The 55,997-nt window shown below is 67.2% G+C and carries 51 protein-coding genes and 1 pseudogene (1 of these 52 running past the window's edge); 26 read left to right on the forward strand and 26 right to left on the reverse strand.

Going from position 1 to position 55,997, the window contains the following annotated elements:
* Nucleotides 1-237 (reverse strand): annotated as a pseudogene (locus tag FHJ30_RS00355) (hypothetical protein); the annotation flags it as partial.
* Between the two features lie 272 nt (nt 238-509).
* Here FHJ30_RS00355 and FHJ30_RS00360 point away from each other — a divergent pair.
* A complete protein-coding gene (locus FHJ30_RS00360) occupies nt 510-1,040 on the forward strand; it encodes a MarR family winged helix-turn-helix transcriptional regulator (RefSeq protein ID WP_139027290.1) in 531 nt (176 codons plus the stop codon).
* Between the two features lie 86 nt (nt 1,041-1,126).
* On the opposite strand, the gene FHJ30_RS00365 is transcribed toward FHJ30_RS00360, so the two are convergent.
* The 8 genes from FHJ30_RS00365 to FHJ30_RS00400 all read right to left on the reverse strand — a co-directional run bounded on the left by FHJ30_RS00365 (nt 1,127) and on the right by FHJ30_RS00400 (nt 12,613).
* Nucleotides 1,127-1,462 (reverse strand): hypothetical protein, encoded by a 336-nt coding sequence (locus tag FHJ30_RS00365; protein WP_139027291.1) that lies wholly within the window; start codon nt 1,460-1,462, stop codon nt 1,127-1,129.
* 81 nt (nt 1,463-1,543) lie between these two features.
* Nucleotides 1,544-2,800 carry a D-arabinono-1,4-lactone oxidase gene (locus FHJ30_RS00370; RefSeq protein WP_139027292.1) on the reverse strand — a complete coding sequence of 419 codons (1,257 nt, stop codon included), beginning with the start codon at nt 2,798-2,800 and terminating at the stop codon, nt 1,544-1,546.
* A gap of 57 nt (nt 2,801-2,857) precedes the next feature.
* Nucleotides 2,858-4,624, reverse strand: coding sequence for an amidase (locus FHJ30_RS00375; RefSeq protein WP_139027293.1), 1,767 nt, complete (start codon nt 4,622-4,624; stop codon nt 2,858-2,860).
* Nucleotides 4,621-5,730, reverse strand: a complete 1,110-nt coding sequence (locus tag FHJ30_RS00380; protein WP_139027294.1) for an agmatine/peptidylarginine deiminase — start codon at nt 5,728-5,730, stop codon at nt 4,621-4,623. The genes FHJ30_RS00375 and FHJ30_RS00380 overlap by 4 nt, the downstream gene beginning before the upstream one ends.
* A gap of 79 nt (nt 5,731-5,809) precedes the next feature.
* Entirely contained in the window at nt 5,810-6,529 is a 720-nt protein-coding gene (locus FHJ30_RS00385; protein WP_139027295.1) for an alpha/beta fold hydrolase, read from the reverse strand.
* A 64-nt stretch (nt 6,530-6,593) separates the two neighbouring features.
* Nucleotides 6,594-8,531 (reverse strand): glycoside hydrolase family 32 protein, encoded by a 1,938-nt coding sequence (locus FHJ30_RS00390; RefSeq protein ID WP_139027296.1) that lies wholly within the window; start codon nt 8,529-8,531, stop codon nt 6,594-6,596.
* Nucleotides 8,532-8,694: 163 nt separating this feature from the next.
* Nucleotides 8,695-10,293, reverse strand: coding sequence for a glycoside hydrolase family 68 protein (locus FHJ30_RS00395; protein WP_139027297.1), 1,599 nt, complete (start codon nt 10,291-10,293; stop codon nt 8,695-8,697).
* A 373-nt stretch (nt 10,294-10,666) separates the two neighbouring features.
* Nucleotides 10,667-12,613 carry an adenylyl cyclase gene (locus FHJ30_RS00400; RefSeq protein ID WP_240793533.1) on the reverse strand — a complete coding sequence of 649 codons (1,947 nt, stop codon included), beginning with the start codon at nt 12,611-12,613 and terminating at the stop codon, nt 10,667-10,669.
* Between the two features lie 321 nt (nt 12,614-12,934).
* Between FHJ30_RS00400 and FHJ30_RS00405 the strand changes: the two genes are divergently transcribed.
* The 5 genes from FHJ30_RS00405 to FHJ30_RS00425 are packed head-to-tail and all read left to right on the forward strand — an operon-like array spanning nt 12,935 to nt 18,660.
* Complete coding sequence (locus FHJ30_RS00405) at nt 12,935-14,227, forward strand: ABC transporter substrate-binding protein (protein WP_139027298.1); 1,293 nt, start codon at nt 12,935-12,937, stop codon at nt 14,225-14,227.
* A 2-nt stretch (nt 14,228-14,229) separates the two neighbouring features.
* On the forward strand, nt 14,230-15,222 hold the full coding sequence (locus FHJ30_RS00410; protein ID WP_139027299.1) for a carbohydrate ABC transporter permease: 993 nt from the start codon (nt 14,230-14,232) through the stop codon (nt 15,220-15,222).
* The gene (locus FHJ30_RS00415; protein WP_139027300.1) at nt 15,219-16,133 is read left to right on the forward strand and encodes a carbohydrate ABC transporter permease; all 915 of its coding nucleotides are present in this window, start codon (nt 15,219-15,221) and stop codon (nt 16,131-16,133) included. The genes FHJ30_RS00410 and FHJ30_RS00415 overlap by 4 nt, the downstream gene beginning before the upstream one ends.
* A complete protein-coding gene (locus FHJ30_RS00420) occupies nt 16,130-17,608 on the forward strand; it encodes a glycoside hydrolase family 1 protein (RefSeq protein WP_139027301.1) in 1,479 nt (492 codons plus the stop codon). Before FHJ30_RS00415 ends, FHJ30_RS00420 begins: the two co-directional genes overlap by 4 nt.
* Nucleotides 17,608-18,660: a LacI family DNA-binding transcriptional regulator gene (locus FHJ30_RS00425; RefSeq protein WP_139027302.1), complete on the forward strand. Its 1,053-nt coding sequence runs from the start codon at nt 17,608-17,610 to the stop codon at nt 18,658-18,660. Before FHJ30_RS00420 ends, FHJ30_RS00425 begins: the two co-directional genes overlap by 1 nt.
* 37 nt (nt 18,661-18,697) lie before the next feature.
* Here FHJ30_RS00425 and rsgA read toward each other — a convergent pair whose 3' ends face one another.
* Together rsgA and FHJ30_RS00435 are read right to left on the reverse strand one after the other, a co-directional pair.
* Nucleotides 18,698-19,855: a ribosome small subunit-dependent GTPase A gene (rsgA, locus tag FHJ30_RS00430; RefSeq protein WP_139027303.1), complete on the reverse strand. Its 1,158-nt coding sequence runs from the start codon at nt 19,853-19,855 to the stop codon at nt 18,698-18,700.
* A 303-nt stretch (nt 19,856-20,158) separates the two neighbouring features.
* Nucleotides 20,159-20,395 (reverse strand): zinc-ribbon domain-containing protein, encoded by a 237-nt coding sequence (locus FHJ30_RS00435; RefSeq protein ID WP_139027304.1) that lies wholly within the window; start codon nt 20,393-20,395, stop codon nt 20,159-20,161.
* Nucleotides 20,396-20,540: 145 nt separating this feature from the next.
* Between FHJ30_RS00435 and FHJ30_RS00440 the strand changes: the two genes are divergently transcribed.
* Nucleotides 20,541-21,692, forward strand: a complete 1,152-nt coding sequence (locus FHJ30_RS00440; protein WP_139027305.1) for a GGDEF domain-containing protein — start codon at nt 20,541-20,543, stop codon at nt 21,690-21,692.
* A gap of 104 nt (nt 21,693-21,796) precedes the next feature.
* Nucleotides 21,797-23,395, forward strand: a complete 1,599-nt coding sequence (mptB, locus tag FHJ30_RS00445; protein ID WP_139027306.1) for a polyprenol phosphomannose-dependent alpha 1,6 mannosyltransferase MptB — start codon at nt 21,797-21,799, stop codon at nt 23,393-23,395.
* On the opposite strand, the gene FHJ30_RS00450 is transcribed toward mptB, so the two are convergent.
* Genes FHJ30_RS00450 through acsA form a run of 5 tightly spaced genes read right to left on the reverse strand, consistent with a single transcriptional unit; the run spans nt 23,386 to nt 28,810 of the window.
* On the reverse strand, nt 23,386-23,628 hold the full coding sequence (locus FHJ30_RS00450) for an acyl carrier protein (RefSeq protein WP_139027307.1): 243 nt from the start codon (nt 23,626-23,628) through the stop codon (nt 23,386-23,388). The two genes, mptB and FHJ30_RS00450, sit on opposite strands and share 10 nt — an antisense overlap.
* Nucleotides 23,625-25,034, reverse strand: a complete 1,410-nt coding sequence (locus FHJ30_RS00455) for a 2-oxo acid dehydrogenase subunit E2 (protein WP_139027308.1) — start codon at nt 25,032-25,034, stop codon at nt 23,625-23,627. The genes FHJ30_RS00450 and FHJ30_RS00455 overlap by 4 nt, the downstream gene beginning before the upstream one ends.
* Nucleotides 25,027-26,007: an alpha-ketoacid dehydrogenase subunit beta gene (locus FHJ30_RS00460; RefSeq protein WP_139027309.1), complete on the reverse strand. Its 981-nt coding sequence runs from the start codon at nt 26,005-26,007 to the stop codon at nt 25,027-25,029. The genes FHJ30_RS00455 and FHJ30_RS00460 overlap by 8 nt, the downstream gene beginning before the upstream one ends.
* Nucleotides 26,004-27,002 (reverse strand): pyruvate dehydrogenase (acetyl-transferring) E1 component subunit alpha, encoded by a 999-nt coding sequence (gene pdhA / locus FHJ30_RS00465; RefSeq protein ID WP_139027310.1) that lies wholly within the window; start codon nt 27,000-27,002, stop codon nt 26,004-26,006. The genes FHJ30_RS00460 and pdhA overlap by 4 nt, the downstream gene beginning before the upstream one ends.
* Entirely contained in the window at nt 26,999-28,810 is a 1,812-nt protein-coding gene (acsA, locus tag FHJ30_RS00470; RefSeq protein WP_139027311.1) for an acetate--CoA ligase, read from the reverse strand. Before acsA ends, pdhA begins: the two co-directional genes overlap by 4 nt.
* 191 nt (nt 28,811-29,001) lie before the next feature.
* Between acsA and FHJ30_RS00475 the strand changes: the two genes are divergently transcribed.
* The 3 genes from FHJ30_RS00475 (at nt 29,002) to FHJ30_RS00485 (ending at nt 32,077) form a co-directional block, all read left to right on the forward strand.
* Nucleotides 29,002-29,334 carry a CU044_2847 family protein gene (locus FHJ30_RS00475; RefSeq protein WP_139027312.1) on the forward strand — a complete coding sequence of 111 codons (333 nt, stop codon included), beginning with the start codon at nt 29,002-29,004 and terminating at the stop codon, nt 29,332-29,334.
* A gap of 86 nt (nt 29,335-29,420) precedes the next feature.
* The gene (locus tag FHJ30_RS00480; protein WP_139027313.1) at nt 29,421-30,755 is read left to right on the forward strand and encodes a phosphoribosyltransferase; all 1,335 of its coding nucleotides are present in this window, start codon (nt 29,421-29,423) and stop codon (nt 30,753-30,755) included.
* Nucleotides 30,752-32,077: an erythromycin esterase family protein gene (locus FHJ30_RS00485; protein ID WP_205677024.1), complete on the forward strand. Its 1,326-nt coding sequence runs from the start codon at nt 30,752-30,754 to the stop codon at nt 32,075-32,077. The genes FHJ30_RS00480 and FHJ30_RS00485 overlap by 4 nt, the downstream gene beginning before the upstream one ends.
* A 4-nt stretch (nt 32,078-32,081) precedes the next feature.
* Here FHJ30_RS00485 and FHJ30_RS00490 read toward each other — a convergent pair whose 3' ends face one another.
* Nucleotides 32,082-33,302: a glycosyltransferase 87 family protein gene (locus FHJ30_RS00490; protein WP_171058869.1), complete on the reverse strand. Its 1,221-nt coding sequence runs from the start codon at nt 33,300-33,302 to the stop codon at nt 32,082-32,084.
* Nucleotides 33,303-33,363: 61 nt separating this feature from the next.
* Nucleotides 33,364-34,698: a glycosyltransferase family 87 protein gene (locus tag FHJ30_RS00495; protein WP_240793534.1), complete on the reverse strand. Its 1,335-nt coding sequence runs from the start codon at nt 34,696-34,698 to the stop codon at nt 33,364-33,366.
* A gap of 308 nt (nt 34,699-35,006) precedes the next feature.
* On the opposite strand from FHJ30_RS00495, the gene FHJ30_RS00500 reads away from it, so the two are divergent.
* The 3 genes from FHJ30_RS00500 (at nt 35,007) to FHJ30_RS00510 (ending at nt 37,735) form a co-directional block, all read left to right on the forward strand.
* Nucleotides 35,007-35,210, forward strand: coding sequence for a hypothetical protein (locus FHJ30_RS00500; RefSeq protein WP_139027315.1), 204 nt, complete (start codon nt 35,007-35,009; stop codon nt 35,208-35,210).
* 190 nt (nt 35,211-35,400) lie between these two features.
* Nucleotides 35,401-36,897, forward strand: coding sequence for an FAD-dependent monooxygenase (locus FHJ30_RS00505; protein ID WP_139027316.1), 1,497 nt, complete (start codon nt 35,401-35,403; stop codon nt 36,895-36,897).
* Between the two features lie 4 nt (nt 36,898-36,901).
* Nucleotides 36,902-37,735, forward strand: coding sequence for an oxidoreductase (locus tag FHJ30_RS00510; protein WP_139027317.1), 834 nt, complete (start codon nt 36,902-36,904; stop codon nt 37,733-37,735).
* Between the two features lie 19 nt (nt 37,736-37,754).
* Here FHJ30_RS00510 and FHJ30_RS00515 read toward each other — a convergent pair whose 3' ends face one another.
* Nucleotides 37,755-38,153, reverse strand: coding sequence for a VOC family protein (locus FHJ30_RS00515; RefSeq protein ID WP_139027318.1), 399 nt, complete (start codon nt 38,151-38,153; stop codon nt 37,755-37,757).
* Nucleotides 38,154-38,243: 90 nt separating this feature from the next.
* Here FHJ30_RS00515 and FHJ30_RS00520 point away from each other — a divergent pair, with 90 nt between their 5' ends.
* Nucleotides 38,244-38,444: a flavin reductase family protein gene (locus FHJ30_RS00520; RefSeq protein WP_139027319.1), complete on the forward strand. Its 201-nt coding sequence runs from the start codon at nt 38,244-38,246 to the stop codon at nt 38,442-38,444.
* A gap of 69 nt (nt 38,445-38,513) precedes the next feature.
* On the opposite strand, the gene FHJ30_RS00525 is transcribed toward FHJ30_RS00520, so the two are convergent.
* From FHJ30_RS00525 to FHJ30_RS00540, 4 genes are all read right to left on the reverse strand, one after another.
* The gene (locus tag FHJ30_RS00525; protein ID WP_139027320.1) at nt 38,514-38,969 is read right to left on the reverse strand and encodes a hypothetical protein; all 456 of its coding nucleotides are present in this window, start codon (nt 38,967-38,969) and stop codon (nt 38,514-38,516) included.
* A gap of 279 nt (nt 38,970-39,248) precedes the next feature.
* Nucleotides 39,249-40,517 carry an alkaline phosphatase family protein gene (locus FHJ30_RS00530; RefSeq protein WP_139027321.1) on the reverse strand — a complete coding sequence of 423 codons (1,269 nt, stop codon included), beginning with the start codon at nt 40,515-40,517 and terminating at the stop codon, nt 39,249-39,251.
* On the reverse strand, nt 40,514-42,175 hold the full coding sequence (locus FHJ30_RS00535; protein ID WP_139027322.1) for an alkaline phosphatase: 1,662 nt from the start codon (nt 42,173-42,175) through the stop codon (nt 40,514-40,516). The genes FHJ30_RS00530 and FHJ30_RS00535 overlap by 4 nt, the downstream gene beginning before the upstream one ends.
* A 122-nt stretch (nt 42,176-42,297) precedes the next feature.
* Nucleotides 42,298-43,101 (reverse strand): IclR family transcriptional regulator, encoded by an 804-nt coding sequence (locus FHJ30_RS00540; RefSeq protein ID WP_139027323.1) that lies wholly within the window; start codon nt 43,099-43,101, stop codon nt 42,298-42,300.
* Between the two features lie 135 nt (nt 43,102-43,236).
* Here FHJ30_RS00540 and FHJ30_RS00545 point away from each other — a divergent pair, with 135 nt between their 5' ends.
* The 8 genes from FHJ30_RS00545 to FHJ30_RS00580 all read left to right on the forward strand — a co-directional run bounded on the left by FHJ30_RS00545 (nt 43,237) and on the right by FHJ30_RS00580 (nt 50,429).
* On the forward strand, nt 43,237-43,740 hold the full coding sequence (locus FHJ30_RS00545; protein WP_139027324.1) for a tripartite tricarboxylate transporter TctB family protein: 504 nt from the start codon (nt 43,237-43,239) through the stop codon (nt 43,738-43,740).
* A 2-nt stretch (nt 43,741-43,742) separates the two neighbouring features.
* Nucleotides 43,743-45,245, forward strand: coding sequence for a tripartite tricarboxylate transporter permease (locus FHJ30_RS00550; RefSeq protein WP_139027325.1), 1,503 nt, complete (start codon nt 43,743-43,745; stop codon nt 45,243-45,245).
* A gap of 51 nt (nt 45,246-45,296) precedes the next feature.
* On the forward strand, nt 45,297-46,307 hold the full coding sequence (locus tag FHJ30_RS00555) for a tripartite tricarboxylate transporter substrate binding protein (RefSeq protein ID WP_139027326.1): 1,011 nt from the start codon (nt 45,297-45,299) through the stop codon (nt 46,305-46,307).
* 27 nt (nt 46,308-46,334) lie between these two features.
* On the forward strand, nt 46,335-46,958 hold the full coding sequence (locus FHJ30_RS00560) for a methyltransferase (protein WP_139027327.1): 624 nt from the start codon (nt 46,335-46,337) through the stop codon (nt 46,956-46,958).
* 22 nt (nt 46,959-46,980) lie between these two features.
* Nucleotides 46,981-47,760, forward strand: coding sequence for an NAD(P)-dependent oxidoreductase (locus FHJ30_RS00565; RefSeq protein WP_139027328.1), 780 nt, complete (start codon nt 46,981-46,983; stop codon nt 47,758-47,760).
* 79 nt (nt 47,761-47,839) lie between these two features.
* Nucleotides 47,840-49,177 (forward strand): TRAP transporter large permease subunit, encoded by a 1,338-nt coding sequence (locus FHJ30_RS00570; protein ID WP_139027329.1) that lies wholly within the window; start codon nt 47,840-47,842, stop codon nt 49,175-49,177.
* 11 nt (nt 49,178-49,188) lie between these two features.
* On the forward strand, nt 49,189-49,443 hold the full coding sequence (locus tag FHJ30_RS00575) for a hypothetical protein (protein WP_139027330.1): 255 nt from the start codon (nt 49,189-49,191) through the stop codon (nt 49,441-49,443).
* Nucleotides 49,440-50,429: a cyclase family protein gene (locus FHJ30_RS00580; RefSeq protein ID WP_139027331.1), complete on the forward strand. Its 990-nt coding sequence runs from the start codon at nt 49,440-49,442 to the stop codon at nt 50,427-50,429. Before FHJ30_RS00575 ends, FHJ30_RS00580 begins: the two co-directional genes overlap by 4 nt.
* 16 nt (nt 50,430-50,445) lie before the next feature.
* On the opposite strand, the gene FHJ30_RS00585 is transcribed toward FHJ30_RS00580, so the two are convergent.
* Entirely contained in the window at nt 50,446-51,168 is a 723-nt protein-coding gene (locus tag FHJ30_RS00585) for an SDR family NAD(P)-dependent oxidoreductase (protein WP_139027332.1), read from the reverse strand.
* A gap of 73 nt (nt 51,169-51,241) precedes the next feature.
* Between FHJ30_RS00585 and FHJ30_RS00590 the strand changes: the two genes are divergently transcribed.
* Both FHJ30_RS00590 and FHJ30_RS00595 read left to right on the forward strand, forming a co-directional pair.
* Nucleotides 51,242-51,907, forward strand: a complete 666-nt coding sequence (locus tag FHJ30_RS00590; protein ID WP_139027333.1) for a GntR family transcriptional regulator — start codon at nt 51,242-51,244, stop codon at nt 51,905-51,907.
* Nucleotides 51,904-53,073 (forward strand): MFS transporter, encoded by a 1,170-nt coding sequence (locus tag FHJ30_RS00595; RefSeq protein WP_139027334.1) that lies wholly within the window; start codon nt 51,904-51,906, stop codon nt 53,071-53,073. Before FHJ30_RS00590 ends, FHJ30_RS00595 begins: the two co-directional genes overlap by 4 nt.
* On the opposite strand, the gene FHJ30_RS00600 is transcribed toward FHJ30_RS00595, so the two are convergent.
* On the reverse strand, nt 53,074-53,646 hold the full coding sequence (locus FHJ30_RS00600) for an MOSC domain-containing protein (RefSeq protein ID WP_139027335.1): 573 nt from the start codon (nt 53,644-53,646) through the stop codon (nt 53,074-53,076).
* Nucleotides 53,647-53,772: 126 nt separating this feature from the next.
* On the opposite strand from FHJ30_RS00600, the gene FHJ30_RS00605 reads away from it, so the two are divergent.
* Nucleotides 53,773-54,021 carry a hypothetical protein gene (locus tag FHJ30_RS00605; protein WP_139027336.1) on the forward strand — a complete coding sequence of 83 codons (249 nt, stop codon included), beginning with the start codon at nt 53,773-53,775 and terminating at the stop codon, nt 54,019-54,021.
* Here the strand turns inward: FHJ30_RS00605 and FHJ30_RS00610 are convergent.
* Nucleotides 54,018-55,997 carry the 3' portion of an excinuclease ABC subunit UvrA gene (locus tag FHJ30_RS00610; RefSeq protein ID WP_139027337.1) on the reverse strand. The gene runs 414 nt beyond the window's last position, so 1,980 of the gene's 2,394 nt are visible here — the last part of the coding sequence; its start codon lies beyond the right edge, outside the window; its stop codon occupies nt 54,018-54,020. The genes FHJ30_RS00605 and FHJ30_RS00610 overlap by 4 nt on opposite strands.

Raw genomic sequence — 55,997 nt, forward strand, 5'->3', positions numbered from 1 at the left:
TGCCTCGGAGGCCACGTGGGCGGCTTCCTCCTTGGCCGTCTGGGCAACGCCTTGGGCTGCGGAGGCGGCCTCGCCGGCGACGTGCGAAGCTTCTTCCTTCGCCGCCTGGCTCCTGGAGCCTCCGGCGGAACCCGCAGCCGGGGACGTGCCGAAGCCTTCGTCAACCCCTGCTTCCGGTGTGCCGAAAGGATCGGTGGTAGCAGGGCTGGATGTCTGGGGCCATTGGTTCTCTGTCATCGGGCTCTCTTTCGTGAAGGGTTAGCTGGCGATCAAGAACCAGCAGTGCTGGCTAGTAGTAAGCATGGTTACTAATTAGATACTAAGCACACTTCCCTTTTGGAATGCAAGGGGCTGCCGGATAAATGGCCATGGGGCGGGGGCTTTGGCAGCAGCGATAGTAAGCCTACTTGCGAATCTGATGCTAAGCATGCTTATTGTAGAGAATGTAGCGACGCAAAAAGAGGTGATCACACCCTGCACTTCGCCACCCACAGGAAGGCCACGGCCCGATGACCAGCAATCTTGATCCAGATGCCCGGACCAGCTACCGATTGATTACGGTGGCGGCCCGGCTGGTGCAAAGGCGGCAGGACGATGCCCTGGCGCACTTGGGCCTCACGAGGGCTGCCGTCATAGCACTGGAAGGACTCGCCGCGGGGCCCCTTAACCAGGAACAGCTCGCGGAGGCCATCCGCGTCCAGAGCCAGACCCTGGGACGCGTACTGATCCGGCTCGAAGGTGCCGGGCATATCACCAGGACCCGCCAATCCACGGACAGGCGCCAGTTCAAGGTTGAATTAACGGAATCCGGCGCTGCTGCCCTTGAGGCTGCCCGCCGTGCCGAAATCAACGCCTACCCGGATGATCCAAGCATCGACTGGAAGGTCCTCAGCGGGGAACTGGCAAAATTTGTGCGTGCCCTGCCTGCGGACCGGGACCATGACGTCGTCCCGTTTGCCGCGCCGGAACACCGCACTGTGCGGCGCCCCCAGGGCGGACGCGGCACCAGCCTCCGCGGCGTGGACCAGCCCCGCCTTTAACCGCGGCTGATTATCTTACGGGGCATTACCTTTGCGGCGCGGAAGTAACCGTGCCTGTGAGGTGGTGCCCGACGCCGGCGGGGCGGCTAAGCGGCGCAGGCGTCCTTGAGTGCCTGGACGGACTCGCCGGGCACTTCGTCTCCCGCCGCGGCGATCTGGCCCAACGGCGTCGTAATTTCTGCGGGGACTCCCGCCGTGCGGGCGGCGGAGACCAGGCCCGCCAGCGCCTGCTTGTCCTCCACGCTGACCAGGCCGTCCTGCACCACTGCGCAGACCTGCCTTTTCACTTCCGCGGCGCCTGCGGACGCCACCTTCGAGGCGGCGTCACTGGCAGCATTGCCGGCAGCCTCCTCAACGGCACCACAGCCGGCGAGGAGCAGGAGCAGGGGAGCGGCGGACAGGGCGGCAAGGCGGCGTTTCATCAACCCAGCCTATCGGCTCAGCGCAAACCCGCGCCGGAACGGCACCTTCTCGCAGGATCCTGAGCGAAGCCGGGTAGCGGATCAGCGTCCGCTTGGCGCTGGCACGCCCAGGACGCTGTCCAGCAGGCCGTTCCGGAACTTCCCGCCGGGATCCTGTGCCGATGCCAGCGAGCGGAAGTCGGCGAAGCGCGGGTAGAGCAATTCCCAGTCGTAGCCCGTGGGGGAGAAGAGCTTGCCCCAGTGCGGCCGGGCTCCAAAGGGCCGCAGCACTTCCTCGAGTTCCGGCAGGACCGCCTCCACCTCTGGCTGCAGCGGCTTCCACGTGAAGTGCAGGGCCACGCTCTGCTGCCGGTAGAAGGGGCTGAGCCAGAATTCATCGGCAGCGCCGGTGCGGATCTCGGACACAAACAGCAGCGGCGCGAGCTTGTCCGCGAGGCCGCGGACTGCCTCAATGGCCGCCGGGCCGTGCTCCAGGGGCAGGATGAATTCGCTTTGCAGCTCCTCGCCCTTGCTGGGGGTGAACTCGTGGCGGAAATGCGGCAGGCGGTCCAGCCACTGGCCTGGCTCGTCCAGTTGGAGCGTGCAGTTCTCGGCGGACATGTCAGGCAGCGGGTGCCTGGGGCTGCTGGCGGCCCTGGCTCCGAAAAGCCCGCCCAGCGGCGGTTCCGAATCCAGTGCCTTCAGCCACACCTGGCTGACGGAACCGCCGGCGTAGTCCGTGAAAAGGCTGACGCTGTAGGCGCTGGACACGATCTCCGTGAAATTGGCCAGCGCGCGGTCCCACGGCAGATCCTCCAGGACACGCTGGCGCATGCGGAAGCTCGGCCGGACGGAGAGTTCCAGGCCGGTGATGATGCCCAGGGCACCGAGGCCCACCACGCTGGCCAGGAATTCATCACCGTCAGCGCGGGAGAGGGACACCTGTTCACCGGAGGGCCGCACCAGGTCGATCGATTCCACGGCGCCGGCCAGCGACTGGTTGCCCACGCCGGATCCGTGCGTTCCGGTCTGGACAGCGCCTGCCACGGAAATGTGGGGAAGGGACGCCAGGTTGTGGATGGCGACGCCGGACTGTTCCAGGGAGCGGCACAGCGTTCCGTAGCTGACCCCGCCGCTGACGCGGACGGTTTGGCGTTCAGGGTCCAGTTCGATCCTCTGGGGCAGGGCGTCCAGGAGCACGTGGACGCCGTCGGTGTCCCCCACGCGGTTGAATGAGTGGCGTGACCCCAGGGCTTTGACCCGGCGGGCCCCCGCCACGATGCCCGCGAGTTCTTCCACTGACGACGGCTGACGGACCTCCGTTGAGGCGTACTGGAGGTTCCCTGCCCAGTTCTTCATTGAGTCGGCTTTCCGGTCGGAGGTGCAAAAGGCTCCCTCCACTGTCAGCGCTAACAATCAGGCTGTCAAGGAGCGTCCGTTCCCTGCGCGCCCGGCTGGGGAACCCCCCACGGAGCTGGTCCGGGGCGGCGGCACACGGCGGCTGCCGGTGGCTTCGAAAGCAGCCGCAAGATGCAGCAGTCCGGTGTCGCCGTAGGCCCTCCCGGCAAAGGTCAGCCCCACCGGCATGGCGATGTCCGCGGCCAGCCCCATGGGGACCGTCACCGTGGGGATGCCCAGGTGCCGCGGGACCAGGTTGCCGTTGGACACCCAGACGCCGTTGCGCCAGGCAAGCCCCGCCGAGTGCTCGTTGCGGTCCGCGTCGGCGGGGCCAACATCCGCGGCGGCCGGAAACACCACCGCATCAAGGGCCAGGCCGTCCATCCACTCCTCCAGGTCAATCCGGCGTGTTTCCTCAAGCCCGCGGAGCCCCTCCGCCAGCTGGGGTATCCCGGACAGGACAGGCACCCCGTTGTCCCGAATCCACGCCGGATAGTCGCTGATGTCGTCCTCAAACCCGTGGTACCGGTCCGGCAGCGAGCCGTCCGGGGCGGGGAAGATGCTGGCGCCGTCCACGTCGGACAGCCGGGAAAGGTTCGGGTCCCCATTGGCATCCAGGAAGTCGTGCCAGGCCCAGGCCGGGAGGTCCACGATTTCCCTCCGGAGGTATTCGGGGGGCACCAGGCCCCTCGTGGCGATGGTGGGCGCGCCTGGCCGGTCCCCTTCGTAGTTGGTTACTGCCGGGAAGTCCACTTCCACAACGTCCGCCCCTGCCGCCTCCAGGCCGCGCCGGGCGGCATCCCACAGATCCATGATGGAAGCCCTGGTCCGGATGCGCTGCCCGGTGGGCCCGCCGATGCCGGGGGCGGGAGCCGTTCCGGCCTCCGGATCGGCGTTGACGTACATCCGCGGAACGCCCAGGCGCTTGCCTGCCAGGACGTTCGCCGCAGCTGCGGGGTCCGGTATGGCCAGTTCCAGATAGGAGGCGGGGCGCACCTCGGACGCTTTCGGCAGGTCAACCCATGGCTGCATCCGCCAGAAGTCGCCGCGGGTTTCGGCGTCGTCAGCCACCACCACGTCCAGTACTTCCAGGAGGTCATCCATGGTGCGGGCGTGCGGAACCACCACGTCCATGGTGGGAACCAGCGGCCAGTTGCCGCGAACCGAGATCACGCCGCGGGAGGGGGTGTAGGCGCAGAGCGCATTGTTCGACGCCGGCGCCCGGCCCGAGGACCAGGTTTCCTCTGCGAGGCCGAAGGCGGCGAAGCTGGCAGCGGTGGCGGTTCCGGAACCGTTTGAGGAGCCGGAGGCAAACGCCGCGGTCAGGTAGTCCGCGTTATAAGGGCTTTCCGCCCGGCCGTAGACACCGCGCTGCATCCCGCCGTTGGCCATGGGCGGCATGTTGGTAAGTCCGATCAGGACCGCCCCGCCGGACCGCAGCCGCTCGATGGTGAAGGCATCGCGCCGGGCCACCAGGTCCTTGAAGGCCGGGGACCCGGCCGCCACCGTCAGTCCGGCCACCTGGTAGCTGTCCTTGGCGGTGTAGGGGATGCCGTCCAGGGGGCCCAAGGTGGAGTTCCCCGCGCGCCGTTGGTCGGACGCCCTTGCCTCCGCAAGGGCCTGGGGGTTCATGACCACCATTGAGTTCAGCCGGATGCCGGACCTGTCGTACGCCTCGATCCGCTGCAGGTACTCGCGGACCAGTTCCTCACTGGAGACCTGCCCGGCTTCCAGTGCTTCGCGGAGCTGGCTGATTCCCGCTTCCACCACGTTGAACGGGCTCATGCTGCTGCGTCCTGCCGCCGGGCTGGCACCGGCTGCTGCTGGGTGATGCAGTGGATGCCGCCGCCAAACGCGAAGATGTCCCGCGCGTCCACCAGTTCTACGGTGCGTCCCGGATAGGCCCGTTCGAGGATTCCTGCCGCAACGGCGTCGTTCGGGTCGTCAAAGCCGCAGAGCACTACTGCATCATTGGCCACGTAATGGTTGATGTAGGACCAGTCCACGAACCCCTCCCCGTCTTCAAGGGCGGTGGGTGCGGGAACGTCGATGATGCGCAGCGGCCGGCCCTGGGCGTCCGTCTGCCCCGCAAGGACGGCATGGAGCTCCCGGTAGACCTCGTAGTCGGGGTGGGCGGGATTGTCCTGGCGGTGCAGCAGGACAGTGCCGGGTCCGGCGAAGGCAGCCACGATGTCCACATGCCCGCGGGTGCCGAATTCACCGTAGTCGCGGGTGAGCCCGCGGGGCAGCCAGATGGCCTTGGCGGATCCCAGGGCGGCGTGGATTTCAGCTTCCACGGAATCCTTGGTGGCGCCCGGATTCCGTCGCGGATCCAGCTGCACCGTTTCCGTGAGGAGGACCGTCCCCTCCCCGTCCACGTGGAAGCCTCCGCCCTCATTAACCAGCGAGCTCGGAAGCACCGGTACCCCGGCCTGCGCCGCGACAGACCGGCCCACGTGCCGGTCCTTGCCCCATTGCGCCCAGTGCTGTGCGCCCCAGCCGTTGAACGTCCAGTCGACGGCGGCCACGGTACCGTCGGGACGGCGGGTGAAGGTAGGCCCGCTGTCCCGCAGCCAGGCGTCGTCGAGCGGAATTTCAACTACGGTGATGCCCTCCCCGAGCCACTCCCTGGCAGCTGATGCGTCACGGGGATCGGCCAGCACGGTCACCGTCTCATAGCGGCTGATGGTGCGCGCAACGCTGGACCAGGCCGCACGGGCCCGGTCCAGGGCAGGGCTGCCGATCGGGCCGAAGGTGTCGTTGGGCGGCGGGAAGGCCATCCAGGTGCGCTGGTGGGTTTCCCACTCAGCCGGCATGCGGGCGGGGGCTGCCTCCAGCGTCAATGCAGGCGCGGCAGGCGGGACGGCGGCGGAAGAATAAATGAATGACATTCATTTATTATGAAGACGGTGCTGCTCCGGCGCAAGGGTTTGGGAAAACCTTCTGCGTGGTTGGGTTAGCGGTGCGTCCTTACCGCCCGGCGGGCTGGCCCGTCCGGTCCACTGCTGCGAGGATTGCCTGGGCAAGTTCCGCCGGCTTGGTGAACTGGGGCCAGTGTCCGGTGGGAAGGTCCACGAACTCCACGTCGCTGACCCGCGCCAGTTCGGCAACAAAGGGGTGGCCGGCGTCGATCCATTCGCGCAGCAGCGAGGAGGGGAACTCGCACGAAATCACTGTGGCGGGGACGTCGTACCGGCGGGTGTCGTGCAGGTGCTGCTTGCCGTAGGCCACTCCCTTGGGTTGCGGGATTGCACGTGCGCGGAATGCTTTCCGCAGTCCGTCGTCGAGGTCAATGAGGTCGGCGTCCTCGAAGCCGTCCCACGGCGGCAGCGGAATGTCGTTGCCATCGGCCGGCAGTTCGTTGTTGATCACGTCGCCTTCACCCAGCGGGCCGCTGTCCACGTAGATGGCGCGTTCTACCCGGTTGGGGCGCGCGTCCAGCGCGCCGTGGATGATGGCGCCGCCCCCGGAGTGGCCCACCAGGACCACCTTGCCCTCAAGCGCGTCAATGGCGGCAACCACAAAGTCGATGTGGTCCTGCAGGCTGATGCCCGCCCGGTCCGCGTCGACGGATTCAAGGCCGGGCAGCGTGAGCGGATGCGGCCGGTGTCCCGCGGCCTCGAGCGCCGGAACCACCTCCTGCCATGAAGAGGCATCCAACCAGAAACCGGGTACCAGGATGATGTCCATGCTGGAACCCTAACGTGTTGCGGGAGGCCCTGGGTAGGGTGAGGAGAACCTGTGCAGTGGCAACCTAGCGGGCCGGGGACAGGGGCGTGTAGTCGAGGGATTTAAGGGGTAGCGTCCCCTTGTCCGTGGCAACCCTGACGGCGTGCTCTTCCGAACGGGGGAAAACGAGCGAGGTCAGTGTTTGCTCTCCGTCGTTGATGAACACTTCGACGGAAGAGTAGTCAACAAAGACAGTCAGCTTCACAAGGCCGTCCTTCGCTGGGGCGGCCACGGTCCGCCTCTCGGTGAAGAGCGGGCCCAGGTCCGCATCGGGAGGCTGTTGCCGGTCCAGGAAGACGGCGCCGTCCCGGAAGTTGTAACCGAGGGTCGCAAAGGCAGAGCCGCCGCTTTCCAGGTGGATCCGCGCCTCAGGCTGGTCCTCGGGCCCCGGGGGTCCAAGCGTCGCGTCCAGTCGGTATGAGCCGCCTTGGGAGGCCGGAAGGTGCTTCGTGCCGTCCGGTGTGGCTCCTTGGAGACCTAAGGCTTCGCCCTCAAGCCGGCGCAAGGTTTTTGCCGGAGTGGAGACCAGGGTGGGGCGGCCCTGGACGGTTTTGAGGCGGACGTCCCGGATGAGGGTGTCCATGCCGCCGTGCCAGTCCCCGGTTGGGAGTTTGCGGGCATAGTCCCAGTTGTTCATCCACCCGATGGCCTTCCTGGACTGCATTTTCTGGCCTTCCGTGAGCCGGGGGTCGTCCCACGTCACGGCTGCGTAGAAGTCGGAGCCGGCGTCCATCCACTGGTGGTTCCCGTCCCGGGGCGTGAACTGGGTTCCGTCCCAGTTGCCGGTCCAATAGGCGACGCCGGTGGCTCTGCCCTCTTCTGTTCCGTTGGCACTTGCCGCGAGGACCCAGGTTCTCTTGCCGGGATCGCCGTCCACGTCCAACTGGAAGAGGTCAGGGCACTCCAGTGTCCCCAGGCCGGTCCGTTCGAAACCCGACGCGTAGTGCCATTCCTTGAGATCGGAGGAGGTGTACATGCCGATCTTGTGGCCCTCGGCCAGGACCATGAGCCACTGGCTGCGTTCCCCGTCCCAGACAATTTTCGGATCCCGCCAGTGCTCCGCTCCGGGGTTGTCCATCACGGGATTGCCCTTGTACGGGGTGAAGGTGTACCCGCCGTCGGTTGAGTAAAACAGTGACTGGCGCTGGACGCCCTGGTCCTGCTGGGTCAACAGGGAGATGACGGCGCCGTGGCCGAAACCGGCTGTGTTCCCGTGGTCCACCACCGTGCTGCCGGTCTCAATGTCACCCAGCCCGTTTTTGTACTTCTCAATGGCCACCCCTTCGTCCTTCCAGGTCAGAAGGTCTTCACTGGTGAGGTGGTACCACTCGGTCCCGTTTCCGTCCGGATAGTCGGCGTTGTAGAGGTAGTAGTAGTGCCAGAGCCCATTGAGGAAAAAGGGCCGTTGCGGATCGTTCATCCAGTTGCGTTCGGGAGTGATGTGGTAGCTGGGGCGGTACTTCGATGAATTCGGCGGCCGGTCAGCGGCTGCCTTTGGCCCAGGTGACTGTTCCTGCAGGCCAACGTCGGCGAGCATCTGCCGGAGGGCTTCATCAGTGACACACGATGGCCGGCGGAGGTCCCCGGCTCCTGCCGCAACAGCGCCTTTCCCGAGGTTTGACCGTACGTAGATTTCGCCGTCAACCCGGGCAGCCGCAACCCAACCATTGTCACAACTGATGCTCCTCAAGTCCGCTACCCCTTCCGCCTGGACCGGATGGACGGCAGAGAGGCTGTGGTCACCGCCAGTCAGCCAATAGGAGGCATAAACGCCCGCCGCATCCTTGGATGCGGACTGTGCTGTAGCAACATTCCGAAGGGCCTCTTCTGCGCGCACTTTGGCGCTCGACCCCTCGATCCGGACGACCGTGGAGACAAGGGCGGCCAGGATTGCGAGGGCTGCTGCTACTGCCCAGGCGGTGCGCCGGCTGGTGGTAGTACGGAGATCAGGTTTTTCCGACATGGTGACCATTTCAATTGGGCTGTTTGTCCGGGCGGCGGTGCGCCAGGGCAAAGGAGCGGGACGCCTGGGGATGGCGCCCCGCTCCGTACTGGTGCCAGCTACCGCACAGGCAGGGAACTGCCGGTGCGCCGCCTGCAAGCAGGATGTGTCGTCGAGGTGTTGGTTACTTGTAGTGTCCCTCGCCGCCGACGCGGACGTTGGTGGGCAGGTAGCCGAACGGGCCAAGGCCGTTCTTGCCGAAGCTCCGGTCAACCTGCGTGACGCCGTTCTTGAAGTTGATCTTCACGGTCGGGGACAGGGAGCCGCCGCGGACGCCGTTGACGTTGTCGATGAACGACTGCACGAGTCCATTGGGCTGCACGTAGTGCGAGTAGGCCTGGAACTGCCGTCCGTTCTGCTGGCCCGAGATGGTGCCGCTCGGGTTGTTGGCGGGCAGGTTGAGGTCGGTGGGCGAACCGAGTGCCAGGCCGGAGTTGTTGACCGGCTGGTAGTCGGAACGCACGCCGTCACCCACGAAACCATAGACGCCGTCGGGGCCGCGCATGCCGGCCGCGTAGGTGAACTGGTGGCTGATCGTGTACAGGTAGTACTTGTTCTTGCCGTCCTCGTTCTGGATGAAGATCTGCGGACGCTCAGTCTGGTCGTTGACACAGTTGGCGGAGAGGATGGGAGGCAGGAAGGACCATTTGGTCAAGTCCTTGTTGTCCGCCACGGCGAGGCCCACGTTGCCCGTCTGGTACTGGGCGCCGGAAGCGTTCACATCCGCCACGGACTCGGACTTGGCGTCTCCCTCGCGGTAGCCGAGGTCTTCCTCGGTGCACTGGTATTCGCCGCGGTTCCCGGCAGTGTTGCCCTCGAAGACCATAAAGGTCTTGCCCGGGTGGGCCGGGTCGGCGAACGTGAAGGGGTCACGGAAGGCGAAGCCGGGGTTTTGTTCCTTGGTCTGGTACATCTGGCCGTCCGGCTCCAGCAGCTTGGTGTGCTCGAACCCGTCGAACCAGACGCGCTCCTCGTCGGCGTGGATGTTGCCGAGGGCCTTGGCAATGGCGGCGTCCGGGGCGATGCCGCCGCCGCCGGCGTTCCGCTCGGCCACGTCGTGGAACGTGGTGGCCGTGTAGAACACGTTCACATGGTTGCCCTGCATGAGGCGGGTGGAGCCGGACCATTCGGTGTTGCCGACGGAGGCGCCGTCCACGAAGAGGTGTCCGCCGTAGTTCCACTTATCCGTGGCCGGGTCGGCGCTGGTCTTCCGGAAGAAGAAGCCGATGCGGGCGTTCCAGTGGCGCTGGTCGAAGTTGTAGCCGGCGTGGCGGTCAGCGACGAGCGAGAAGATCACGTCGTAGCCCTTGTAGCTGATCTGGTTGGCATTCTCGTCCGTCAGGGACCAGGTGTCCCAGACCCAGACGTCCTCGTTCATGGTGGGGAAGTCCTCGGGGATCTCCGGCATGGTGACGTCCGGGCTCATGGAGTTCTGGCCGGGAGCCACCGTGGGGTCGCTCTGCGCCATGACCTGCTGCGCATCCGCACGGGTCCACTTTGAGGTGAAGTCCGACGCCGGGTCGAAGGCTTCCTGCGTGTGTTCCGTGGGAAGGGGGAAACCGGGGGTGGGGGCGGGCAGCTGCTCACTGGCGGGCGGGTCCGCAGGCTCGTTCGCCTGAGCCGAGGGAACGGCGAGGAAGGCCGAGGCGGCTACTGCTGTTGCCAGCGCTGCGGCGGCGGACCGCCGCCGCAGCATCCGGGGGATTTGGGGGTGCTTGTGCATTATTGCTCTTCTCGCGGAGTTGTAACTGTTCGTGGAAGACGGGCATCTGCCCTAATTTCCCGACACTCCAGCGGCCCCGATTCCGCAGGCGTCATCAGGGACGCCGTTGTTCGGAGGTGATCCGGCGTGGGATCGCCGGTTCAAAGGCCGTGAGATTTGTGGGCTCCCGGCTGCACCACCGTAGGGAGACCCGGAGACCATGCGCAAGTATGTTTCCACGCACCCCGGACGGGTGCGCCATCAGGAATGTAAGCGCTTGCATTAAGCAATGGCGCGCGCGTACTCGGACTGATGGAGCAAGTCAAATGTTTCGTTCGACGCGATTCCGTCCTGGCGCGGACGGGGCCGGAAGCGCCCCGTCCGCGCGCACCGCCTACGGGAAGCTGGGAACGTAGCTGGGAATTCCGACGGCGTCCGTTGACACTGGTGCGCCGGTGTCGTTGATGACGTGGTCCAGTGTGCCCGCGCCCAGGTTGACCGTCAGCAGGCTGTGCAGCTTCACGCCCGGGGTCACCGGCACTTCAAAACCCCGGGTGGCGTGGATGGTGGGGTCCACGTTGTTGTAGACGTAGCTGCCGCCGCCCCAGAGTTCGTGGGTCTTCACGGAGTCCGCGACCTTGTAGCCGGCCCAGCCCAGGACGCCGTCGTGTTGCCATGCTGCCTGGTTGGGTGCATCGTAGGGCAGCTCGTTCTGGAAGAAGACGGTCCTGCCGTTCTCGCCGTTCCAGATCATGTTGTACTCCTGGTAGTGCTCCACGAACAGGCCGGTGGCCGTGACGTTGTCACCATTGATGATCACGCCGTTCCTGCCGGTGTTGGTGGTCCAGCCCACCCCGTTGCCGTGGTCGGCGCGCCAAGCCCAGATGTGGTCCAGGAGGACGTTGTCGCTGTTGACCTCAAGGCTGACCGAGGCCTTGCCCACGTGCGGACCGCCGATGCGGAAGAAGACGTCATGGAGAGTGGTGGGGTTGGCGGGATCGCTGTGCATGCCGGAGTTTGCGGCGCCGCCGCCCTCGCCGTTCGCCGCCTTGCCCAGCCGCATCAGCGCGGGGGAGTTCACGGTACCGGCATCCACGGTCACTGCGGCGATATCCACGCCCGGAACATCCGCGACCGTCAGGGGGACGGCCCCGTTGACCGCTGTCAGGGTTGCCATGCCGAGCCCGAGGACCACCGTGTTGGCGCGCTTGACCTCGATGCTCTCGTCAATGCCGTAAACCCCCGGGGTCAGCAGCAGGTTCTTGCCGCGCGCCAGCTGGGAATTGATGGTCTTGGCTGAATCGGCGGGGGTGGCTACGTAGAAGTCTGAAAGCGGCAGGCTGCGTCCCGCCGTCGGCCCGTTCTCCCAGGTTGTTCCGGCGGATTCCGTGCGGACGGCGGGGACGAACACGCTGTACTGGCCCGCGGAGTCCAGGGTGAGGTACGGCTTCTCGCGGCTGATGGGGGTGCTGTCAAGGGTGGTGTACGGCGGGTTGGGGAAGGATTGCGCCGGTGCCCCGTCCACGCCGGAGAACACCTGGTTCCAGACTCCGTTGGACCAGTTGCCGATGCTGCTGTCACGGACAAAGTACTGCTGCTGGGAGCCGTTGATCACGGCGCCCGTCTTCGAATCGGAGATGAAGCCGCCGCTGGCGTACTGCGGGCCGGCGGTGCAGTAGTCCATGAGGGAGAGGTTGCCGCCAGTGATATTGACCCGCCGCATGGGTGATGCCTGGGACGCCGCCCAGAAATTCGCGGAGCTGCGGCATCCCTCGAGGCCGGTGACGTTGATGGTGAGGTTGGACAGGGACCGCCAGAAGTTGTTCAAGGCGATGCAGTTGTCCGCGGTGAGGCAGCGGTTGTAGACGTCCACGTGCCCGTTGATGATGACATCCGTGGGGGAAGCGCCAAGCCCGGCGACCTCCGTGGAGTATCCAACCTGGACGATGAGCGGTTCCTCGGCCGTGCCGTAGGTGCCCGGCTTGAACAACAGCGAGTAGCGGTTCGAACCCATCTCGTCATCCACCTGCTGCGCCGCAATGGCGTCCACGGTGGCCTGGATTTCTGCCACGGGCATGCCCGGATCAAAGACGTGGACGTTAGTCCCGAACGGATGTGCCGCGGTTTGTGCGAAGCCGGTTACCGCCGGCTGGGGCGCCGCCGGTGCCTCTGTTACGGACATCTGCTGAACGGCCGACGGCGCTGCGCCGGCGGGGCTGCCGACGGCGCCTGCGAGGAGACCGGCCAGGAGGATGGCGCTGCCGGCAATGTGCCGGCGGCGGTGCGGGGTGGGAGCGGCCTGGGCGGGACCTGGCGGGAGGGAATGGTGGGCTAGCGGCATTGCTGGTCCTGTTCGTCAGTTGGGGTAGGGGCGCGCGGGTCCGGGTGTAGCTGGCCTGCTGTGGTGCAAGCGATCCGCCGGGTGTGGGAGCGCTCTCGTCGGGGAAGCGTAACACCGCCCAGAGAGTGCGGCAAGGAAAAGTGGAATCGCTCCCACCGATGGTTGACAAGGGGACGTGATGTGGGACACCATGGCGTGAGAGCGCTCCCACCATGTTCGCTCCGACTACTCATCCAGCCGGCCCATGTGTCCCTGCGCGCCCATACCGCAACGGTTCGCCGGTTTGCGGCGTGGATCCATTTGACGAAGGAGTCTTCCCCTGTGAATAAGCCCAGCAAGTTCATTGTCCTTTCGGCCGCCGCGGCGTGTCTTTCCCTCTCGCTGACAGCCTGCGGGCCCTCCGCTCCGGAGAAAGGCGGTGTAAACGAAGCCACCGGTTCCGATCCGGTCACCCTGACCGTAGGCACCTTCAACGAATTCGGCTACGAAAAGCTCTTTGAGGAGTACCAGGAGCTGAACCCCAACGTCACCATCGAGCACAAGAAGGCGGCCACCAGCAACGAGGCCCGGGACAACCTCACCACCCGCCTGGCTGCCGGATCCGGCTTGTCCGATATCGAAGCCGTCGAGGTGGACTGGCTCCCTGAGCTCCTGCAGTACCCGGACCAGTTTGCGGACCTCAGCGATCCGGCTGTGGAGGGCCGCTGGCTCGACTGGAAGACCGAGGCAGCCACCACAGCCGACGGCAAGCTGGTGGGGTACGGAACCGACTCCGGTCCCGAAGCCGTCTGCTATAACGCCGAACTGCTGAAGAAAGCCGGGATGCCCACCGACCGCGGTGAAGTGGCCAAGATGCTTGGCGGCACCTGGGACAGCTACTTCGACGCCGGCCGGAAGTTCACGGCCGCCAACCCGGGCGCTGCCTGGTTCGATTCCGCCGGGGCCATCTACCAGGGCATGAGCAACCAGCTCGAGAAGGCCTACGAGGAGGTGGACGGCACCGTCATCGCCACGGAGAACCAGAAGGTGAAGGACATCTACAATCAGGTGCTCAAGGCGTCCACGGAGGACGGCCTGTCAGCCCATCTCAAGCAGTGGAGCGATGACTGGGCTTCCGGTTTCCAGACCAATGCCTTCGCCACAACCCTCTGCCCCGGCTGGATGCTCGGCGTCATTGAGGGCAACGCGGCGGGAGTCACCGGCTGGGACGTGGCCAACGTCTTCCCCGGGGGCGGCGGCAACTGGGGCGGTTCCTACCTGACCGTACCCGCCCAGGGCGATCACCAGGCCGAGGCCAAGAAGCTGGCGAACTGGCTGACGGCACCTGAGCAGCAGATCAAGGCCTTCACCGCCAAGGGCACCTTCCCCAGCCAGAAGGAGGCCCTGGAAAGCAGCGAACTGCTGGGACAGACCAACGCCTTCTTCAATGGTGCACCTACGGGCGAGATCTTTGCCGAGCGCGCCAAGGCCGTTGAGGTGACCCCCTTCAAGGGCACCAAGTTCTTTGCCATCAACGACGCCATGCAGCAGGCCCTCACCCGCGTGGACGTTGACAAGACGGACGACGCCGCCTCCTCCTGGGAGAAGTTCGTCACCGCAGTGAAGTCGCTCTAACCATGGCTGTCACCGACCGGGTCAACCCACCCAGGACCGGACCCAGCCCCCGGCCCGCGAACGACGGAAGGAGCGTCCGGCGACTGGCGTTTTCACAGCAGGTCTCCAAGTGGGACGTGAAGTTGTCCCCCTACCTGTACATCTCCCCGTTTTTCCTCCTGTTTGCCATCACGGGACTCTTTCCGCTGGGGTACACGGCTTGGGTATCACTCCACAACTGGAACCTCATCGGCGGGCAGGGAAAATTCGCGGGACTGGACAACTACGCGTTCGTCATAGCCCAGCCCTACTTTTGGAACGCTGTGGGCAACACCTTCAGCATCTTCATCCTTTCCTCCGTTCCGCAGGTTGTCATCGCCCTTGTCATTGCGGCCGTACTGGACGCAAACCTGAGGGCCAGGACGTTCTGGCGGATGGGTGTGCTGGTGCCGTTCGTCGTTGCACCCGTAGCGGTGGGGCTGATCTTCAACAACCTCTTTGCAGACCAGTTCGGCCTGATCAACGAGATCCTGAAGGTTGTTGGGCTTGACCCGGTCCGGTGGCACAGCGATTCGCTGGCAAGCCATGCTGCCATCGCCACCATGGTGAACTTCCGGTGGACCGGCTACAACGCGCTGATCTTCCTTGCCGCCATGCAGGCGATCCCCCGCGACGTGTTCGAGGCGGCAACCATTGACGGTGCGGGCCGGCTGCGGCAGTTCTTCTCCGTCACCGTCCCGATGCTTCGCCCCACCGTGATCTTCGTTGTGATCACCTCAACCATCGGCGGGCTGCAGATCTTCGATGAGCCGCGGGTCTTTGACCAGTCCGGCCTGGGCGGGGCTGACCGGCAGTGGCAGACGCTGACCATGTACATCTGGGAACTCGGGTGGGGCCAGCGCAACTTCGGCAGGGCGTCCGCGGTGGCGTGGCTGCTCTTCCTGATCATCGTGCTGATCGCCCTGCTCAACTTCTTCATCACCAAGCGCATCGCCAGCCAGGGAGGCCGCAAGTGAGCTCCGTTCCCATGATCGAACAGACGGCCGGCAAGGGCGCGGCCAGGGCCGCCGCCCGCCGGAATGCCGGAGGGAACCGCAAAACCGGCTTCGGTGGTGCCCGCCGGCCCGGATTCCTGACCTACGGTTTCCTGGGCGCCGTTCTCCTCGCTTCGGTGTTCCCGCTGTACTGGTCCTTCCTGGTAGGCAGCCATGACAACACCGTCCTGAGCCGCGGCATCCCGCTGCTCCCGGGCGGAAACTTCCTGGCCAACGCGGCGAAGGTCTTTGACAGCATCCCGTTCTGGAAGGCGATGGGCAACAGCCTGATCGTCTCCGGCGTCACCGCGGCGTCCGTCGTCGCCTTCTCCACCCTGGCGGGCTTCGCCTTCGCCAAGCTCCGCTTCCGCGGCAGCAAGGGCCTGTTGGTGTTCGTCATCGCCACCATGGCCGTTCCCACCCAGCTGGGCGTGGTCCCGCTCTTCATTGTGATGTCCAAGCTGGGCTGGACCGGATCGCTCTGGGCCGTCATTATCCCCGGCCTGGTCACCGCTTTCGGAGTGTTCTGGATGACCCAGTACCTCCGGGACGCCCTGCCGGATGAACTCATTGAGGCTGTGCGTATGGACGGCGCGTCCATGATCCAGGCTTTCTGGCACGTCGGGTTCCCGGCTGCCCGGCCCGCCGCGGCCATGCTCGCCTTGTTCACGTTCGTGGCCACCTGGACGAACTTCTTCTGGCCGTTCATCGTCCTGGACCCCTCGAATCCCACCCTCCCGGTGGCACTGCAGCTGCTCCAGGCGGCCCACTTTGTTGACTACTCGGTGGTGCTCGCCGGTGCGGTCCTGGCCACCGTCCCCCTCTTGCTCCTGTTTATTGCGGCAGGCCGGCAACTCGTATCAGGAATCATGCAAGGAGCAGTAAAAGGATGAGTACCACCCCACTTCCGTTTCCCGAGGGCTTCCTGTGGGGAGCGGCGACGGCCGCCTACCAGATCGAAGGGGCCGCGCATGTTGACGGCAGGAAGGACTCGATCTGGGACACCTTCTCGCGGGTGCCCGGCGCCGTGGCGGACGGCCACAACGGCGACGTGGCCTGTGACCACTACCGGCGCTACAAGCAGGACGTGGCGCTGATGAAGAGCCTGAACATGAAGGCCTACCGCTTTTCCACTTCCTGGGCACGCTGCATGCCGGACGGCGTTACCCCCAATCCGGAGGGCATCGCCTTCTATTCCAGCCTGGTGGATGAACTGTTGGCGGCCGGCATCACGCCGTGGCTGACCCTTTACCACTGGGACCTGCCGCAGGCACTGGAGGACAAGGGCGGCTGGGCCAACCGGGATACTGCGTACCGCTTTGCCGAGTACGCCGCCGTGATGCACGAGGCACTGGGGGACCGGGTCCGGTTCTGGACAACGCTCAACGAGCCGTGGTGTTCGGCGTTCCTCGGTTATGCTGCAGGCATCCACGCCCCCGGACGGCAGGAACCCCGGTCGGCCCTGGCGGCTGCCCACCACCTGCTGCTCGGCCACGGCCTGGCGGCAAGGGAACTCCGCCGCCTGGACGCCGACGCCGCCCTGGGCATCACCCTGAACCTGACGGTGGCGGATCCCCGCGACCCGGACAACGGCGGCGACCGCGACGCGGCCAGGCGGATCGACGGCCAGTTCAACAGGATCTTCCTGGACCCGCTGTTCAAGGGGGAATACCCGGCGGATCTGTTGGCTGATGTGGCCCACCTGGGCCTGGACGAATTCGTCCAGCCGGGGGACCTGGACATCATCTCGGCGCCGCTGGACCTGCTGGGCGTGAACTACTACCACGGTGAATCCGTCACCAAGGATCCCGCGGACCTGTCCACCGGTGTGGAAGCGGACGCGGCGGCCGCCGGCGGACCCCGCCGTCCGGCGTCGCCCTTTGTCGCGGCGGACGGGGCGCGTTCGGTGCCGCGCGGACTTCCTGTGACGGGGATGGGCTGGGAGGTCCAGCCGGAGGGCCTGCGGCGGTTGCTGAACCGGCTGCAGGACGAGTACACGGGGCCCGCGGGAATTCCGGTGTACATCACCGAAAACGGCGCCGCCTACCATGACGTCCCTGATGACGCGGGCTTTGTGGACGATCAGGACCGGCTCGCTTTCCTCGCCGCCCACCTGCGCGCGGTGCATGGGGCCGTTACGGACGGCGTGGACGTGCGTGGCTACCTGGCCTGGTCCCTGCTGGATAATTTCGAGTGGTCCTTCGGCTACCACCAGCGCTTTGGGCTGGTCCGGGTGGACTACCGCACCCAGGAACGCATCCCGAAGGCCAGCGCCCTATGGTACTCGGCCGTGGCGGCCTCCAACGCTGTCCCGGACGCAGATCCGGGCGTGTCACCCTCGGGGGCAGGTGTCGTATTGTCTGTGTAATGAACCAAAAGACCCACCGTCCTGCCCAGTTAAGGGCGGGACGGCCCAGTCCCACGCTGGAGGATCTTGCCACCGCCGCCGGTGTGTCCCGCTCCACTGCGTCCCGGGCCATCAACGGCGGACTGAAAGTGAGCCCGGAGGCCCAGGCCGCCGTGGATGCGGCGATCGTGGCGCTTGGCTACACCCCCAACCGTGCCGCGCGGAGCCTGGTCACCAAACGCACGGCCTCCGTGGCGCTGGTCATTCCGGAGCCGGATGCACGCGTCATGATGGATCCTTTTTTCGCGGCCGTCATTACCGGCGTGAACGAGGCTCTTCGCAGCACGGACATGCAGCTGGTGCTGCTGATGTCCCGGGCCGGGGACGACTCCGAGCGGACCAAACGGTACCTGCGCGGAGGCCACGTGGACGGCGCGATCGTCGTCTCGCACCACCGGGCGGACAACTGGGTGGAGTCGCTCGGAAGCACCGGCCTGCCCACAGTTTTCATCGGCCGGCCGTGGGACACGGGTTCGGGGATTCCCTTCGTGGACCTGGACAACTTCGAGGGCGGCCGGCTGGCAGCACGCCACCTGGCCGCCATCGGCCGCACCAGGCTCGGGACCGTAGCCGGCCCCACCGACATGACGGCCGCCGCCGACCGCCTGGATGGCTGGCTCCAGGGGCTGCGGGAGGCGGGGCTTGAGCCCGGGCCCGCCATCCATGGGGACTTTACGACGGCGGGCGGGGCCGAGGCCGCCAGGAACCTTCTGGCCCGCGAACCGGAGCTCGACGGCATCTTCGCGGCCTCCGACCTCATGGCGCTGGGGGTCATCGACACCCTGCGCGGCGCGGGCCGGGAAGTGCCGGGGGACGTGGCGGTGGTCGGGTTCGACAACCACTCCCTGCTGGCAGCCAACGGGCTGGGCCTGACAACGGTGACCCAGCCCATGGTGGACATGGCCGCCACGGCAGGGCAGCTGTTGATCCGGGCGATCGACAACCCCGAGGAGCGGCTGGACCCGGTGATCTTCCCGGCGGAGCTCGTGGTGCGCGGCAGCAGCGCCGCCTGACCCTGCACCGTTCGGGACCATCGGATAAGGGTGCCCGTCACCGCCGCTTCCGGGCCGCCCGTTCCTTCCGTTCCGCCGTCTCCCGTTCCGCCCAGCGCTGCGATTTTCCGGCACTGACCACCTTCTGGTGCCACTCCCGCTGGTAGGCCCGCTGCGCCGCGGCGTCGCTGCGGCGGGCCAGAGCGGCAAGTTCCCGCTGCAGCTTCAGGTAGTTGTGCCAGCGGCGCTCCTCCAGCGTGCCATCGTGGATCGCCGCCTGCACCGCGCAGCCCGGCTCACCCTGGTGGGCACAGTCCGAAAACCTGCAAGCGGCGGCCAATGCTTCCACGTCACCGAACATTTCGCCTAGGCCGTCCTCGGCGTCGAACAATCCGAACCCGCGCACGCCGGGCGTGTCCATCAGGACCGTCCCGTTCGCGAGCGGCACAAGTTCCCGGGACGTGGTGGTGTGCTTTCCCTTGAAGTCCCCGGAGCGCACCTCACCGGTGTCCTGGACCTTGTGGCCCACCAGGGCATTGATCAGGGTGGATTTTCCGGCACCGGACGGCCCCAGGAGCACGATGGTCCCGCCCGCCGGAATGTGCGCCAGCAGCTGGTCGATGCCGTCGCCGGTTTCCGCGGAGGTGGTGACCACGTCCACGCCTGCCGCCTGCAGGATGACTTTCCCGACGACGTCGTCCGCTACGTCCGCAAGGTCCGCCTTGGTGATGATCACCAGGGGAGTGGCCCCCGAGTCCCACGCGGCCACAAGGGTGCGTTCCAGCCGGTTGTGCGTCAGGGGCCGGTCAACCGGGACCACCACGCCGACCGCGTCCATGTTGGCAGCGAGGACCTGTGCCTCGGAGGAGGCTTCGAACGCCCGCTTCCGGCTCAGTTCCGAGCGGCGGGGGAGGACGCTGAGGATCTGGCGCTCGCCGGCCCGGTTGGGGCCGAGCCACACCCAGTCGCCGGTGACTGCCGGTTCTCCGCCCAGCGGGTACGGCAGGTGCAGCAGGTCCGGGCCCGCAGCCACCAGCAGCAGGTTCCTGTCGACGCGGACCACCCGTCCGCGCCCGGTGGCGGCCGGCACCGGATGGTCGTTGAAGTGCTGGGCGACGGCGGGGGTATAGCCGTACGGGAGCGGGCCGTCGCTTGTGTGATGGGTGCTGCTTGATGTGTTGCTGCTGTCCAGGGCGCTGCCTGTGGATATGTTCACTGTTGTACCTCACGGGAAACCCCGCGCACCGGCCTGCGGCCTTGGTGTTCGGCGCCCCGCGGAGAGGTCAGGCGGGGCCGGTGCGGAAAAGGGGAAGGGTCTGAATGAAAACCGCGGGGCGCGCAGGGCGCAGGGCTGGAACATTCATCACAAACACCTCCTTTTCCCACGTCGGGACGGAACACGTCCCGGTACTTCCCACAATCTCCTGGAGCGGAGGCTCATGGTCGGGTCCTACTCTAGCCACGGGCGGCACAACCGTCCATGGTTTTTCTCCTTCTATGCCATTGGCAACCGCATCCGCTAGCGCTGCAGTTCCAGCGCCCGCTTCTGCCGTGCGGAAATGCTTGAGACGTACCCGCAGTTGGTACAGGTGATCTGGTAGGAACGCGACGTGGTGAACACCGGAATGAAGAAGAGTGTGAACTTGGTGGCCCGCTCCTCAAGGTGGTGGTGGGCGAACGCGCGGCAGTACTGGCATGTGGCCGGTTTTCCGGGCAGCGCCTTGAGAACTGTCTTGAAACCAAAGAGAAGGAGCATGCGTCTAACCTTCCGGGATAGTCCTGCTGGCTGTTCCCACAAGACTAGGCCCTGGCCGAGGGCTTAGTCCCATCCTGACAACCTCCCGGACCGGTGCGATACTTGGGGTCGGCGCGGTATTCGGCAGTGGGGGGACCTCGGAAACATGGCTCTGGACACCACAACCCTCCGGATCGCCTTTGGCCTGATGGCTTTGGTGCTGGTGCTCCTGTTCTACTTCTCCGCCTACCGGACCACGCGCTCGCCCTACAGCGGCTGGTGGTGCCTGGCGCTGCTGTTTTTCCTGTCCGGATCCGGCTGTTTCCTCCTGGACGGAACGGCCCACCAGGTCTGGGCCAACCCTTTGGGCAACGTGCTCCTGGTCCACGGCGGCGTGGCCGTATGGGCGGGCGCCCGGTCGCTGCGGACCGTGCCGCCGCCAAAATGGGCGTTTACCGGCATCCCCCTGGTGACCCTGGTGGCCTCGGTCCTGGACAACCCGGCCACCAACACGTGGTCCGGCGGCCCCGTGTTCCTGGCCGCCATGAGCCTCACCATAGGCCTTGCCTCGCGCGAGCTTTGGCGGCTTGAACCAGGCTACTCGCGGGTGAGGATCCCCATGGCAGCTGCGGCGGGCGGGCTGTCCATCTTCTACCTGCTGCGCTGGGCGGCGTTTGTCCTGGAGGGGCAGGACGGCCCTGTCTTCACCACCGTGTTCGGCTCCGCTGTCACCACGCTGGTGACCATGGTCCTCCTGGTGGTGGTCTCCTTCAGCATGGCGGCACTCAGCAATGAGCAGCAGACCAGGGCGCTGCGCATGGTGGCCTCCCGCGACGACCTCACCGGGCTCCTCAACCGCAAGGCATTCTTGAGCCTCGCTGCCGAACAGCTGGCTGACCTGTCCATAGCCAGGGGCACCGGCGCCCTGGTCCTGGCAGACCTGGACCACTTCAAGGCCGTCAACGACACCTACGGCCATGCCGCCGGGGACGTTGCCCTGCAGACCTTCGCGGACGCCTGCACCGCCACCGTGCGGTCCACAGACCTGGTGGGACGCTACGGCGGGGAGGAGTTTGTCATCCTGGTCCCCGGCGCCAGTGCCGAACGGGCGGAAATCATTGCTGACGCAATCAGCCGGCGCCTCGCCGCGGCAGCAACTGTTGACGGGATGGAGATGCCGACAGTCAGTTACGGTATTTCCACCTACGACGGCGCCACAACGGACGTGGAGCGCCTCATCGCCTCAGCGGACGCCGCCCTCTACCGGGCAAAGTCGCTCGGCCGGAACCGGACCGCGCGCAGCGACCGGATGCTTTAGCCTCGAAGGGCAGCCGTAAGCCCGGCTGATAAAATGGCGGCGTTGCAGGGCGGCCTTATTGCTGGTCCAACCAGCGCCGTAACCAAGTAAGGGACCAGACAAACATGACGGCAGGCGGGTCACACCTCGGGACTTCGGAGACGCAGCCGGCAGCGCCGGCTAAAGCCTCCGGCCCGGCCACCGGCCGCGCCTACCTCGCCACCATCGAGGGCTTTGTTGGAGCCCTCATGATGTTCATCGGCTCCATCGGGACGGGGTGGATCGCCAACGGCTCCCCCATGATCCGGCAGCCGGTGGTCATCGCCCTGCGCACCGAGGGCTGGGGAGTCACGGTGTCCACCGTGCTCCTGACCGTGGGCGCCATGGTGCTGATGCGGTCCTGGCTCCGGCTGGGCCAGCGCCTGGCCGACTGGGGCAAATCGTCGCTGCGGTCCGTTGTCATCGCCATCTCCGCCTGGTCCCTGCCGCTGCTCTTCTGCGTTCCCGTATTCTCCCGCGACGTCTACGCCTACACCGGCCAGGGCCGGTTGGTGATGGAGGGCCAGAACCCCTACCAAGTGGGCATTTCCACCCTCAGCAACTGGTTCTCGCTCGGCGCCGATCCGGCCTGGGCGGAAGCCAGGACGCCCTACGGCCCCTACTTCCTCTGGCTGGCCCGCGGCGTGGTGGGGCTGACCGGCGCCCAGCCGGACGTGTCCGTCCTCCTGTTCCGCCTCCTCGCCGGCGTCGGGGTCCTGCTCTGCGTCATCTACGTCCCCAGGCTGGCGGAGCTGCATGGCATCAACGGGGCGCGCGCACTGTGGATCTCCGTGGCCAACCCGCTGTTCCTGATCAGCTTCATCGCCAGCGCCCACAACGACGCCCTCATGGTGGGCCTCGCGGTCGCAGGCGTCTACCTCGCGGCCACCCGCCACTACCTTGCCGGCATCCTGCTGGTGACCGCTTCGATCGGCATCAAGCCGATCACAGTGCTCCTGCTTCCCTTTGTGGGCCTGATGTGGGCGGGCCCGTCGGCTTCCTGGCCCCGCAAGTTCCTGATGTGGGGGGCGACGGCGGGCATCAGTTTCGGCGTGCTGGCCCTTAGCGGCATCCCCTACAACCTGGGGATGGGGTGGGTGTGGGCCATCATGGACCCCACGCCGGGCTACACCGGCTACTCGCCGTCGGGCTTCCTGGGCCAGCAGGTTGAGTTCCTGGGCAACGTGCTGGGGCTGCCCGGCGGCACGTTCGCCACCGTCCTGCGGACGGGCATGAAATGGGCGGCGATCGCGCTGGTCCTGGTCCTGATGTTCCGTGGCGACTACTCGCGCGCGGTGCGCCGGATGGCCTTGGCGTTTACCGCCGTCGTGATGCTCTCGCCCATCATCCAGCCCTGGTACATCCTCTGGTTCCTGCCGTTCCTGGCTGTCACCGGCATCCGGGACGACTGGCAGATCAGGTCGCTGTACGTGGGCGTGACGTTCTTCGTGGTGTTCGGCGCGCAGGACCAGCTCTCCGTGTGGTCCTTCGTGGAGCTGCCCATCGACGCATCCTCGCTGGCCTTCGTCACGGCCCTGGCCTTCACGTTCTACCTTTTATTCCTTGACGTGCATACACGGCGGCTGCTCATCGAGGCCAGGCCGCTTGACCTGGCAAAACGGGGGTGGCGCTGGGCCTTGGCCGCGGTTGCGGCGAGACGCGGCGCTGCCCGGCGTCAGCCGTGACCGGCGATGTACGCGATCAGCCCTCCCACCGTGGCCACCTGCGGATAGTCGCTTTCCGGGATGTTTATGCCCGTTGCGGCATCTACAGTTTCCACAAGCCGCAGGAAGTCCAGGGAGTCGAGTTCAAGGTCCTGCCGGAGCCGCGCGCCTTCCGTAAGGTCGCCAGGCTCAAGGTCAGGCGCCACTTGGCCGATAGCCTGGTGCACCGCGGTGCGCGCATCCTGTTCGTTCATAGTTCCTCCGGTTTCTGCAGCAGTTCGTCCAGCCGTGCAAGGTAGCGGGCGCCGCGCAGGCCGTCGCTGACCCTGTGGTCGGCGGAGAGGGTGGCCGTCACCACGGGGCGGATCCCAAGCATTCCCTCGTGGGCCCACGGCTGTTCCATCAGCCGGCCCAGGCCCACCATGGCCACCTGCGGCGGATAGATCACCCCGAACACGCTTTCCACGCCCAGGTCGCCCAGGTTCGTGACGGTGATGGTGGGGTCCGCCATTTCTGCCCGCTGCAGCCTGCCTGCCCGGGCGCGGGACACGAGGTCCCGCAGCCGCTCCATGAGGGTGTCCACCGGGAGCTGGTCGGCGTCGTGGATGGCTGGGGCCACGATGCCGCCTTTCCGAAGGGCGACGGCGACGCCAAGGTGCACGGCCTGGCTGGGCCGGAACTCGTCATCCACGTACAGGCCGTTGACCTCGGGAACGTCCCTGGCAGCAAGGGCGGCGGCTTTCAGCAGGAGTGCAGAGGGAACCAGCCGGGAGGAAACGGGGCGCTGGAGGTTGGCCGACTGCATCCAGGCAACGGCGGCACCCATGTCCAGCGTGGTGCTGAGGTAGTAGTGCGGAATCGTCTTCTTGGAGCGGGCCATCAGCGCCCCGACTGCCCTGCGCAGGCTTGCCTCGCGCTGCCGGTCCGCCGGGGCCGTGGCCTCATGTTCTGCCGGAGACGGCGGGGCGGCAGGTGCCTTCGGCTCCGGGGGTGCCGGAGCTTCCGGCGCCGCACCGGAGGGTGGTGCCGGCGGCGGCGTGGCCTCAGCCGCGTGGAGGACGTCGTCCTCCGTGACGGCCCCGCCGGGCCCTGTCCCCGCCACGGCCGAAAGGTCTACCCCCCGCTCGGCTGCGAGGCGCCGGGCGAGCGGTGAGGAGCGCACCCGCCCGCGGGTGCCGCCGTCGTCCTTCACCTGGGGCGGTGCGGCCGCCGGAGCAGCGGGCGGGGCTGAAGCTGGTGCCGCGGGCGCTGAAGCTGCCGCCGGCGCTGCAGCGCGTTCCACGTCCGAGCGCGTCACCGCGCCGTGCCTCCCCGTTCCACGGATGGTGCCAGGATCAACCCCCAGCTGGTGGGCCAGGTGCCGCACCGGGGGCGAGAGGAGCGCGTGCGTTTCCGCCGGCGGCGCGGCCCCGGTCCCGTCGTCGGGAGTGGCAGTGATCCGGGCAAGCGGCGTGCCGATGGGAACCGTGGTGCCGACGTCCACCAGCAGCTCGGCCACGACCCCCTCTTCGAAAGTCTCGATGTCCATGACGGTCTTCTCGGTGTCCACAACAGCCACCACGTCGCCGCGGTGGACGTAGTCGCCCGGCTTGACCAGCCACTCCACCATCTTGCCGTGGTCCATGTCCGCCCCGAGGGACGGCATGCGGAATTCACCCACGCCTGCCCGTCACCTCCCGCGCTGCCGCCACGATCCGGTCGGCCGAAGGAAGTGCGGCAAGTTCCAGGTGCTTGGCGTAGGGCAGCGGGACCTCGGCGCTGCACACCCGGCCCACAGGTGCGTCGAGGTCGTAGAAGGCGGCCTCCATGATCCGTGCACTGATCTCGGCCGAGATGCTGCCGCTGCGCCACCCCTCATCCACCACCACGGCCCGGTGCGTCTTGCCCACGGTGGCCAGGATGGCGGCGTCGTCCAGCGGTCGCAGGACCCGCAGGTCCAGCACCTCGGCGTCGATGCCTTCGGCTGCCAGCTGCTCCGCGGCGTCGAGCACGGCCGGCAGCGTGCCGCCGTAGGTGATGAGGGAGACGTCCGTCCCCGGCCGCCGGATGGCGGCGGCGGTAATATCCACAGGGCCGGCGTCGTCATCCAGTTCGCCGGGCATGTTGTAAAGCGTTCCGTGTTCAAAGACCAGCACCGGGTCAGGATCCTCCAGGGCGGTCCAAAGCATGCCGCGCGCATCCTCCAGGGTGGCGGGCGCAAGGATGCGCAGGCCAGGGATGTGGGCGTACCAGCCCTCCAGGCTGTGGGAGTGCTGGGCGCCCAGCTGGCGTCCGGCGCCGGTGGTCATCCTGATCACCAGCGGGACGTTGAACTGCCCGCCGGACATGTGCAGGAGCGTGGCAGCGTTGTTCACGATCTGGTCCAGGGCCAGCAGGCTGAAGTTGACGGTCATGATTTCCACGATGGGCCGCATGCCGCCCAGCGCCGCGCCGATGCCCGCACCGACGAAGCCGGACTCGGACAGTGGGGTGTCGCGGATCCGTTCCGGCCCGAACTCCTCGAACAGTCCCAGGCTGACGGCGAAGCAGCCGCCGTACGCGCCGACGTCCTCGCCCATGAGGAACACCCGGTTGTCACGGTTCATGGCGTCCCGGATCCCGGCCCGGATGGCTTCCCGGTAGGTGGTTTTCATTCCGGTCCCCGCTCGCTGTAGACAAACCGGGCCAGTTCCTCCACGGGTTCCGGAGACCCGGCCTCGGCGAATTCGACGGCGGCGGCCACCTCGGCATCGGCGTCACCCTGGATGCCGGCCCACTGGTCCCCGCTGAGCTGGCCCGCGGCCTCCAGGGCGTTGCGCAGCAGGGTGATGGGGTCCCGCTCGATCCAGTGGGCAACCTCGGCCTTCTCCCGGTAGCGTTCCGGATCAAACATGGAGTGGGCACGGAAGCGGTAGGTCCGCAGCTCCAGGAAGTGCGGACCGGCGCCCGAACGCACCGCATCCACGGCACGGCGGGCGGCCTCATGCACGGCCAGGACGTCCATCCCGTCCACCGCCCACGCTGCCAGTTCATAACCGGCGGCCTTCAGTGCAATGTCCGTCTGCGACTCGGAGCGGCCCAGTGCCGTGCCCATCGCATACAGGTTGTTCTCGCAGCAGAAGAGCACGGGCAGCTGCCACAGTGCTGCCAGGTTCAGGCTTTCGTGGAATTCGCCCTCCGCCACGGCACCTTCGCCAAAGAAGCAGACCGTCACGCGCGCGCGGCCGGCCATCTTGTCCGCCAGGGCAAGGCCGACGGCGAGGGGCAGCCCGCCTGCCACAATCGCGTTGCCGCCGTAGAAGCGGGTGGCGGCGTCGAACAGGTGCATGGAGCCGCCCCGGCCGCGGCAGCAGCCCTGGACGTTGCCGTACATCTCGGCCAGGATGGCGCCGGCGGGCACGCCCCGGAGCAGTGCGTGGCCGTGTTCCCGGTAAGTCGCCACCACGGCATCGCCTGCGTCCAGGTTGTCCAGGACGCCCGCAGCCACGGCTTCCTCGCCAATGTAGACGTGCAGGAAGCCACGGATTTTCGCCTCGCTGTAGAGCTCGACGCACCTTTCCTCCAGCCGCCGCACGCGGAGCATCTGGTGCAGGAGATGCCTCGCGGTGCCGGCCTGGTCCGCGCCGATCCGTTCCGGCGTGCCGGTCATGGTGCCTCCGTGGTGGTTTCGACGGTGGACGTGTCCCCCTCGGGGAGCCCCAGCTCGCGGGCCTTCAGGAGGCGCCGGAGGATCTTTCCGCTGCGGGTTTTCGGCAGCGCCGTGGTGAAGTCCACCATGCGCGGGGCAACGGCGGCGCCGAGCCGTTTGCGTGCGAAGCCGATGATGTCCAGGCGCAGCTCTTCGGACGGCTGCCACCCGTTCCTGAGCTCCACAAAGGCCTTGACCACTTCGCCGGCCACCGGATCCGGGACGCCGATCACGCCCGCCTGGGCCACGGCCGCGTGCTCCATCAGCGAACTCTCAACCTCGAAGGGGCCGATGAGGTGGCCGGAGGACTTGATGACATCGTCGCCGCGGCCCACAAACCAGTAGTATCCGTCCGCATCGCGTTTTGCGACGTCCCCGGTGAGGTACCAGCCCCCGGCGAAGCAGCGGCGGTAGCGTTCCTCTTCATTGAGGTAGCCCCTGAACATCGATGGCCAGCCCGCGCGCAGGGCCAGTTCCCCCATGGTGTCCGGCTCCGTGACCAGCACAGGTCCACCGTCGCGGAGCACCGGCTTGCCGTCGCCATCGCGCGCTACAAGTGCCGCCTCCACTCCCGGCAGCGGCCTGCCCATGGACCCGGGCCTGATTTCCGTGGCTGCGAAGTTGGCGATCATGATGCCGCCGGTCTCCGTCTGCCACCAGTTGTCATGCACGGGCAGGCCGAACGCCTCCTGGCCCCAGACCACCACTTCCGGGTTGAGCGGCTCTCCCACGCTGGCCACGAACCGCAGCGCCGAAAGGTCATGCCCGGCGGCCCTGTCCGCCCCGGCTTTCATCAGCATGCGCAGGGCCGTAGGCGCGGTGTACCAGACGGTAATGCGCTGCTCAGCCAGGATCCGGTACCACCGGTCGGCGTCCATCTCCTCCTCGTCCACCACCGTGGTGACGCCGTGCACCAGCGGTGCGATGACGCCGTAGGAGGTGCCCGTGACCCAGCCGGGGTCCGCGGTGCACCAGTAGGTGTCCCCGGGGTGCAGGTCCAGCGCGAACCGGCCCGTCGCGTAGTGGGCGGTGACGGCCTCGTGCACGTGGATGGCGCCTTTCGGGGTGCCCGTGGTGCCGCTGGTGAAGTGCAGCAGCGCCATGTCCTCACCGCTGGTGGAAGCCATGATGGGGTCCGCCGGCGCGGCCGCCATAAGTGCGGCGAGGTCGAGGGTCCCCGGCTCGGGATCGCCGTCCGCATCAATCAGGAGGACGTGCTTGAGGTCCGGGAGGTTCTCCCTGATGTGGGCCACTTTCCTGCGGTAGAGCGCCCTGGTGGTGACCAGCGCCCGCCCCTGCCCCAGGTGGAGGCGCTGCCGTACGGGTTCCGGTCCGAAGGCGGAAAACAGCGGGCAAAAGACGCTCCCGTTCTTGAGGGTGCCCAGCACTGCCACGTACAGTTCGGGGCTGCGGCCGGTGAGCGAGAAGATCCGCTCCCCGCGGCCGATGCCCAGCTGCCCCAGCAGCGCGGCAAAGCGGTTGGTTTGCCCGGCAAGCTCCAGGTAGCTCAGGGAGTGGGTGGATCCGTCGGCCCGCACGAAACGCAGGGCCTCATGGTGCGCCCGCGGCCCGGCCGCATGGCGATCCACGGCTTCATTGGCGATGTTCAGGCCGCCGCCCGGGAGCCCGGACAGTGCCCGGCGGGCATCGTCCCAGGAGAACTCGCGGCATGCGGTGCCGTAGTCCAGCAGGTTGGGCCGGACAGGAAAGCCTGGAACGTCCTTGGAGATTCGCTGCCAGCGCATGGGCCGTTCGGTTCCTGCCGTCATGTTCCTATCCGACGCCCCGCAGCCCAAGCAGGCAAGGGTAGAAAGTCCCCCGGGAAGCGCGGTGCAAACCCGTACCCGCGCCGCTCCGGCCGGGCCTTTCGGCACTGCCGCTGCGCTCCGGACAGGTGTCTACTGGAAGCGCACCGGGACCCGGCAACCGTCCTTTCCCGCTGATGTTTGGAGGCACCGCCATGACTGAAGTAGTCCGCTATGAAGTGGGATCCGGGACAATCCTGGTTGAAGTGGATGACAACAGCTACGGCGTGGACCATCCCGGCCGGAATGAGCAGGGGATCCTGGATGCCGGCCGCCGGCTGGAGGACGCGCTCGCCGCCGTCCGCCCCGCGGCCGCGGCTGCTGTGGACGCCATGCGGGAAATCGGGCCGGAGCACATGGAAGTGGAGTTCGGCGTGAAACTCGCTGGAACGGCGGGGGCGGTGATTGCCCGGAACATTGCGGACGGCCACTTTGTCCTGCGGATGTCATGGTCGGCCGCAGCGGAGATTCCGTTTGAGGAAGAGTAGCAGGCCCGCAGGGGAGGGCCGGGTCAGGGATAGACGGCTGGCGGATGCCTGGCAGATAACCGGTGTCCACGCGAAAGGGTGGCCTGATGTACGAATTCCTGGACAGGATTGATGCGGGCCGGAAGCTGGGGCTCGTGCTGGACCGGTTCCGGGCGGACGATGTGGTGGTCCTGGGGCTGCCCCGCGGGGGTGTCCCGGTGGCGGCCGAAGTTGCCAAGGCCCTGAATGCCCCGCTGGACGTCATTGTGGTCCGGAAACTCGGCCTTCCGTTCCAGCCGGAGGTGGCCATGGGAGCCATTGGTGAAGGCGACGCCCGGGTCCTCAACCAGCGCGTCATCTCGCTCGCCGGAGTCACGCAGGACGATATCGAGGCCGTTGAGCGGCGCGAGCGTGTGCGGCTGGAGTCCAGGCTGGAACGGTACCGGCAGGGGCGGCCCCGGAAGGACCTGGCCGGGCGGACCGTCATCATTGTGGACGATGGCATCGCAACGGGCTCGACGGCGCGTGTTGCCTGCCAGGTTGCGCGCCACCTGGGCGCGGCGAAGGTAATCCTGGCAGTTCCTGTGGCTCCGGCGGACGCGATGGGCTCACTGTCCGAGCCGGACCAGGCCTACTCCCTGATCAGCGCGCGGAACTTCCAGGCCGTGGGGTACTACTACCGCGACTTCTCGCCCACCACCGATGAGGAGGTGGTGCAGTTGCTCGATGCCGCCGCGCTGCGTGAACGCCTCGCCGGGGCGGGGACTGCCGGCATCGACCAGGATGTGGAAATCGAGGTGGACGGGGTGGCGCTCCACGGTGACCTGCACCTCCCGGAACCGTGCAGCGCGGTGGTGGTCTTCGCCCACGGCAGCGGGAGCAGCCGGCACAGCCCGCGCAACCGCTACGTTGCCTCAGTCCTGCAGGGCGCGGGCCTGGGCACCCTGCTGCTGGACCTGCTCACCCCTGCCGAGGAAGTGGACCGCGGGAATGTCTTCGACATCGGCCTGCTGGCCCAGCGGCTTAGCGCGGCAACCCGCTGGCTGAACAGCAGGAGTGACACGGCAACATGCAAGGTGGGCTATTTTGGTGCCAGCACCGGCGCCGGTGCCGCCTTATGGGCGGCGGCCGAACCTGATCCGGAGGTGGACGCCGTCGTTTCCCGCGGCGGCCGCCCGGACCTCGCAGGCCCGCGGCTGGCAGCGGTCCGCGCACCTACCCTGCTGGTGGTCGGGGGCGCGGACACCCAGGTTCTTGCCCTGAACCGGCAGGCCATGGACCGGATGCGGGCGCCGGTCCGCCTGGAAGTGGTCCCAGGGGCAACCCACCTGTTCGAGGAGCCCGGAACGCTCACCCAGGCTGCAACGTTGGCCAGGGAGTGGTTCGCGCGGTACCTGCTGCGGGAAACAGCCCCGGAACGCGCACCGGAGGTTCCGCTGTGAACAGGGCTACTACGTCAGTGCCGGTACGCCACGGGCAGGAGCTGGAGGAAATCCGCCGGCTGGCGCACCCCCTTGCAGCGCCGCAGGACTTGGACGCCCTGATCCGGCGGGCAGCAGGGGCGCGCTATGTCTGCCTGGGTGAAGCGTCCCACGGCACACGGGAGTACTACCGCTGGCGTGCGGTGATCAGCCGGCGCCTGATCGAGGAACATGGGTTCACCTGGATCGGTGTTGAGGGTGACTGGCCCGACTGCTGGCGCATCAACCGCTGGGTCCGGGGTCAGGAAAACCAGGACCTTGATGCGAACCGGCTGCTCGCCGGTTTCGAACGCTGGCCCACCTGGATGTGGGCGAACCACGAGGTGGCGGAGTTCCTGGCTTGGCTCCGCGAGTGGAACCTCGCCCGCCCTGAACAGCTGCGCGCCGGCTTCTACGGCCTTGACGTCTATTCCCTCTGGGACTCGCTGCGGGAGATCTTCTCCTGGCTGGAGGCCAACGCCCCAGATGCCCTCCCCGCCGCGACACGGGCCTGGCAGTGCTTTGTCCCGTTCGGAGAGGACCCGCACCGCTACGCGTGGAGCAGCCGGCTGGTACCCGCATCCTGTGAGGCGGATGTGGTGGGCCTGCTGACGGAGGTGCGGCGCCGGACGCTCGGCCGGGTCAAGGACGATCCCGCCGCGTTCGACGCCGTGCAGAATGCCATGGTGGCGGCCAACGCCGAACGCTATTACCGGACCATGGTGCGGGGGGACCGGCAGTCCTGGAATATCCGTGACTACCACATGAGCGACACCATCGATCGCATTGCCGCCCACCACGGACCGGGTTCAAAGGGGCTGGTATGGGCCCACAACACCCATGTCGGCGATGCCCGGGCCACGGACATGGCGCAGGGCGGAATGGACAACATCGGACAACTGATGCGCCTGCGGCACCCGGGGGAGGTGGTACTTGCCGGGTTCGCGTCCTACGCCGGCTCAGTCACCGCAGCGGAAGCCTGGGGCGCGCCGGAGCAAACAATGACGGTTCCGGCGGCCCGGCAGGGAAGCCACGAGGACCTGCTCAACAATGCCCTCGGCGAACCGTCGCTGCTGGTTTTTGGCAGCAACCGTACCGGCCGTTGGCTGACTGAATGGCGCGGGCACCGGGCGATCGGCGTGGTCTACGATCCGGAGCGCGAGGCCGGCAATTACGTTCCCACCCGGATGGCGGGACGTTATGACGCGCTGTTGTGGATCCCGCAAACCACCGCGCTCCGGCCCCTGCACCACGAGCAGAAGCCCGGCGAGCCGGAATTCGAAACCGAGCCTTCGGGTTTCTGACGGGCTAGGCGCTGGCCGGCACCGCCGCGGGCTTCCGGCCGAGTTCCGCCGTCCGCTTCACGGACCACCAGAGCAGCACCACGAGGAGTACGTTGCGGGTGGTGAGGATCGCCGCCATTACCGGGTGGGCGTGGATCAGCGGCGTGTAGAACAGGGGATAGATCACGAACGTGGTCATGGCGATCCCCATGAGCAGCGCCGCCGGAACCTTCCACCTGTTCCAGTCATGCGTGAGGCCGGCGATGATCACCGGCGCCAGCCAGATGATGAACTGCGGGGAGCCCACCTTGTTGAACACGATGAACGCGGTGACCATCATGAGCGAGCCCTCGAGGAACAGTTCCTCCCGCTCGGCGCCGCGGTTCAGTGCGCGGACGAGCAGGACGGCAGCGACGACGGCGGCGAGGATGAGGAGCGGCTGCATCAGGAACGCAGCCGTGCCGGCACCCGGGCCGTAGACCTCCGTGGAGTTGATGGCGGTGTTGTCCGCCATCCTCGAGCCGGCGATGTTGAAGACGCTCAGCCACACCCAGGGCGTGGAGAAGGTCGCCTCCAGCTGCATGCCGCGCTCGCCCTGGTTCAGGAGGAAGTCCAGGATGTGCGGCAGCCCGCCGGACAGCCACGTCCCCAGCGCCACAACGGCGGTCACGGCCACGCCGGAGAGGAGTATCCGGATCCGCTTCCGGCTGGCGATCACGATGGGCACCAGCACGGCCGCGGGCCACACCTTGATCCACGTGGCGATGCTGAGCAGGATGCCGGCCACCACCGGGCGCGTGGCCGCGTACAGCAGCGCGATCAGCACGATGGGCGCGGTGATGCCCTCCACGCGGGCGAAGCTGAGGTAGCCCATGAAGACAGTGAAGAACAGCCACCACCACGCGGGCGCAATGCCGGCCACCTTCCGCGGTCCGCGGGTGAGGAAGGCGAGGCCGACGGCGTTGAGGGCTGTGATGATCAGGAACCACACGAGCAGGTACAGGTCCGGTCCCGCGATGCCGGCAAGGAAAATGGGGATCTGCGCCAGCACCGGGTAGACCCAGGGGCTGATCTTGCCGTCCAGGTCCTGCGGGTTGTAGCCGTCCATGGCCCACTGGCGGTACTGTTCCGTGTCGCTGAACGTATCGCCGTGCAGGAAAAAGGACGCCATCCAGCCCAGGAAGTAGAGATGGACGACGGCGAAGCCCCACCACACACTGGACGGGCGGGCGAACCAGTCCACCACCTTGGCGGGCAGGACTTTCGTGCGGACGGTGACCAGCCGGTCAAAGAACTTCGTGGAAATCTCAGGACTCCTTCAGCGCGGGAGCCGCTGCGGGCGTCTTTTTGCCCAGCAGGTAGAGGCGGCGGACGCTCCACAGGAACAGGACCACCAGGAGGACGTTGCGGATGGTCAGCACCAGCGCCATCCAGGGGTTGTTGTGGCTCAGGGCGTCGTAGAAGAGCGGGTAGATGAAGTACGTGGCCACGGCGATGACGATCAGCATGGTGGCCGGGACGCGCCATTCCCGCCAACTGTGGGCCAGCCCGACGGCGACAGCCGGGGCGAGCCACACCATGAACTGCGGGGAACCCACCTTGTTGAAGACCACGAACGCGGTGGCCAGGGTGAGGGCGCCGGCCAGGAGAAGCTCCGTGCGGTCCACGCCGCCGCTGATTTTGCCGTTATGCAGCGCCCAGAACGTCATGCCGGCAACCAGCAGCGCGGCCAGGATCAGCAGGGGCTGCATCAGCACCGACATCAAGGCCGTACCGGGGCCGTCCACCTGCATGGAGTTGATGTCCGTGTTCATGTACATCCGGGAACCGCCCACGTCCAGGACAGACAGCCAGAGCCAGGGCGTAGTGAACGTGGCTTCGAGCTGCATGCCGCGGTCACCCTGCTGGGTGAGGAAGTTCAACAGCTTGGGGACGCTGCCCAGCGCAGCGGCAAGCGCAACGACGCCCGCCGTCGTCGCAATTCCCGCCAGTACCACCAGGATCCGGTTCCGGACGACGGCGAACAGTGCCAGCATGACCGCTGCCGGCCAGACCTTAACCCACGTGCCGATGGCCAGCAGGACGGAGGCGATGAACGGCCGGCCCACGCCGTATGCCAGGGCAACCAGCACCAGGGGGGCGGTGAGCCCGTCCACGCGGGCGAAGCCGAGCCAGCCCATCATGAAGGTGAAGGCGAGCCACCACCACGCGGCGGGGATGGCGCTCCGGTCGCGGCCGCGGCTGGTCAGTTTGAGGAGGGCCCAGCCGTTGAGCAGCGTGGTCATCAGGACCCAGAGGAAAAAGAACGGTCCGGGCCCGGCGACGCCTGCGATGGCCATGGGGATCAGCGCCAGGATGGGGTAGACCCACGGGCTGGGCCCGCCGCGGAGGTTGGCCTCGTTGAACCCTGCCATGGCCCAGTCGCGGTAAATGAAGGTGTCGCTGAAGGCCTCGCCGCGCAGGGACAGTGAGGCGGCGAAGACCAGGAAGACCAGGTGCACCACGATGAACCCGCCCAGCAGTCCGCGCCCGGTGTTCAGCCGCGTCCGGGCGGGTGCGGGAAGGATGACGTTGCGGATCCGGGTAAGTCTGCCGAAGAAAGCGTCCGTGGAAATGGCGGGATCCTTGTCAGGTTGTGGCACAGGTGTGGTGCTGCGCTGGTTGCTTGGTTCTGCCGCCTGGCGTTGTTCAGGGGCATGGGAGAGCCGTCAGAAACAGCGCCCACTCCTGTCCAACTCTAATTCACGGCCTTTGCGGCCCCGTAATTGCCTCCGCACCCGGCAGCGTCAGTGCTCCTGACCTGCGGCAACTTCTTTGGTTGATTTTTCAAGTTGCTGGCGGTGGGCTGCTGGGGGACCATGGTCCGAGGCGCACCAACTGCGCCGCTTCGTCTGCAGCCTTGGGGAGCGCAGGTGACTGCCCCTGACCCCCCTATCCACGAGGCTCGACCATGAACTTTCCCCTGACCCTGACCGTTGCCGACCGCCACAGCATGGACGCTGAACTCGACGCCGCCGTTACGGCCGCCAAGGCCCATGCCCTCGCCGGGAAGCGCCACGGCATCCTGGTCACCCGCCTCGGGGTCGATAGGTTCACTGTGGACCTCAGTGAGGCCGTCCCCTTCGGCCTCACCCGCGAACACCAGGCCTGGTAACCCCCTCTTTAACCATCGATTGCTCCGTACTTGTCGTTTTCAGCCTCGAAAACGACAAGTACGGAGCAATCGATGCTTAATTCCTGGACTCCTTCCATTTCCAATGTACCGCTGGGGGCGGGGCTTGCGGCAAGGCCGGTACCCGGCCGGATAATCGCAGGGCCGGACACCGGGAGAACGGGAGCAAGCGATGACTGGGCATGCGGTAGTGATTGTGGGCGGCGGCCCCACCGGGTTGATGCTGGCCGGGGAGCTGGCGCTGGCAGGAGTTGACGCAGCCATTGTGGAACGGCGCCACAGCCAGGAGCTCGCCGGTGCGCGGGCGGGCGGCCTGCACGCCCGGACCATTGAAGTGCTGGACCAGCGCGGCATCGCCGGGCGGTTCATCGCGGAGGGGCAGGTGGCCCAAGTGGCCGGATTCGCGCAGACCCGCCTCGATATCAGCGACTTTCCCACCCGCCATCCGTACGGGCTGGGGCTGTGGCAGAACCACATCGAACGCATCCTGGCGGGCTGGGTGGCGGAGCTGCCCGTGACGTTCCATCGCGGGACTGAGGTGATGGGCCTCGCCCAGGACAGTGCCGGCGTCGACCTCCACCTCCAGGACGGCAGGATGCTGCGCGGCAGCTACGTGGTGGGGTGCGACGGCGGCAGGAGCCTCGTGCGCAAAGCTTCCGGGATCGATTTCCCCGGCTGGGATCCCACCACCAGCGCACTGATTGCCGAGGTGGAGATGACCGGACAGCCGGAGTTTGGTGTGCACCAAAATGCTTTTGGCATCCATTCCTTTGGGCGGCGGGAGTACAAGATCGTGGATGGCAATGTTGTCTACGCGGACAGCGGGCCGGTGGGGGTCATGGTGACCGAGGAGCACGTGGGGCCAGCGACGGAACCCACACTGGCCGATCTCCGGGCGGCCCTGATTGCCGCCTGCGGGACTGATTATGGCGCCCACAGCCCCACCTGGATTTCCCGGTTCACGGACATGAGCCGGCAGGCGGCCGTATACCGTGACCGGCGGGTCCTGCTCGCGGGCGACGCCGCGCACGTGCATGCACCGGACGGCGGCCAGGGCCTGAACATCGGGGTGCAGGACGCGGTGAACCTGGGCTGGAAGCTGGGGCAGGTGGTCAACGGCGTGGCTCCCGACTCCCTTCTGGATACCTACCATTCGGAGCGCCACCCCGTGGCCGCCCGGGTGCTGCGCAACACCATGGCGCAGAGCGTGCTGCGCCGTCCGGACCCGCGGATCAAGGCGGCAGGGGAAGTTGTTGCCGAGCTCCTCGGCATGGAGGAGCCCCGGAAGCGGTTCGCCGGGATGCAGTCCGGCCTGGATGTCCGGTACGACCTCGGCGAGGGCCACCCGCTGCTGGGGCGCCGGATGCCCGACGCCGACCTTGTCACCCGGGAAGGACCCCGCACGGTGTATTCGCTGCTGCATGACGCCCGGCCGCTGCTGCTGAATCTGGGGGTGCCGGGTGCCTTCGACGGGTTGCAGCGGCCGGAGCGGATGAAGCTGGTGGACGCCCGCTGCGATGGTCCGTGGGAGCTTCCGGTGCTCGGTGACGTCATTGCCCCCGGCGCCGTCCTGGTCCGGCCCGACGGGTATGTTGCCTGGGTCGGGGAGGGAAAGGACGCGGACCTCAGCGAGGCGCTGGCCAGGTGGTTCGGACCCGCCCTAGGTTAGGAGCATGACCACCAAAACGGCCCTTGTTACAGGAGCATCCTCAGGCATCGGGGAGGCCGCCGCCCTCAAGCTGCAGGCGCTCGGCTTTACCGTGTACGGCGCGGCCAGGCGTGCGGACAGGCTGCAGGAACTGGCGGCGGAGGGCATCCGGCCGCTCGCCATGGACGTGACGGACGAAGCGTCCATGAGTGCTGGTGTCGAGGAGATCGTCGCCGGGACCGGCCGCATCGACGTCCTGGTGAACAACGCAGGCTACGGCTCTTACGGTGCGCTCGAGGATGTCCCCATCGATGAAGGCCGCCGCCAGTTCGAGGTGAACGTCTTCGGCGCCATCCGCCTGGCGCAGCTGGTGCTGCCGCACATGCGTGCGCAGCGTTCGGGCATCGTCGTGAACATCACCTCGATGGGCGGGAAGATCTACACTCCACTGGGCGGCTGGTACCACGGGACGAAGTTCGCCCTCGAGGCACTCAGCGACTGCCTCCGCCTGGAGGTTAAGCCTTTCGGCATCGACGTTGTGGTCATCGAGCCAGGCAGCATCGCCACGGAGTGGGGCTGCATCGCCGCCGACAACCTGGAGGAGACCTCAGGACACGGACCCTATGCAGCCCAGGCGAAAGCCGTGGCCAAGACGCTGAGGGCGGAGGCGTCCGGAAACCGGAACTCGCCGCCGTCGGTCGTGGCTGATGCAATCGGGAAGGCGGTGACCGCCTCAACCCCCAAGACCCGCTACGCCATGGGCTTCGGAGCCAAGCCGTTGATCACCGCACGCCACCTGCTCGGCGACCGCCAGTTTGACGCACTGATCAGCCGCGCCATCGGACTGCCGCGCAACTGACGGGGAAGCGGGACACCGGTCAGGAGCCGCCCGGGTGCGCCTCCCTGACAGCGGGCGGCGTGGCGCCCTGGAGGACCCAGCGGTTGCCGTCCGGATCGACGAAATGGGCGAACAAGACGCCGCCCATGTCCTGGACCTCGCTGATATCCGCGCCCCGGCTCACGAGTTCCCCGCGCGTTGCAACCAGGTCCGGCACCACCAGCTGCAGCCCCTCGAGGCTGCCGGGCGCCATGGCTGTCATTCCCGTGCCAATGACGATCGAAGCGGCGGAACCTGGCGGCGTCAGCTGCACTACCCTCATCCCGGGAATGTGCTCCACATCGTGGTCAAGTACGAAGCCCAGCTTCTCCGTGTAAAAGGACTTCGCCCTGTCCACATCGGACACGGGTACCTGCACAACCTCAAGGCGCATCTCCATCCGCCCACACTATCCCGTCAAAGCCGCTGGTCAGGAGGCTGCTTCGTTACGCCATGCTTCGGGGCATGAACGCGTAACTCTGCGTCGCCCCTGGGCAACCCCGTACTGGGCCAGGCGCTCGCCTGGGTGGACTGCGAACTGCATACCGAGTACGACGGCGACCACACCATCGTGGTGGGCGCCGTCCGTGCCCTGGGGGCGCGGGATGACGCCGAGCCCCTCCTCTTCTTCAAGGGCACCCATTTTGAAGGAGTGGAAACCCGCGCCAGCCGGCTGGAGAAGGTCGCGTAACGGGCGAAGAATGTTCATGGGCCGGACGCCAGATGTGCTCGCCAATACCGGATCTTCACGCAACGTAGATCATGACCCGGCCGAGACGCTCGCAGTGCGGAGCCATTTCAGGGCCTCCTGCTCGTCTGTGAAAAACCTGCTCGGGCACTGTGGCAAGGGCAGTCCGCGCCGTCCGTGGGCGATGACCCGGTCCACTGACGTGCTGCCGAGGATTGCAAAGGCTGTGACGGTAATGGCTTCGCTGAAGACACGGACGGCATCTCGGCTGACATGCTTAACGCCCGTTATCTGCAGTAAGACCGCACAGCCCGCGCCTCCGGTCAGGGTCAGGAAGCGCTCCCGCACGGAGGTTCCGTCCGCGGCAGTAATCTGGCTTCCGGGACGCAACGTAATCCGGAGAATACGTTCGCTTTCAACGGTGAGGGTGAAGTTCGTTTGGCCGGGGTCTGAGGCTGCGGGTCCGTCGCCTGAGCTCTCGCCAGCCAGGGAACGTTGTTCGACTTCGGCATGGACCTGTGTGGTCATCAAATCCCCCGGATGCGGTTCAACGGCGCCTCCGCCGGCGCAGTGAGCCCCGTTTACCCCAGGGCTTTGCAGGTCAGAGTACCTCGGGGTTGACCTGGGGTCCATGAAAGATCGGATACTGGTCCGAAGCCACGGTCTGGGCACCTGCCCACGGCGGCACCGTGCTGCTCATCGGCTCGCTCCTACAGCTACGGGACGATGTTCTCCACGCCCTTAAGCCGAGCAATCCTGCGGCAGCCTGGCCGCCTCAGGCAGGCTCCCGGGATGTACGCCGCCTCCTCAGCCGCTGAACGCCGTCGTCCTGGCAACGCCGTCGTAGCCACCGGCTGGTGCCTTGAGCCCGTACAGGGCGCCGACCGTCGGAGCCACGTCCACCGTCCGCGCCGGGTCAGACGACGTGCGGCCGCGGACCACGCGGGGGCTGCCGCCGGAGATGAAGAACGGGATGGGCTCGGTGGCTGGGTGGCCGTGGTTGCCGGGAATGGGGTTCGAGGCGATGTAGGGGTCCGAGAACCGCCAGCCGGCGCGGCAGAAGGCCACCAGGTCCCCGGCCTCCGCCCCCAGCCGAAGCTCGGCAGGAGCGTACACCGACAGCACGCCGGGGTGGGACTGGACCAGGGAGCGCACTGCCTGGAGGCCTGCCGCCTTCTCCTCCGCGGGGCCGGTCCAGTACAGCAGGTCCGCGCCGCCGTTTTGGGCCACCGTGATGGAGGACCGGAGGTCCGGCCGGGCCTGGAGGATGAGGTCCACCGAGACCACATTGGTGGGCAGGGACCAGTCCATGGAGTGGTCCGCAAGCACCACCAGGACGCTCGACTCCCATTTGCCGGCCTCAACCAGGTGGTCCACCAGCCGGCCCACCTGCAGGTCGGTGTCCGCGAGGGCGGCGCTGCGTGCTGCCTGGAGGGTGGTCCCTGTCAGGTCCGAGTGCCCCATGCGGTCAACATCGCCGAGGTTGGTGAACGTGAAGTCCGGATCGGGGCCGCTGACGATGGCCAGCAGCGCGTCCATGGTGGCGGCGTCCGGCGCGTGCCCTGTTACCGGCAGCAGCGGCGAAGGCTCCCAGCGGTAGCTCGCCCGCGTGCCGAAGATCCCGTAGAGGTACTTTTTGCTCAGGACGGAGGCGGTGGTGAGGCCGGATGCGCCCAGGCGTTCAAGGAGCGTGGGAAAGCGGAGGTCGGTTTCGCGGTCCATGTCCCGCACTGCCCCTTCGGCAGCATCGAAGACCGAGTTGGCGGGCACTCCGGACCTGTCCGGCCGGACGCCGGTCATCATCATGACGTGGTTGGGGATCGTCTCCATCACCGGCAGGGACCTTGCGGCCGGGAAGTTGGTGCCCTCCGCCCGCAGCGCGGCGAGCCGCGGGGTCAGCCCAGGCGTGATCTCGTCCGGCCGGCAGCCGTCCACCACAAGGACGTAGGTGCGGGTCCGCGCGGCGCCGGGATTCGCCGTCGGGCCGGCCCACGAGGTTCCGGGCGCGGCAGAAAGGACGACGGCGGCACTTCCGGCGCCGGCGAGACGCAGGAACTGGCGGCGGTCCGGGTTCACAGCGCGCCGCCGGTTGCCGGGACGGCTTTGCCGGTGCCGGCACCCACCCTGAACGAGGTGGACAGCGTGGCCGCCGAGGCCTGCGCAGTCCGGTCGGCAAGGACGTACCAGTCCATGCGGACGCCCGCAGGCGTGACGTCCAGGACGGAGTAGCCGTGCGAGTCGAAGTCGAGGTACTTCACGTGGGGGTTGGCCGCCCTGATGGCTGACTCCACCGCCAGGGAGGAGGTCCGCGGCGGCGCATTCAGGATGTCGTCAAGGTTGTCGCTGGTCACCGACGTGCAGACGAGTTCCGCCGCCACCGAATCGCCCGTGGTGGGATAGGTCAGGGGGTCGGCGGGGAGGTCGCAGGCCCACCCGGAGTGGATGTCGCCGGTGAGGAAGACGGTGTCCTTGATCGCCTGGTCCCGCAGGTGCCGGACCACCCGGCTCCGGTCCGCCTCGTAGCCGTCCCACTGGTCCACGTTGTAGGGGACGCCGTCGATGGTGGTGCCGCCCATGAGCTTCTGGACTCCCGCCACTTCCGCCAGGCTGAGCGTGGACGGAACCCGGACGGGTGCAATCATCACAGGATTGCCCACCAGCTTCCACTGCGGGCCGCCGGACGTGAGGTTGCCCAGCAGCCAGTCCATCTGCGCAGCTCCCGTGATGGTCCGGTCCGGGCTGTCCACCGCAGGGTCCAGCCCGTTGGCGGCCTGCTGGCTCCGGTAGGAGCGGAGGTCCAGCATGGACAGGCTGGCCAGCGAACCGAAGTCCAGGCGGCGGTACAGCGGACTGCCTGGCTGGTAGCGCACGGGCATCCACTCCGCATAGGCCTGGTTGGCCGCCGCGCGCCGTTCGGCCCACAGGCCTTCCGCGCCCTCGGTGTGGTTCTCCGCCCCTCCGCCCCAGGCATCGTTGGCCGCCTCATGGTCGTCCCAGGTGACGATGAAGGGTGCAGCCAGGTGCAGGGCCTGCAGGTCGGCGTCCGTCTTGTACTGGGCGTGCCGGCGCCGGTAGTGGGAGAGGGTGGTCATTTCGACGGCGGGATGGTGCGGGCGTACGACGACGTTCCTCGCCTGGTACTCCCCGGGTGCGTACTCGTAGAGGTAATCGCCGAGGTGCAGCACGGCGTCGAGGTCCCCGCGCTGGGCGAGGTGGCGGTAGGAGCTGAAGTAGCCTGCCTGGTAGTTGGCGCAGGAGACCACGCCGAAGCGCAGCTGCTCCACCTGGGCTCCGGCCGCCGGTGCGGTCTTGGTCCGGCCGGCGGCGGAAACCGCCCGGCCCACCGAGAAGCGGTACCAGTAAGCCGTTCCCGGCTGCAGGCGTCCGGCCACCACCTTCACGGTGTGGTCACGCTCCGGCCCGGTCTTTGCTGATCCCTTGGCAACAATCCTGCCGAAGGCGGGATCCGCTGCCACCTCCCAGTTCACTGTTGCAGCCGGGCCGAGTCCCGAGCCGGGCGTGGCTTCCGGGCTGGGGGTTACCCGGGTCCAGAGCACCACGCTGTCCGGGTGCGGGTCACCGGAGGCAACTCCATGCGCGAACAGCGGGTCAGCCGCCTGGGCAGGGCTTGAGACGAGGGGCGCTACCCCGGCGACGGCCGCGGCAAGGCCGCCTGCGCGGAGGACCTGGCGGCGGGTGGGCGATTGTCCGTACTGGCGGGTAACAAAAGGCATGTACTCCAGTATCAACGCCCCCTGCGGCGCAATCGGCGGATTTTGCCGGATGTTCACCGAACGTCCCACCGCGGTTCTCCTGCGGTTCCGCCGCCCCCGGCGCGGGGCTGCGTGCAAGCCTCCTAATAGACGGAGCCCTCGAGCAGTTCGGACAACCTGCGGGCGGCGCGCCGCAGCTCCGGCACATTGGCCTTGATTTTCTCTTCGGTCGTCGCCTCTGCCGGGCAGTTCAGTGCCATGGCCTCGTTGGCGCGGCCTGCCCTGTTGGTTAAGGCAACTCCGACGGAGAGCACGCCCACAACGCGCTCGTTCGCGGAGTACGCGTAGTCCACGCCTGGCCCGGGCAGCCGCGACCGCAGCTCCTCAACCGTGAATCCCGGCTCCTCATGCCCGGCGGCGATAGCGCCCGCCACGACCTGTTCGAGCTCTGCGTCAGAGGCGTCCGCAATCAGGATTTTCCCTGCCGCGCCGCGGGTGAGCGGCAGGCGCTTACCCAGGGGAAGGTCGTACTGCATGGGCGCCTCTCCTTGAACCCGCGCCACCAGGATCCGCTCGTTCCCGAGCCGGGTATGGAGAGACACGGACATGCCGGTCTGCGCTGCCAGCTGTTGCAGGACCGGACGTCCCGCAACCGCCAAGGGATCGTTCTCAAGGAAGCTCTTTGCCGCCGGAAGCACGGCCGGCCCGATCCGGTAGGACTTGTCTGTCTGGCTCACCATGCCGAAATCCTGCAGCACCCGCAGGATCCTCAGGGTTGTGGGCAGGCTCATGCCGCACGTCCTGGCGAGGTCGCTGAGCCGCTGCGGCCGTTCAGCCCGCTGCAGTTCCGCGAAGACCTCCATGGCCCGCGAGAGGGAGCGCATATTCGAGGCCTTGGGGCCCTCGTCTGCCGCGCTGTCCGCGGACGGGGGTGTCATCGTCGCCATCCTTTCATTGTATGTAAGTTCCTTGCGCTTGACAGCAGGTGTGTCTGCTGTCACTATTTCTCTGTACGCAATATAGTTTCATTGTATGAAATGCAACGACACAGCGTGAAAAGCACGCACAGTAAGAAGGAACCAATGACAACGGAGTCAGTGATGACCAAACCAGCGAGCACCGGCCGAGTGGCTCCCTCCGTGCTGGTGGGGATCGGCGCTTTCGCAGCCGTCGGCGCCTACGTCCTGGTCACCTCGATCGATCTCGGACTCTGGACGTCCCTGGGCCCCGGCCCCGGACTCTTCCCGTTTGCCATGGGGGCTGTCCTGGCAGCCATGGCGGTGGTGTGGCTGCTCCAGGAGCTCCGCCGGCCCAGCGAAGCCACTGAAGGCGTTGACCGCGGACTGGTGATCGCCGTGGTTCTCAGCCTGGTAATCCTCGCGGCCGTGATGGACCTGCTCGGCTTCCAGCTGAGCATGTTCCTCTTCCTCCTGTACCACCTGAAACTTCGCGGGCGCAGGACCTGGGTGTCCTCGCTGATCATCGCGGTGGCCGGAAGCTTCGGAGCGTTTTACGCCTTCAACTACGGCCTGAACGTCGCGCTGCCGGTGTCCGCCCTTCCCTTCCTTAACGCGATCGGACTCTAGACGTGGATGTCTTCAACGAACTGATGGGCGGCTTCGCGGCCGCCATGACCTGGCAGAACCTGCTGTTTGCCTTCCTGGGCTGCCTGCTGGGCACTATCATCGGTGTCCTGCCCGGCATCGGCCCCGTCGCCGGCGTCGCCCTGCTGATCCCCCTGACGCTGAACATGGATGCGACCGGGGCGATCATCATGCTGTGTGCCATCTTCTATGGCACCGCCTACGGGGGAACCATCACCAGCGTCCTGCTCAACACCCCCGGTGAAGCAGCTTCGGCCATCACCACCATCGACGGCTACGCCATGACAAAGATGGGCAAAGCAGGCGCCGCCCTGACCATCGCCGCCGTCGGATCCTTTGTGGGCGGCACCATAGCCACCCTGGGCCTGGTGGCTGCCGCCAAACCGCTGGGAGAACTCGGCCTGCTGGTAGGTCCGCCGGAATTCTTCGCCCTGATGGTGGTGGGCATCTCCCTGCTTGTCGCGCTCGCAGGCAAATCCATGGTCAAGGCGGTCATCTCCGGCGCCCTGGGCCTGCTGATCGCCATGGTCGGCATCGACCCGGTGGCCGGCGCGCCGCGCTTTACCTTCGGCGTGGACCGGCTCCTGGACGGGGTCAGTTTCGTGGCGGTGATCGTGGGCGTCTTTGGACTCTCCGAACTGCTCTCCTACCGCAAGGGCGACCAGCCGGCCGCGGTCCACGCACCCAACCTGCGCTCGCTGCTTCCCACCGGCAAGGAATGGCTCCGCAGCGCCCCGGCCATGGCCCGCGGCACCGGCATCGGCTTCGGCCTGGGCCTCATCCCGGGCATGACCGGCTCCGTGTCCTCGCTGCTCTCCTACGGTGCGGAAAAGAAGTTCTCGCGCAACCGCCACGAACTGGGGAAGGGCGCCATCGAGGGCGTCGCCGGTCCCGAAACGGCCAACAACGCCCACGCGAACGCGGCCCTGATCCCGCTGTTCACCCTCGGCATCCCGGCCTCACCCACCATCGCCGTGCTGATGGGCGCATTCCTGCAGCAGGGCCTCACCCCGGGGCCCACCCTTTTCACCGAGAACTCCGAGATCGCCTGGGCCATCATCGCCAGCCTCTTCATCGGCAACCTGATCCTGCTCCTGCTCAACGTCCCGCTGGTGGGCCTCTGGACCTCCATCCTCCGCGTCCCGTCCTCGATCCTCACCGCCCTGATCCTGCTGTTCATGGTCATCGGCGCCTACACCATCAACTTCAGCGTCTTCGACGTCTTCGTGATGATCGGCTTCGGCCTCCTGGGCCTGGCACTGCGCCACCTGGACATCCCGCTGGCACCCATGGTGCTGACCCTGGTGCTCGGGCCGCTGATGGAACGCTCCCTGCGCGAATCCCTCGAGATTTCCCAGGGTGACTTCAGCATCTTCACCAGCCGTCCCATTTCCGCCGTCCTGATCGGCCTTGGACTGCTGATCATCTTCAGCCCGCTCCTCAAGCTCCGCAAGCCGAAGGCGCTCAACGAAGACCCCGAAACCTAAACCCCAACCAACTCCACTTTCACCCATCCCCACCTTCAAAGGAGAAGACCCATGAAAACCCGTATGCGCCTCGCCGCCGCCCTTGCCGCGGCATCCCTGATCGGACTGACCGGCTGCGGTGCCAACGCCGGTGCTACCGGTGCTACCGGCGCCGCCAGCGACTTCCCGAAAAAGGGCAAGTCCATCGACCTCATCGTCGCCTTCGGTTCAGGCGGCGCGGTGGACACCGCCGCCCGGCTCATCCAGCCGGTCCTCGAAAAGGAACTCGGAACCAACGTCGAGGTCATCAACAAGCCTGGCGCCGGTGGCCAGATCGGCTACACCCAGCTCACCAGCGCCAAGCCGGACGGCTACACGATCGGTGCCACCGGTTCGCCGTCGGTAGTCGTTTCACCGCTGGACCCGTCCCGCGGTGCCAAGTACACCCGCGAAAGCTTCCAGCCCCTGGGCCGGCATGTCATCGACCCCGCGGTGATCGCCGTCCAGCCGGACAGCCCGTACCAGACGCTCAAGGACCTCCTCGACGCTGCCAAGGCCAACCCTAAGTCCATGACCGCAAGCACCACGGGACTCCAGACGGGCGAACACTTCGCCCTGGCCCAGATCCAGGAAAACACCGGCTCGGAGTTCGCCCCGGTCCACTTCTCGGAGGGCGCATCACAGGCAACCACGGCATTCCTTGGCAAGCATGTTGACATCCTGGTGGCCAACGTCAGTGACGTGAACGATCTCAGCAAGCAGGGCAAGGCGCGGGTGCTGGGAGTCATGTCCGAGGAGCGTGCACCTTCCCTGCCGGACGTCCCCACGTTCAAGGAATCCGGCTACGACCTGATCGCAGGCACCGCCCGCGGCTACTCCGCCCCGGCCGGCCTGCCCGCCGACGTGGCCAAGAAGCTTGAGGCAGCCATCCAGAAGGCCATCGAGGACCCCGCCGTGGTGCAGAAAATGAAGGACCTTGGCCTGCAGACCAGCTACCTCAACGGCGCCGACTACCAGACGTTCTGGGCAAGCCAGGAAGGGGACTTCAAGAAGGTCCTTCCGCTGGTCCAGAAAAAAGACTGACTCCCGCAACGTAAGGAAAGACCCGCCATGACAACCCCCGCCATCGACGCAATCGATTTCCCCCGTCCCGACACGGACGTGGTCGAGCGCCTTGCCAAACTGCCCGCCGCCAACATCGGCGACGCAGTAGACCGCCTCGGCGTCGCGGACTCCGCGATCCAGGCCGTCTGGCCAGGGGCCCGGCTTGCCGGGCCGGCCTTCACCGTGTGGACGCGCCCCGGCGACAACCAGGGCATCCACAAGGCCCTCGAACTCGCCCGGCCGGGAGACGTCATTGTGGTTGCCGGCGGCGGGGATGAGTCCCGCGCGCTGCTTGGGGAGCTCATCGGTGAACGTGCCATCAACCTCGGCATCGCCGGCTTCGCGCTGGACGGAGCAGCGCGCGACGCCGAAGCGCTGGGTGAGATTGGCATGCCCGTCTTCGCCCGGGCTACTTCCCCCGCAGGCCCCTACAAGAACGGCCCGTACCGCCTGGGGACGCCGCTCGCCTTCGGCGGCGTCCCCGTCCTCCCGGGCGACGTGATCATCGGCGACTCCGACGGCGTGGTGGTCATCCCCCGAGCGCAGGCGGCCGCCGTCGCCGAGGCTGCGGAAGCAGTGTTCGCCGATGAAACCAACCGCCGGCAAGCCATCGTCGCAGCCCGCGGCTAACGCAAGAAAGACAGAGAAAACCATGACAGCGGTAACCGTCATTGGCCTCGGCGAAGCCGGAGCCACCTACGCCGCGGCACTCCACGCCGCAGGCCACCGGGTCACCGGGTTTGATCCCGTTGCCCCCACTACCCCAGCCGGCGTTACCCGCGCCGCATCCGCAGCCGAAGCCAGCGCAGGAGCGGACATTGTCCTGGTGATGACGGGCGCCGCCGCCGCGCGCAGCGTCGCCCAGGAGTGCCTCCCGGTCCTCGAAGAAGGCAGCTGCTACGCGGACTTCACCTCCTCCTCGCCCCAGGTGATGCAGGAACTTGGACAGTTCGCCAGCAAAGCCGATTTCGCCGACGTCGCCATCCTCGGGCCGGTCTCCGCGCTGGGAGAGAAGACCCCGCTGATGGTGAGCGGACCGGGTGCGCAGGCTGTGGCTGACCTCCTCGGCCCGCTTGGCGTCGACGTCGAAATTGCTGAAGGGGAACCCGGGGCGGCCATGGCCCACAAGCTCCTCCGCAGCGTCCTGATGAAGGGCATGGCCTCCGTGGTGGTCGAGGCCGTCACTGCCGGCCGGGCGGCCGGGCTTGAGGAATGGATCCGGGCCCAGATCGCGAGCCAGCTGGCCGGTGACGGGCAGGCAGTCATTGACCGCTTCCTGACCGGCACGGCCAAGCATGCCGTCCGGCGCTCGAAGGAAATGCAGGACACCGCCAGCTACCTGGGCGATCTTGGAGTGCCTGCCGAGATGACCACCGCTTCCGCGGCTGCGCTGTCCCGGATCGCCCTGGAAACCGCACCGGCCTTGCGCTGACCCCAGAGTCCGGCAGAATCAGGAACAGGTATTACATGACCCACCACATCACCGGCGTCCCGCCGTCAGGAGCAGCAGCATGATCGGCATCTGGGCACTCGGCGCCTACCTTGCCGTCATCCTGCTGTGGACCACCGTGCTCAAGCGCAGCGTGGGGGAAGCCATGATCCTCGGATTCCTGGCCGTACTTCCGTTCACCGGGGCGGCAGCGGCCCAGATCGGCTGGGATGCGCTGTACTCGGCCATCACGGACGAGATCGTCTACGCCACCATGGCGTTTGTGTTCATGGGCTACCTGCTGGACAAAACCGGCGTCCTGGACCGGCTGATCGACCTGCTCAACTCCCTGATCGGCGGGGTCAAGGGCGGGCCGGCGTGGGTGTCCACCGTGGCGTCCGCGGGACTGGGCAGCGTGGTCCACAACCAGGCGGCCATCGCCGCCACGGTGGGATCCGTGACCATCCCCTGGATGGAGAAGTCCAAGCTGGACAAGCCCTCGGCGGCCACGCTGGTAGCGGGCAACGCGGGAATGGGCATCACGTTCCCGTTCAGCGCCTCGATGTTCGTCCTGGTCGGCTCAGCAACCGTGGGGCCCCTGCTGGACATCAACGCGCTGGTCCTCCCGCTGCTGTTCGGCGGACTGTGGTGCTTCCTGCACCGGCTGATCGTCACCTGGCTGCTGGTCCGCAAGAGCGGCATGGCCCCGCTTGACGCTGCCCACCGGCTGCCGGTTCGGGCTGCGTTCGGCCGGGGCTGGGCCACCCTGCTGCTGTTCATTGTGGTGGCCATCCCGCTGGTCATCACCTCGGGTGCCATCGCCAAGGCGCTTTCGGACTGGACCGGGGGAGATGTCTCCAAGTCCGTCAGCGTGATCGTCTGGATTCCCGTCGTCCTCATCATCACGGGCCTCCTGCTGGGCCGGAAAAAGCTGCCCAGCGACGGCCGGGCGTGGTGGACGCTGCTGCAGGACTCCGCGCCGCGCTTCGGCATTGTGGGCGTCACCGTGGTATTCGCCTTCGCCGGCGCCAACGCCCTGGCCGCCACCGGCCTGCCCAAGCAGATGACCCAACTGCTCAACGGGATGAACCTGCCGCTGTGGATCCTGGCCATCCTGATCGGCCTGATCGTCATCGCGGTGGCAGCGCCCCTTTCCGCCACAGCGACCATGGCCGCCGTCGGAACCGTGGGCGTCGCAGCCCTGGTGGCGGCCGGCGTCCCGGCCACCACTGCGGCCGTGGCAGTCCTGGTCTTCTCCTCCTGCGAGGCGGCGGTCCCGCCGGGAGGTGCACCGCTGTATGTGGCGTGCGGCATCGCGGACGTGGACCCGATCAAGACGTTCCTCCGGCTGCTGACCCACTACGCCCTGCCGCTGCTCGGCATCGGCGTGCTGATCATCCTCGGCGTCCTGCCCATCTAAAGGAAGTCCCCATGCACTCCATCCGAAGGGCCGTTGAAGTCCTCTTCGTCCTCACCCTCGCAGCGCTCCTGGTTGGCGGCGTGGTGTTTGTGGCCGGGCAGGCCATAGCCCTCGTTGCAGGCCAGGGTGAGTGGCTCGCCCTGCTCAACAGCACCATCAAGGCGCCCATCTGCATCGCGGCCTCCATCTGTGCCATTGCAGGGTTCCTGCTCAGCTACAAGCGCCGCCAGAACCAGGAACAGCCGCAGAAAGCAGGGGCGCGGTGACGCCTGCCGCCGGCGACGGAAGGTACCCGACGTTCGCCGAACTCCTCCGCCGGGAGGGCGCATTGGCGGGCACCTCCTGGGGCCTGTTTCCGGACCCAACCCGCGGGACGCCGTCGTTCATTACTCCCCAAACGGTGCTGGACGCGCGGGACTCCATCCGGACCGGCACTGCCTTTGGCCTGGACTATCCGGCGGACGCCTTCGACCCCGGCATGTCGCTCAAGCGTGGCGCGCCCCGGCACACCATCTACTCCTCGCACCCGGCCCACCGCGACGACTTCCTGGACGGCTACTACCTCCAGGGGTCCTCTCAGATTGACGGTCTGCGGCATCGCCGGGCGGACGATGCAGGTTTCTACAACGGCACGCCGGATGACCTCGTCAGGGAAGGCAGGCCGGAGCTGGGCATCCAGGAATGGGCGGACCAGCCGATTGCCGGCAGGGGAGTGCTGCTGGACCTGGCCGGATACCGGGCCGCCCAGGCCGCTCCGATTGACCATGCCGCCGGCGAGCCGTTGGGCCTGGACCTGATCGAAGCGGTGCTGGACGCGCAGTCCGTGAGCCTCCGCCAGGGCGACATCCTGATGCTGCACACCGGCTGGTGCGAGTGGTTCCTTGGCCTGCCTCCGGACGGGAAGCAGCGGATGCGGGAGAGCCGCCGCGCCACCGGTGTTGCCCAGTCGGAGGAGTTCGTCGCCTGGGCGTGGAACCACCGGCTGGCGCTCCTCGCCGCAGACAACTTCGCCTTCGAATGCCTGCCCGCCCTGCCCTCCAGCCCCTACCGGAACTCCGCCCCGAACGACCACGGCATGATGCACCAGCAGCTGCTCGCCAAGCTGGGCATGCCGCTGGGGGAGCTGTGGCGCCTGGGCCCGCTCGCCCGCCACATGCGGACTGCGGGCCAGTGGGACGCCTTCATCACCATCAAGCCGCTGAACATCACCGGCGGCACCGGATCACCCGCGAACGCCACCGCGCTGATGTGATGCCGGGCGGGCTTGGTTAGGCCATGCGTTCTCCGGTGACGCTTGCCAAGTGGTCCAGGAGTCCGTTCTGGAACCGTTCGTCGCGGACGGCGTGATGCGGATTCTCCCGTTTCTGGTGGTACCAGTAGCCGCCGCTGGTGAGCGCCGCCGGGTCATCGCTGGTGGCCAGCCACTCCTGCGTCAGGTGACCCAGCCGGAGATCGTCCGGGGCGCCGGTGCCGCCCATCCTGGTGGGCACCCAGCCGGGATCCACGGCGTTGCTGAGGACGTCCGGCCATAAGCGGGCGACGGCGGCCGCGAGGGCTGTGAGGTAGAGCTTGCTGTCCGAGTAGGTCACCTTGGCATCGCGGCCGAGCCGTGCCGGATCGGGGCGGCCCCCGCGGTGCATGCCGCTGCTCAGGTAGACCAGCCGCCGCGGGCGGTGGACGAGTGCGGTGAGGAGGTAGGGGGCCACAACGTTGACTGTGAAGATGTCCGGGCCGTGCAGCACGCCCGCGTTGTGGATGACGGCGTCCACCGGGCCCATCCGGTTGACCTGTACGGCGACGTCCCGTGTTTGCTCCGGGTCAGCGAGGTCGCCGGTCACCACAGCGGCGCCGCGGTCCACGAGGTCCTGGACCGCGCCAAGGCGGGCAGCGCTGCGTACGTGCACGACGACGCCGTGCCCGTTCTCCAGCAGCGTTCCGGCCGTGTGGCGTCCCAGCCCGTCAGCGGAACCGGTGATGAATATGCGCGGCACTGCCCCTCCAGAGCTGTTGTGGCTTCCGCCGCGTGTACTTGTATACAAGTATAATAACCGTGGAGGTTCCCCCATGCCAGATTCACGCGCCCGGAACACGGGCGCCCATCTTGTCTACGCCGAGCTGAAGCGCAAGATCCTCACCCTCGAACTGAAGCCGGGGGAGCGCCTCTACGAGCCCGCAATGGCGTCCGCGCTGCAGGTGAGCCGCACGCCGCTGCGGGAAGCCATCCGCCGGCTGATCTCGGAGGACCTCCTGGAACAGCAGCCCACTGGCGGGGTGCTGGTGCCGGTACTGGACGCAGCAGTGATTTCGGAGCTGTATGAAGTCCGCGCGGCGATCGAGTCCCTCATGGCCCGGAACGCCTGCATCAAAGCAACAGCGGCGGACCTCGAAGCCCTCCACGCCATCCTCGCCCGCAACGCCGCGCTGGTGGAGTTTGCCGACGACGCAATGCAGCAGGGCATGGCGCTGCACGCAAAGATCGCCGCGATCGCCGGCAACTCGTGGGCCCGGCGCTTCCACGGCCAGGTCTCCAGCCAGATGGAGCGGTACCGGCATTTCACCAACAGCACGCAGGAACGGCGGGACCAGGCCCTCGTCCAGCACCGGACGCTGGTGGACGCCCTCGCTGCCGGCAACCCGGACCAGGCCGCGAAAATTGCCTTCGAGCACGTGATGGGAGCGCGGGATGCGGCGCTGAAGGCCATCGCGGGCAGCGGCCTGGCCACCTCATGATCGGGGAGCTCGGACGCCGCTCGGCCACTGCCCTCCTCATTCACTCCGCGCTGATCCAGGCCGTGACCTTCCTGGTCCGGCCGGCCGCCACCTACCGTGCCCTGGAGCTGGACGTTCCCGGGTTTGCCCTGGGCCTGCTGGCGGCCAGCTACGCCGTCTTCCCCCTGCTGCTTGCCGTTCCGACGGGCGGCCTGGTGGACAGATTAGGTGAGCGCTGGCTCATGGCCATGGGATCCGCCGTCGTCCTTGCCTCGTCTGCCTTCCTGTTGCTGTGGGGTTCGTCGATCGCAACGCTGGTCATTGGAACCGCCCTGCTGGGCGCGGGCCAGCTGGCATGCGTTGTTGGCCAGCAGGCCGTGGTGGCCAACAACGCCGCCGCAACCCGGATGGATTCCGGCTTCGGATACCTGACCTTCGCGGCGTCCCTGGGCCAGGCCCTGGGGCCGTTGGCCATCTCCCTGGTGGGCGGGGCCGCCGTCCGCCCTGACACCCAGGCAATCTTCCTCCTCTCCGTCTGCATGGGCCTGGTGCTTTTCCTGACCACCTTCGCCGTGTCCGCCAAGGTCAGCGGCGGGAGGAAGGCCGCTGCCAAGGGCACCAACGGCAGCGCTGTTTCGCTGCTGAAGACACCCGGTGTTGCCCGTGCGCTCGCCACCAGCGCCACCGTCCTCGCCGTTGTGGACCTGACCATGGTCTACCTCCCCGCACTCGGAGCCGACCGCGGACTGAGCGCGGCAACCGTGGGCGCCCTGCTGACTGTCCGGGCCGTGTTCTCGATGGTTTCCCGGATCCTGCTGGGACGCGCATCCCGGAAACTGGGGCGGATGCGGCTCCTGCTGCTGAGCCTCGCCCTGTCCACCGTTGCGCTGGCGGTGGCCGCAATTCCCATGCCGGCGTGGCTGCTGTTTGGAGTCATGGCCGTGCTGGGACTCGGCCTCGGAATCGGCCAGCCGCTCACCATGTCCTGGCTGTCGTCGCAGGCGCCGCCCGGCCAGCGCGGCAGGGCACTGGCCCTCCGGCTCGCGGGAAACCGGGTGGGCCAGGTGATCCTGCCCAGCGCCATCGGCGGGGTGGCGGCCGGACTTGGCGCAGCCGGAGTTTTCCTGGCGTCGGCAGTTGTAGTGGGCGGGACACTCCTGCTGCTCCGGGGCGTCGAGCTGGACTAGCTACGGCAGCCGGCCGGGCCGCAGCAGGCTCGGCACGCCTGCCTGCCCGGGATCCAGGGGAACCGGACTGACCAGGACGGCAGGGCCCCGGTACAGGATGCCGCTCGACACCACGCGGCAGCGGATCCCGCCCCTGCCGCGCATCGCAGCATGGCCTCCCGGCGCCAGCACCTCGTTCATCCAGGCGCAGGGGTGCGCGGGACGCCCGCCGTGGAACCCAACCCCGGAACCGCCCCATTCCAGCGTGAAGTCCTGCCCCAGCAGCGGAGCAAGGTGCGCTCCGCGGAGGATCACGTTTCGGCGGGTGGCCAAGGGGTCAAACGGCCCGGCCGCAAGTTCCGAGGCCATGGCTTCCAGGGCTTCGACGGCGAACAGCGTCACGGCGGCGTCCATATGGGCGGCTTTTCCGAAGAACCGGTCGCCCACGATGCCCTTGCCCGCCACCACTTCCGCGGCCTGGGCGTCGAACGTCGGCACATCGGCGGCACCGTCCCGCGCCCGCCCAAAGTAGGCGTGCCCTGGTGACACCAGCAGGTGCAGGATCTCCACGTCATACCGGTAGTGTTCGGCCATACCGCCAGCCTAAGGCCAGGGCGGATAACGTCGGCAGAAAGTCATCCGTCATACATCCCGGAGTAACCTTGCCCCGGGAGAATTCGGGGTGGGGGGAACTTTCCGGAACAGTCGAGAGGACCCGTCATGACACGCAATGACCGCATATTTGTCGACTCCTGCCCTGAACTGGCACCGGGGGACGCCATCGAAGCGTTCCACAGGGGCGCCCTGGTCCACCGCGGGCCGGTCATGGATTCACTCCCGGACCATGGGCTTTTCTGGATCCTTGACACGGTGACGGGTGACCGGTGCCTCCTGGACATGTCTGAGCTCACCGTAGTGCGCATGCCAGCCCATTACCGTGAAGTCAGGGTCGCGGCAGCCGGGCCCTAGCCAACATATGCCGCCAGGTGCCTGCCGGTGAGCGTGGAGGCGTCAGCCACCAGCTCGGCCGGCGTGCCCTCAAAAACGATCCGGCCGCCGTCGTGCCCTGCTCCCGGGCCCAGGTCGATGAGCCAATCGGCGTGCGCCATGACCGCCTGGTGGTGCTCGATGACAATCACCGATTTGCCGGAGTCGACGAGCCGGTCCAGCAGGCCCAGCAGGTTCTCCACATCGGCGAGGTGCAGGCCGGTGGTGGGCTCGTCCAGCACGTAGACGTCGCCCTTCTCCGCCATCTGCGTGGCGAGCTTGAGCCGTTGGCGCTCGCCGCCGGAGAGCGTGGTGAGCGGCTGGCCAAGGCTGAGGTAGCCCAGGCCCACGTCCTCCAGCCGGTCAAGGATGGTCCGGGCAGCCGGTGTTTTGGCCTCGCCCTCGGCGAAGAAGGCGGCCGCCTCGGTCACGGACATGGCCAGCACGTCGGCGATGTTCTGCCCGCCGAGGGTGTATTCAAGGACGGACGCCTGGAAGCGCCGGCCTTCACAGTCCTCGCACGGGGACTCGACGGTGGCCATGACACCCAGCTCGGTGAAGATGACACCGGCGCCGTTGCAGGTGGGGCACGCGCCCTCGGAGTTGGAGCTGAACAGCGCGGGCTTCACCCCGTTGGCCTTGGCGAACGCCTTGCGGATGGGCTCCAGCAGGCCGGTGTAGGTGGCCGGGTTGCTGCGCCGGGAGCCCCGGATGGCGCCCTGGTCGATCACCACCACGCCTTCGCGCTTGGCCACCGAGCCGTGGATCAGCGAACTCTTTCCCGACCCGGCCACGCCCGTCACCACCGTCAGGACGCCCAGGGGGATATCGACGTCGACCGCCTGCAGGTTGTGCGTGGACGCGCCGCGGACCTCCAGCGCCCCGGCAGCCTTCCGGACACCGTCCTTCAAAGACGCGCGGTCCTCCAGGTGCCGCCCCGTGATGGTGTCGCTGGACCGCAACCCCTCCACGGTGCCCTCGAAGCAGACCGCGCCGCCGTTGGTGCCCGCCCCCGGTCCGAGGTCGACGACGTGGTCCGCGATGGTGATCATTTCAGGTTTGTGCTCCACCACCAGGACGGTGTTTCCCTTGTCCCGCAGCTGCAGCAGGAGCTGGTTCATCCGCTCGATGTCGTGCGGATGAAGGCCGATGGAGGGCTCATCGAAGACGTACGTGACGTCCGTGAGGGAGGACCCGAGGTGCCGGATCATCTTGGTGCGCTGGGCTTCACCGCCGGAGAGGGTGCCGGCGGGCCGGTCCAGGCTGAGGTAGCCCAGGCCGATGTCGGAGAAGGAGTCCAGCAGGTGCTGGAGGCCCTTGAGCAGGGGAGCCACGGAAGGGTCCCTGAGGCCGCGGACCCAGCCGGCGAGGTCGCTGATCTGCATCTGGCACAGCTCGGCGATGTTCTTGCCGTTGATCCTGGAGGACAGGGCCTGCTGGGTGAGCCGGGTCCCGTGGCACTCGGGGCAGGTCTGGAAGGTGACCGCCCGCTCCACGAACCGGCGGACGTGGGGCTGCATCGCCTCAGGGTCCTTGGACAGCATGGACTTCTGGATCTTGGGAATGATCCCCTCGAACGTCAGGTTGATGCCCTCCACCTTGATCTTGGTGGGCTCCGCGTAGAGCATCGTGTCCAGCTGCTTCTTGGTGAACTTGGCGATGGGCTTGTCCATGGGCAGGCCCATGCCCTCGAACAGGCGTCCGTACCAGCCGTCCATGGAGTAGCCCGGAACAAGGAGCGCGCCCTCGCTCAGGGACTTTTCGTCGTCGTACAGTGCGGTGCGGTCAATGTCGCTGACGTTGCCCATCCCCTCGCACCGCGGGCACATGCCGCCCAGGTACACGGCCTGCTGGACCACGGCTTTCTCGACACGTCCGCCCTTTTCCGTGGACATCACGCCGCTGGCCTTGCGCGTGGGAACGTTGAAGGAATAGGCCGTGGGCGGGCCCACATAGGG

The sequence above is a fragment of the Arthrobacter sp. BB-1 genome (genome assembly GCF_006151685.1).
GTDB lineage: Bacteria > Actinomycetota > Actinomycetes > Actinomycetales > Micrococcaceae > Arthrobacter.

Bases quoted from the DNA above. Each gene is read 5' to 3' on its own strand.
- FHJ30_RS00360 (WP_139027290.1), top strand. From the start codon at position 510: ATGACCAGCAATCTTGATCCAGATGCCCGGACCAGCTACCGATTGATT.
- FHJ30_RS00365 (WP_139027291.1), bottom strand. From the start codon at position 1,462: ATGAAACGCCGCCTTGCCGCCCTGTCCGCCGCTCCCCTGCTCCTGCTC.
- FHJ30_RS00370 (WP_139027292.1), bottom strand. From the start codon at position 2,800: ATGAAGAACTGGGCAGGGAACCTCCAGTACGCCTCAACGGAGGTCCGT.
- FHJ30_RS00375 (WP_139027293.1), bottom strand. From the start codon at position 4,624: ATGAGCCCGTTCAACGTGGTGGAAGCGGGAATCAGCCAGCTCCGCGAA.
- FHJ30_RS00380 (WP_139027294.1), bottom strand. From the start codon at position 5,730: ATGTCATTCATTTATTCTTCCGCCGCCGTCCCGCCTGCCGCGCCTGCA.
- FHJ30_RS00385 (WP_139027295.1), bottom strand. From the start codon at position 6,529: ATGGACATCATCCTGGTACCCGGTTTCTGGTTGGATGCCTCTTCATGG.
- FHJ30_RS00390 (WP_139027296.1), bottom strand. From the start codon at position 8,531: ATGTCGGAAAAACCTGATCTCCGTACTACCACCAGCCGGCGCACCGCC.
- FHJ30_RS00395 (WP_139027297.1), bottom strand. From the start codon at position 10,293: ATGCACAAGCACCCCCAAATCCCCCGGATGCTGCGGCGGCGGTCCGCC.
- FHJ30_RS00400 (WP_240793533.1), bottom strand. From the start codon at position 12,613: ATGCCGCTAGCCCACCATTCCCTCCCGCCAGGTCCCGCCCAGGCCGCT.
- FHJ30_RS00410 (WP_139027299.1), top strand. From the start codon at position 14,230: ATGGCTGTCACCGACCGGGTCAACCCACCCAGGACCGGACCCAGCCCC.
- FHJ30_RS00420 (WP_139027301.1), top strand. From the start codon at position 16,130: ATGAGTACCACCCCACTTCCGTTTCCCGAGGGCTTCCTGTGGGGAGCG.
- FHJ30_RS00425 (WP_139027302.1), top strand. From the start codon at position 17,608: ATGAACCAAAAGACCCACCGTCCTGCCCAGTTAAGGGCGGGACGGCCC.
- FHJ30_RS00435 (WP_139027304.1), bottom strand. From the start codon at position 20,395: ATGCTCCTTCTCTTTGGTTTCAAGACAGTTCTCAAGGCGCTGCCCGGA.
- FHJ30_RS00440 (WP_139027305.1), top strand. From the start codon at position 20,541: ATGGCTCTGGACACCACAACCCTCCGGATCGCCTTTGGCCTGATGGCT.
- mptB (WP_139027306.1), top strand. From the start codon at position 21,797: ATGACGGCAGGCGGGTCACACCTCGGGACTTCGGAGACGCAGCCGGCA.
- FHJ30_RS00450 (WP_139027307.1), bottom strand. From the start codon at position 23,628: ATGAACGAACAGGATGCGCGCACCGCGGTGCACCAGGCTATCGGCCAA.
- FHJ30_RS00460 (WP_139027309.1), bottom strand. From the start codon at position 26,007: ATGAAAACCACCTACCGGGAAGCCATCCGGGCCGGGATCCGGGACGCC.
- pdhA (WP_139027310.1), bottom strand. From the start codon at position 27,002: ATGACCGGCACGCCGGAACGGATCGGCGCGGACCAGGCCGGCACCGCG.
- acsA (WP_139027311.1), bottom strand. From the start codon at position 28,810: ATGACGGCAGGAACCGAACGGCCCATGCGCTGGCAGCGAATCTCCAAG.
- FHJ30_RS00475 (WP_139027312.1), top strand. From the start codon at position 29,002: ATGACTGAAGTAGTCCGCTATGAAGTGGGATCCGGGACAATCCTGGTT.
- FHJ30_RS00480 (WP_139027313.1), top strand. From the start codon at position 29,421: ATGTACGAATTCCTGGACAGGATTGATGCGGGCCGGAAGCTGGGGCTC.
- FHJ30_RS00500 (WP_139027315.1), top strand. From the start codon at position 35,007: ATGAACTTTCCCCTGACCCTGACCGTTGCCGACCGCCACAGCATGGAC.
- FHJ30_RS00505 (WP_139027316.1), top strand. From the start codon at position 35,401: ATGACTGGGCATGCGGTAGTGATTGTGGGCGGCGGCCCCACCGGGTTG.
- FHJ30_RS00510 (WP_139027317.1), top strand. From the start codon at position 36,902: ATGACCACCAAAACGGCCCTTGTTACAGGAGCATCCTCAGGCATCGGG.
- FHJ30_RS00515 (WP_139027318.1), bottom strand. From the start codon at position 38,153: ATGGAGATGCGCCTTGAGGTTGTGCAGGTACCCGTGTCCGATGTGGAC.
- FHJ30_RS00525 (WP_139027320.1), bottom strand. From the start codon at position 38,969: ATGACCACACAGGTCCATGCCGAAGTCGAACAACGTTCCCTGGCTGGC.
- FHJ30_RS00535 (WP_139027322.1), bottom strand. From the start codon at position 42,175: ATGCCTTTTGTTACCCGCCAGTACGGACAATCGCCCACCCGCCGCCAG.
- FHJ30_RS00540 (WP_139027323.1), bottom strand. From the start codon at position 43,101: ATGGCGACGATGACACCCCCGTCCGCGGACAGCGCGGCAGACGAGGGC.
- FHJ30_RS00545 (WP_139027324.1), top strand. From the start codon at position 43,237: ATGACAACGGAGTCAGTGATGACCAAACCAGCGAGCACCGGCCGAGTG.
- FHJ30_RS00555 (WP_139027326.1), top strand. From the start codon at position 45,297: ATGAAAACCCGTATGCGCCTCGCCGCCGCCCTTGCCGCGGCATCCCTG.
- FHJ30_RS00560 (WP_139027327.1), top strand. From the start codon at position 46,335: ATGACAACCCCCGCCATCGACGCAATCGATTTCCCCCGTCCCGACACG.
- FHJ30_RS00565 (WP_139027328.1), top strand. From the start codon at position 46,981: ATGACAGCGGTAACCGTCATTGGCCTCGGCGAAGCCGGAGCCACCTAC.
- FHJ30_RS00570 (WP_139027329.1), top strand. From the start codon at position 47,840: ATGATCGGCATCTGGGCACTCGGCGCCTACCTTGCCGTCATCCTGCTG.
- FHJ30_RS00575 (WP_139027330.1), top strand. From the start codon at position 49,189: ATGCACTCCATCCGAAGGGCCGTTGAAGTCCTCTTCGTCCTCACCCTC.
- FHJ30_RS00590 (WP_139027333.1), top strand. From the start codon at position 51,242: ATGCCAGATTCACGCGCCCGGAACACGGGCGCCCATCTTGTCTACGCC.
- FHJ30_RS00595 (WP_139027334.1), top strand. From the start codon at position 51,904: ATGATCGGGGAGCTCGGACGCCGCTCGGCCACTGCCCTCCTCATTCAC.
- FHJ30_RS00600 (WP_139027335.1), bottom strand. From the start codon at position 53,646: ATGGCCGAACACTACCGGTATGACGTGGAGATCCTGCACCTGCTGGTG.
- FHJ30_RS00605 (WP_139027336.1), top strand. From the start codon at position 53,773: ATGACACGCAATGACCGCATATTTGTCGACTCCTGCCCTGAACTGGCA.